49 protein-coding genes, 3 pseudogenes and 1 riboswitch (2 of these 53 only partly in view) are annotated in these 56658 nt (G+C 67.3%); of the genes and pseudogenes, 23 read left to right on the top strand and 29 right to left on the bottom strand.

Annotated features, from left to right (window positions below):
- Positions 1–20: the end of a hypothetical protein gene (locus LRS53_RS10325; protein WP_231355807.1), read on the top strand. 223 nt of this gene lie to the left of the window's left edge; the window shows 20 of its 243 coding nt (coding positions 224–243); its start codon lies beyond the left edge, outside the window; its stop codon occupies positions 18–20.
- Positions 21–33: 13 nt separating this feature from the next.
- Here the strand turns inward: LRS53_RS10325 and LRS53_RS10320 are convergent, their stop codons facing one another.
- The 3 genes from LRS53_RS10320 to LRS53_RS10310 form a co-directional block, all read right to left on the bottom strand.
- Entirely contained in the window at positions 34–468 is a 435-nt protein-coding gene (locus tag LRS53_RS10320; RefSeq protein ID WP_231355806.1) for an NUDIX hydrolase, read from the bottom strand.
- Positions 468–1478: an AI-2E family transporter gene (locus LRS53_RS10315; RefSeq protein WP_231355805.1), complete on the bottom strand. Its 1011-nt coding sequence runs from the start codon at positions 1476–1478 to the stop codon at positions 468–470. The genes LRS53_RS10320 and LRS53_RS10315 overlap by 1 nt, the downstream gene beginning before the upstream one ends.
- A gap of 131 nt (positions 1479–1609) precedes the next feature.
- The gene (locus tag LRS53_RS10310) at positions 1610–1819 is read right to left on the bottom strand and encodes a diguanylate cyclase domain-containing protein (RefSeq protein ID WP_231355804.1); all 210 of its coding nucleotides are present in this window, start codon (positions 1817–1819) and stop codon (positions 1610–1612) included.
- A gap of 232 nt (positions 1820–2051) precedes the next feature.
- Here LRS53_RS10310 and LRS53_RS10305 point away from each other — a divergent pair.
- The 3 genes and pseudogenes from LRS53_RS10305 (at position 2052) to LRS53_RS10295 (ending at position 5827) form a co-directional block, all read left to right on the top strand.
- A pseudogene (locus LRS53_RS10305) lies at positions 2052–3305 on the top strand (oligosaccharide MFS transporter).
- Positions 3306–3314: 9 nt separating this feature from the next.
- A complete protein-coding gene (locus tag LRS53_RS10300) occupies positions 3315–4790 on the top strand; it encodes a glycoside hydrolase family 32 protein (RefSeq protein WP_231355803.1) in 1476 nt (491 codons plus the stop codon).
- A 44-nt stretch (positions 4791–4834) separates the two neighbouring features.
- Complete coding sequence (locus LRS53_RS10295) at positions 4835–5827, top strand: LacI family DNA-binding transcriptional regulator (protein ID WP_231355802.1); 993 nt, start codon at positions 4835–4837, stop codon at positions 5825–5827.
- Here LRS53_RS10295 and LRS53_RS23875 read toward each other — a convergent pair whose 3' ends face one another.
- The 5 genes and pseudogenes from LRS53_RS23875 to LRS53_RS10280 form a co-directional block, all read right to left on the bottom strand.
- Positions 5828–6592, bottom strand: a complete 765-nt coding sequence (locus LRS53_RS23875) for a methyl-accepting chemotaxis protein (RefSeq protein WP_375379698.1) — start codon at positions 6590–6592, stop codon at positions 5828–5830. It abuts the gene before it with no gap.
- 93 nt (positions 6593–6685) lie between these two features.
- Positions 6686–7717 (bottom strand): annotated as a pseudogene (locus LRS53_RS23870) (HAMP domain-containing protein); the annotation flags it as partial.
- A 121-nt stretch (positions 7718–7838) separates the two neighbouring features.
- Positions 7839–8603: a methyl-accepting chemotaxis protein gene (locus LRS53_RS23865; RefSeq protein WP_371100587.1), complete on the bottom strand. Its 765-nt coding sequence runs from the start codon at positions 8601–8603 to the stop codon at positions 7839–7841.
- A gap of 93 nt (positions 8604–8696) precedes the next feature.
- Positions 8697–9731, bottom strand: a pseudogene (locus LRS53_RS23860) (HAMP domain-containing protein); the annotation flags it as partial.
- Between the two features lie 183 nt (positions 9732–9914).
- Entirely contained in the window at positions 9915–10856 is a 942-nt protein-coding gene (locus LRS53_RS10280; protein ID WP_064308433.1) for an AEC family transporter, read from the bottom strand.
- A 333-nt stretch (positions 10857–11189) separates the two neighbouring features.
- Between LRS53_RS10280 and LRS53_RS10275 the strand changes: the two genes are divergently transcribed.
- The 9 genes from LRS53_RS10275 to LRS53_RS10235 all read left to right on the top strand — a co-directional run bounded on the left by LRS53_RS10275 (position 11190) and on the right by LRS53_RS10235 (position 22022).
- Positions 11190–13622, top strand: a complete 2433-nt coding sequence (locus tag LRS53_RS10275; RefSeq protein WP_173147123.1) for a glucose/quinate/shikimate family membrane-bound PQQ-dependent dehydrogenase — start codon at positions 11190–11192, stop codon at positions 13620–13622.
- A gap of 371 nt (positions 13623–13993) precedes the next feature.
- On the top strand, positions 13994–16384 hold the full coding sequence (pqqF, locus tag LRS53_RS10270; protein WP_231355799.1) for a pyrroloquinoline quinone biosynthesis protein PqqF: 2391 nt from the start codon (positions 13994–13996) through the stop codon (positions 16382–16384).
- 183 nt (positions 16385–16567) lie between these two features.
- Positions 16568–16639, top strand: coding sequence for a pyrroloquinoline quinone precursor peptide PqqA (gene pqqA / locus LRS53_RS10265; RefSeq protein ID WP_003243383.1), 72 nt, complete (start codon positions 16568–16570; stop codon positions 16637–16639).
- 55 nt (positions 16640–16694) lie between these two features.
- A complete protein-coding gene (pqqB, locus tag LRS53_RS10260) occupies positions 16695–17606 on the top strand; it encodes a pyrroloquinoline quinone biosynthesis protein PqqB (RefSeq protein ID WP_231355798.1) in 912 nt (303 codons plus the stop codon).
- Between the two features lie 5 nt (positions 17607–17611).
- Positions 17612–18361, top strand: coding sequence for a pyrroloquinoline-quinone synthase PqqC (gene pqqC / locus LRS53_RS10255; RefSeq protein ID WP_231355797.1), 750 nt, complete (start codon positions 17612–17614; stop codon positions 18359–18361).
- The gene (gene pqqD / locus LRS53_RS10250; protein WP_133862265.1) at positions 18358–18633 is read left to right on the top strand and encodes a pyrroloquinoline quinone biosynthesis peptide chaperone PqqD; all 276 of its coding nucleotides are present in this window, start codon (positions 18358–18360) and stop codon (positions 18631–18633) included. The genes pqqC and pqqD overlap by 4 nt, the downstream gene beginning before the upstream one ends.
- A 22-nt stretch (positions 18634–18655) precedes the next feature.
- Entirely contained in the window at positions 18656–19807 is a 1152-nt protein-coding gene (pqqE, locus tag LRS53_RS10245; protein ID WP_231355796.1) for a pyrroloquinoline quinone biosynthesis protein PqqE, read from the top strand.
- A 164-nt stretch (positions 19808–19971) separates the two neighbouring features.
- Positions 19972–20496 (top strand): GNAT family N-acetyltransferase, encoded by a 525-nt coding sequence (locus LRS53_RS10240; RefSeq protein WP_231355795.1) that lies wholly within the window; start codon positions 19972–19974, stop codon positions 20494–20496.
- 119 nt (positions 20497–20615) lie between these two features.
- Positions 20616–22022: a YncE family protein gene (locus LRS53_RS10235; RefSeq protein ID WP_231355794.1), complete on the top strand. Its 1407-nt coding sequence runs from the start codon at positions 20616–20618 to the stop codon at positions 22020–22022.
- 869 nt (positions 22023–22891) lie between these two features.
- Here LRS53_RS10235 and pcaC read toward each other — a convergent pair.
- The 7 genes from pcaC to LRS53_RS10200 all read right to left on the bottom strand — a co-directional run bounded on the left by pcaC (position 22892) and on the right by LRS53_RS10200 (position 29857).
- Complete coding sequence (pcaC, locus tag LRS53_RS10230; RefSeq protein ID WP_017642968.1) at positions 22892–23287, bottom strand: 4-carboxymuconolactone decarboxylase; 396 nt, start codon at positions 23285–23287, stop codon at positions 22892–22894.
- 11 nt (positions 23288–23298) lie between these two features.
- Complete coding sequence (gene pcaD / locus LRS53_RS10225) at positions 23299–24087, bottom strand: 3-oxoadipate enol-lactonase (RefSeq protein WP_231355793.1); 789 nt, start codon at positions 24085–24087, stop codon at positions 23299–23301.
- Positions 24088–24103: 16 nt separating this feature from the next.
- Positions 24104–25462, bottom strand: coding sequence for a 3-carboxy-cis,cis-muconate cycloisomerase (locus LRS53_RS10220; RefSeq protein WP_231355792.1), 1359 nt, complete (start codon positions 25460–25462; stop codon positions 24104–24106).
- A 15-nt stretch (positions 25463–25477) separates the two neighbouring features.
- Positions 25478–26770 (bottom strand): MFS family transporter, encoded by a 1293-nt coding sequence (locus tag LRS53_RS10215; RefSeq protein WP_231355791.1) that lies wholly within the window; start codon positions 26768–26770, stop codon positions 25478–25480.
- Between the two features lie 238 nt (positions 26771–27008).
- The gene (gene pcaF, locus LRS53_RS10210) at positions 27009–28223 is read right to left on the bottom strand and encodes a 3-oxoadipyl-CoA thiolase (RefSeq protein WP_231355790.1); all 1215 of its coding nucleotides are present in this window, start codon (positions 28221–28223) and stop codon (positions 27009–27011) included.
- Complete coding sequence (locus LRS53_RS10205) at positions 28220–29005, bottom strand: CoA-transferase subunit beta (RefSeq protein WP_017642963.1); 786 nt, start codon at positions 29003–29005, stop codon at positions 28220–28222. Before LRS53_RS10205 ends, pcaF begins: the two co-directional genes overlap by 4 nt.
- Before the next feature lie 3 nt (positions 29006–29008).
- On the bottom strand, positions 29009–29857 hold the full coding sequence (locus LRS53_RS10200) for a CoA transferase subunit A (RefSeq protein ID WP_231355789.1): 849 nt from the start codon (positions 29855–29857) through the stop codon (positions 29009–29011).
- Between the two features lie 207 nt (positions 29858–30064).
- Between LRS53_RS10200 and LRS53_RS10195 the strand changes: the two genes are divergently transcribed.
- The 3 genes from LRS53_RS10195 to LRS53_RS10185 all read left to right on the top strand — a co-directional run bounded on the left by LRS53_RS10195 (position 30065) and on the right by LRS53_RS10185 (position 32728).
- Positions 30065–30283, top strand: coding sequence for a VF530 family DNA-binding protein (locus tag LRS53_RS10195; RefSeq protein WP_017642961.1), 219 nt, complete (start codon positions 30065–30067; stop codon positions 30281–30283).
- Between the two features lie 105 nt (positions 30284–30388).
- Complete coding sequence (locus LRS53_RS10190) at positions 30389–31399, top strand: AraC family transcriptional regulator (protein ID WP_231355788.1); 1011 nt, start codon at positions 30389–30391, stop codon at positions 31397–31399.
- 132 nt (positions 31400–31531) lie between these two features.
- Positions 31532–32728, top strand: coding sequence for a serine hydrolase domain-containing protein (locus LRS53_RS10185; RefSeq protein ID WP_231355787.1), 1197 nt, complete (start codon positions 31532–31534; stop codon positions 32726–32728).
- Positions 32729–32873: 145 nt separating this feature from the next.
- On the opposite strand, the gene LRS53_RS10180 is transcribed toward LRS53_RS10185, so the two are convergent.
- Positions 32874–33812 (bottom strand): class I SAM-dependent methyltransferase, encoded by a 939-nt coding sequence (locus LRS53_RS10180; RefSeq protein WP_231355786.1) that lies wholly within the window; start codon positions 33810–33812, stop codon positions 32874–32876.
- Between the two features lie 244 nt (positions 33813–34056).
- Here LRS53_RS10180 and LRS53_RS10175 point away from each other — a divergent pair, with 244 nt between their 5' ends.
- Entirely contained in the window at positions 34057–36183 is a 2127-nt protein-coding gene (locus LRS53_RS10175; protein ID WP_231355785.1) for a TonB-dependent siderophore receptor, read from the top strand.
- A gap of 25 nt (positions 36184–36208) precedes the next feature.
- Here LRS53_RS10175 and LRS53_RS10170 read toward each other — a convergent pair whose 3' ends face one another.
- From LRS53_RS10170 to LRS53_RS10150, 5 genes are all read right to left on the bottom strand, one after another.
- Positions 36209–37006, bottom strand: a complete 798-nt coding sequence (locus LRS53_RS10170) for an ABC transporter ATP-binding protein (protein WP_231355784.1) — start codon at positions 37004–37006, stop codon at positions 36209–36211.
- Positions 37003–38061 carry a FecCD family ABC transporter permease gene (locus tag LRS53_RS10165; RefSeq protein ID WP_017642955.1) on the bottom strand — a complete coding sequence of 353 codons (1059 nt, stop codon included), beginning with the start codon at positions 38059–38061 and terminating at the stop codon, positions 37003–37005. Before LRS53_RS10165 ends, LRS53_RS10170 begins: the two co-directional genes overlap by 4 nt.
- Positions 38058–39176 carry an ABC transporter substrate-binding protein gene (locus LRS53_RS10160; RefSeq protein WP_231355783.1) on the bottom strand — a complete coding sequence of 373 codons (1119 nt, stop codon included), beginning with the start codon at positions 39174–39176 and terminating at the stop codon, positions 38058–38060. The genes LRS53_RS10165 and LRS53_RS10160 overlap by 4 nt, the downstream gene beginning before the upstream one ends.
- 301 nt (positions 39177–39477) lie before the next feature.
- On the bottom strand, positions 39478–40854 hold the full coding sequence (locus tag LRS53_RS10155) for an MFS transporter (RefSeq protein WP_231355782.1): 1377 nt from the start codon (positions 40852–40854) through the stop codon (positions 39478–39480).
- Between the two features lie 118 nt (positions 40855–40972).
- Positions 40973–41827: an IclR family transcriptional regulator domain-containing protein gene (locus LRS53_RS10150; RefSeq protein ID WP_068383265.1), complete on the bottom strand. Its 855-nt coding sequence runs from the start codon at positions 41825–41827 to the stop codon at positions 40973–40975.
- Between the two features lie 142 nt (positions 41828–41969).
- Here LRS53_RS10150 and LRS53_RS10145 point away from each other — a divergent pair, with 142 nt between their 5' ends.
- Entirely contained in the window at positions 41970–42488 is a 519-nt protein-coding gene (locus LRS53_RS10145; protein WP_231355781.1) for an Mpo1 family 2-hydroxy fatty acid dioxygenase, read from the top strand.
- On the opposite strand, the gene LRS53_RS10140 is transcribed toward LRS53_RS10145, so the two are convergent.
- The 7 genes from LRS53_RS10140 to cobG form a co-directional block, all read right to left on the bottom strand.
- The gene (locus LRS53_RS10140; protein WP_231355780.1) at positions 42473–43237 is read right to left on the bottom strand and encodes an ABC transporter ATP-binding protein; all 765 of its coding nucleotides are present in this window, start codon (positions 43235–43237) and stop codon (positions 42473–42475) included. The genes LRS53_RS10145 and LRS53_RS10140 overlap by 16 nt on opposite strands.
- The gene (locus LRS53_RS10135) at positions 43234–44268 is read right to left on the bottom strand and encodes a FecCD family ABC transporter permease (RefSeq protein ID WP_017642949.1); all 1035 of its coding nucleotides are present in this window, start codon (positions 44266–44268) and stop codon (positions 43234–43236) included. Before LRS53_RS10135 ends, LRS53_RS10140 begins: the two co-directional genes overlap by 4 nt.
- Complete coding sequence (locus LRS53_RS10130; protein ID WP_231355779.1) at positions 44265–45281, bottom strand: ABC transporter substrate-binding protein; 1017 nt, start codon at positions 45279–45281, stop codon at positions 44265–44267. The genes LRS53_RS10135 and LRS53_RS10130 overlap by 4 nt, the downstream gene beginning before the upstream one ends.
- Before the next feature lie 31 nt (positions 45282–45312).
- A riboswitch (cobalamin riboswitch) is annotated at positions 45313–45459 on the bottom strand.
- Positions 45460–45465: 6 nt separating this feature from the next.
- Entirely contained in the window at positions 45466–47136 is a 1671-nt protein-coding gene (cobJ, locus tag LRS53_RS10125) for a precorrin-3B C(17)-methyltransferase (protein ID WP_231355778.1), read from the bottom strand.
- Positions 47124–47864, bottom strand: a complete 741-nt coding sequence (locus LRS53_RS10120) for a precorrin-2 C(20)-methyltransferase (protein ID WP_231355777.1) — start codon at positions 47862–47864, stop codon at positions 47124–47126. Before LRS53_RS10120 ends, cobJ begins: the two co-directional genes overlap by 13 nt.
- Complete coding sequence (locus LRS53_RS10115) at positions 47864–48490, bottom strand: precorrin-8X methylmutase (RefSeq protein WP_017642945.1); 627 nt, start codon at positions 48488–48490, stop codon at positions 47864–47866. The genes LRS53_RS10120 and LRS53_RS10115 overlap by 1 nt, the downstream gene beginning before the upstream one ends.
- Positions 48483–49769: a precorrin-3B synthase gene (cobG, locus tag LRS53_RS10110; protein ID WP_331275299.1), complete on the bottom strand. Its 1287-nt coding sequence runs from the start codon at positions 49767–49769 to the stop codon at positions 48483–48485. Before cobG ends, LRS53_RS10115 begins: the two co-directional genes overlap by 8 nt.
- 1112 nt (positions 49770–50881) lie before the next feature.
- Between cobG and ltrA the strand changes: the two genes are divergently transcribed.
- From ltrA to cobM, 4 genes are all read left to right on the top strand, one after another.
- The gene (gene ltrA, locus LRS53_RS10105) at positions 50882–52615 is read left to right on the top strand and encodes a group II intron reverse transcriptase/maturase (protein ID WP_169854463.1); all 1734 of its coding nucleotides are present in this window, start codon (positions 50882–50884) and stop codon (positions 52613–52615) included.
- 184 nt (positions 52616–52799) lie between these two features.
- A complete protein-coding gene (cbiE, locus tag LRS53_RS10100) occupies positions 52800–54002 on the top strand; it encodes a precorrin-6y C5,15-methyltransferase (decarboxylating) subunit CbiE (protein WP_231355776.1) in 1203 nt (400 codons plus the stop codon).
- Between the two features lie 311 nt (positions 54003–54313).
- Entirely contained in the window at positions 54314–55036 is a 723-nt protein-coding gene (locus LRS53_RS10095) for a cobalt-precorrin-6A reductase (protein ID WP_231355775.1), read from the top strand.
- Positions 55033–55764 carry a precorrin-4 C(11)-methyltransferase gene (gene cobM / locus LRS53_RS10090; RefSeq protein ID WP_231355774.1) on the top strand — a complete coding sequence of 244 codons (732 nt, stop codon included), beginning with the start codon at positions 55033–55035 and terminating at the stop codon, positions 55762–55764. The genes LRS53_RS10095 and cobM overlap by 4 nt, the downstream gene beginning before the upstream one ends.
- 100 nt (positions 55765–55864) lie before the next feature.
- Here cobM and deoC read toward each other — a convergent pair whose 3' ends face one another.
- Positions 55865–56542, bottom strand: coding sequence for a deoxyribose-phosphate aldolase (gene deoC / locus LRS53_RS10085; protein WP_231355773.1), 678 nt, complete (start codon positions 56540–56542; stop codon positions 55865–55867).
- Positions 56543–56636: 94 nt separating this feature from the next.
- Between deoC and deoR the strand changes: the two genes are divergently transcribed.
- Positions 56637–56658, top strand: partial view of a DNA-binding transcriptional repressor DeoR gene (gene deoR, locus LRS53_RS10080; RefSeq protein WP_017642939.1) — the 5' end (the start) only. Its footprint extends 743 nt past the window's final position; the window shows 22 of its 765 coding nt (coding positions 1–22); its start codon is at positions 56637–56639; its stop codon lies off the right edge, out of view.

The raw sequence follows: 56658 nt of genomic DNA, 5'->3' as shown, positions 1-56658 counted from the left end.
CGAATCTGGATCGTCAGTGATCGGGCAGAGGCCCTAGCTGGCGGTAGCGAGCAGCGCCTGCAGGCCTTCGGGTACCAGCCGACAGGTGTCGTCGAAGGCATCGAGCGAGCGCCAGGTAGCCATGAAGGCCTCACCATCGCTCTCTTGGCCGGGCAGCTCTGCCTGCGCATAAAGGTGCCGATCGGCAAATTCGGCGGCGTAGACCAGCACCACCTCATGGCCCGGCCGCCCCGCGTAGCTGAACAGCGATTCCAGGGTGCCCAGCAGCCTTACCTCGGCCAGCTCCACGCCCAGTTCTTCGCGGATCTCGCGCCGCACCGCCGCCTGGCTGGTTTCGCCGAACTCCACGCCACCGCCCAGGGGCCGACAGAAGCGCCGGCCATCGTGCGGGTCCTGCGTCTCACGCACCAGCATGCGCTTGCCCTGACGCAGCACGCAGAGCACCAGGACGCGGATCTGACCACTCATTACACCAGCCCTTCCGCCCTCAACTCGCTCTTAAGATAGGCGTAGTACACCGGCGCCGCCACCAGCCCCGGCAGGCCGAAGGCCGCCTCGAACACCAGCATGGCCACCAGCAACTCCCAGGAACGGGCGCTGATCTGGCCGCCGACGATGCGGGCGTTGAGGAAGTACTCCAGCTTGTGGATGGCGATCAGGTAGCCCAGCGCCGCCACCGCGACCCAGATCGACAGCGACAGACCGGCGATGAAGATCAGGGTGTTGGACATCAGATTGCCGATCACCGGCAGCAGGCCAAGGATGAAGGTGAGGATCACCAAGGTCTTGGCCAGCGGCAGATGGACATCGAACAGCGGCAACACGCCGAGCAGGAAGATGCCGGTCAGGGTGGTGTTGAGCAGCGAGATCTTGATCTGGGCGAAGACGATGTTGCGAAAGGCCTGGGCCACCAGGCCGAGACGCACCAGCAGCGCGCCGGACAGCGGGCGCAGGCGCTCGGGATCAGGCGTGGGCTGCAGGGCGACGATGGCGCCGAGGATCATGCCGATCAGCACAATGACAAAGGTCCGCGCCGCATCCCGACCGAACAGTTGCAGTTGCGCCACATGGGCGCGCACCCACTCCACCAGCTCCTGCTTCATGCTGTCGGCGTTGGCCGGCAGGTAGGCGTCCAGCGAGGGTGGCAACTGGGCGCGGGCACGCTCGGTGAGCACCATGAACTTGTCCAGCAGCCGTCCGGGGTTCTGCACCTCCTGGATGATGAAGCTGGTGAACCAGACGAAGAACAGCGTCAGCAGGCTCACCACCAGGGTGCCGAGCAGCGCCACGGCGAGCCAGCGCGCGCCGCCGCCGGGCAGATGGCGCTGCAGGCGCCCGGCCAGGGTGTTGACCAGTTCGTACACCAGCAGGCCGGCTAACAGGCTGGGCAAGAGCTTGAGCGGGAGAACCAGATAGAGCGCGGTGAAGACGATGATCCAGCTGGCCAAGATGGCCTGGCGTTGCGTGAAGGCGTACATAGATTACCGGCGGCAGAATCCCTGCCCGCAGTCTGACAGTCTGCCGCCTCGCCGCACAGCCTGGGCAGCGAAGAAAGCCCGAACCTCTGTTACCCGGCATTACCTGACCGGGCGCTGTTCAACCCACCGTCCTAGCCCGCCAATTCCGCGGCGCAGACCTGCGCGCGGCCCTGGTGCTTGGCCGCATAGAGCTGCGCATCGGCGGCGGTGATCAGAGCCGCCGGATCGACGGCGGTCGGCGATAGCGCGGTGGCCACGCCCAGACTCAAGGTGACGTAGCCGGTCACCGAGGAATAGCCGTGGGTCAGACGCTGGTCGCGGACCTGCTGCAGCAGCCGCATAGACGCGTAAAACCGCAAGCCAGAGCAAGTGCGTGCGCTACTGACTCCACGGTTTCTGACGAATGGTGATGGTGCCTATCTGGTTGATCGCCCCGTATATCGGAGGTTTCGGCGTTATCTCCCTATGCTGCCAATGGCTCTTGCAGCACCAAACCCTTGACTTTCGCGCCCGCAGCGACGTTTAGTAAACGTCAGTGTTAACGTTACCAAAACAACAACAAGAGGTGTTTCCATGGTTCGTTCGCATCGTCGCGCCTACTGGCTGGTCAGTGGCCTGCTGTTCGCCTTCTTTTTCGCCTGGTCGTCCAGCTACTCGCTGTTCTCGCTCTGGCTGCACCGAGAGGTCGGCTTGAATGGTACCGAGACCGGTTTCGTCTTTGCTGCCAATGCCGTGGCAGCCCTGCTTATCCAGCCTTGCTATGGGGCCCTGCAGGATCGACTGGGGCTGTCGCGCAAGATCCTGGTCTGGATCGGCGTGCTGCTGACCCTGGGCGTCCCCTTCTCCACTCACGTGTACGCCACCCTGCTGGCGAGTAATCTGGTGCTTGGCGCCCTGGTCGGCGCGCTGTTCCTCGGCTTCGCCATGCTCGCCGCCGTGGGTGTCATCGAGTCCTATACCGAGCGCCTGGCCCGCTGCGGTGGCTTCGAGTTCGGCCTGGCGCGCACCTGGGGCTCGCTGGGCTGGGCTGCGGCCACCGCGGTGGCGGGCATAGCCTTCAACATCGATCCGCAGATCACCTTCTACCTGAGCAGCGCCGCCGGCGCGGTCTTTCTGCTGCTGCTGAGCTAGCTGGCCCTGACCCTCTTCAACCAGGCCGACGCCCACGCCTATACCGCCGCCGCGCCGGTACGCGGTGCCGATCTCCTGGGCCTGCTGCGCTTGCGGCGGTTCTGGGCGCTGAGCCTGTACCTGACCGGTGTGGCCGGGGTCTACATGGTCTACGAACAGCAATTCCAGGTGTATTTCGCCAGTTTTTTCGCCACGCCGGCGGAGGGGATCCGCGCCTACGGCTATCTGAATTCCAGCCAGGTGCTGGTGGAGGCCGGCTGCATGCTGCTGGCCCCGTGGCTGGTGACGCGCCTGGGGGCCAAGCAGGGTCTGATCCTAGCCGGCACGGTGATGTTCGTGCGCATCCTCGGTTCGGGCCTGGTCGACACCGCCTGGGCCCTGGCCGCCTGCAAGATGCTGCATGCCCTGGAGGTGCCCATCCTGCTGGTAGCGGTCTTCAAATACATCAACCTGCATTTCGATCCGCGCCTGTCGGCCACCCTCTACATCGTCGGCTACCAATTCGCCCAGCAACTCACCGCCATGCTGCTCGCCCCCGTGGTCGGCTATGGCTACGACCGGTTGGGCTTCGCCCCGGTCTACCTGCTACTGGCCGCACTCGTGGGCGTCTGCCTGCTGCTGTCCTGGTCGCTGTTGCACGGCGATCCACGCACGCTTCGCCCTGCCCTTGCCGTCGAACACTCGACCCCTGCCTGAGAAAAGCCCATGTCCAGCTCCGCCCTGCGCGATGCGCAAGCCGCCCTCCAGCATCTTCTGCCGCAGCGCCAGGACGACTGGCGGCCGGCCTACCACCTGGCGCCGCCGGTGGGCTGGATGAATGCTCCCAACGGCCTGGTGTTCTTTCACGGCCATTACCACGTCTTCTATCAGCACCACCCCTATTCGACCCAGTGGGGCCCGATGCACTGGGGCCATGCGCGCAGTGCCGACCTGGTCCACTGGGAACACCTGCCGGTGGCCCTGGCGCCGGACAGCGAAGCCGACCGCGACGGCTGCTTTTCCGGTTCGGCGGTGGTCTGGGACGACACCCTCTACCTGATCTATACCGGCCACCGCTGGCTCGGCACACCAGGTCGCGACGGCGAGGGGCTGCACCAGGTGCAGTGCCTGGCCAGCAGTCGGGACGGCCTGACCTTTACCAAGCACGGGGTGATCATCGAGCCGCCGGATCCGGCCCTGCAGCACTTCCGCGATCCCAAGGTCTGGCGCGAGGGCGACGCCTGGTGGCTGGCCCTGGGCGCCCGAGAGGGGGACAACCCCCACCTGCTGCTCTATCGCTCCACGGATCTGCACCGCTGGGAAGCGCTGGGCAGTGCCCTGGCGGGAAGCCGCGTGACGGACGGCTACATGTGGGAGTGCCCCGACCTGTTCCGGCTCGGCGACACAGCGGTCTTCCTCTATTCGCCCCAGGGCCTGGCACCCAGCGGCTATGCGCGGCGCAATCTCTACCAGACCGGCTATCGGGTGGGGCGCCTGGACGCAACCGGCCGCTTCCGGCCGCACACCCCCTTCGTCGAACTGGACCTCGGGCACGATTTCTATGCGGCTCAGACCCTGGAGGCGCCCGACGGCCGCCGCCTGCTGTGGGCCTGGCTGGACATGTGGGAAAGCCCCATGCCCAGCCGGGCCCACGGCTGGTGCGGCATGCTCTCGCTACCCCGCGAACTCAGCCTGGAGGGCGAGCGTCTGCGCCAGCGACCGGCGCGGGAGCTGGTGGGTCTGCGCGGGGCCGCGCAGCAATACAGCATGACACGCTTGCGCAACGAGCGCCGCCTGCTGCCGCTCCGGGGCGACCGCCTGGAACTGCAGCTTGAGCTGGACCTGGCCGGCAGCGATGCCGAGCGCTTCGGCCTGGCGCTGCGCTGCGACGCCGCGAGTCAGGAGCAGACCCGACTTTATGTGGATGCCCAGGCCGGTCGCCTGGTGCTGGACCGGGAGCGGGCCGGATGTGGCGTCAGCGGGGTGCGCAGCATTCCCCTTGCAGCCGGGCAGGCCCGGTTGAAGCTGCGGCTGTTTCTCGATCGTTCGTCGCTGGAGGTGTTCGTCGACGACGGCGCCTGGGTCCTCAGCAGTCGCCTCTACCCCCAGCCGGACAGCCAGGGGCTGGCGCTGTTCGCCCATGACGGCCAGGCGGCGTTCGGCGAACTTCAGGCCTGGACACTGCGCGACCTGCAACTCTGAAGGCGGCATACTCCAGCCTTGGATAACAGGTGGTGGAGTAGTGGATGGCGTCGGTAAAGGATGTGGCCCGGTTGGCGGGGGTGTCGGCCATGACCGTGTCGCGCGCCCTGAACAGCCCAGACAAGCTCAGCGCCGAGACCCTAGCGCGCATCCAGACGGCGATCCAGACCCTGGGCTACGTACCCGACCTAGCCGCCCGGCGCACCCGCGGCGGGCACTCCAGTGGCAAGACCATCGGGGTCTTCGCCCTCGGCACCGCCACCACACCCTTCGCGGTGGATCTGCTGCTGGGCCTGGAGCGGACCGCCCGTGAGCACGACTGGAATCTGTTCATCGTCAACCTGCTGGACGAGGGACCGCGGCCACAGGATGTGGCCCTGATGCTGGCGCATCGTCCCGATGGCATTGTCTTCAGCTCCATGCACCTGTGCCAGGTGGAGATTCCCATCGGCCTGGGCGAACGCCCCCTGGTGCTGAGCAACTGCCATAACGCGACGGCCGACCTACCCTGCTATGTGCCCGACGACGGCGCCGGCCAGTACCTTGGCATGCGCGCGGCCCTGGCGCGCGGCCCACGACGGCCGCTGTGCCTCAACCTGCCGCGTCACAGCCTGGCCTGGCCCCTGCGCCAGGCCGGCCTGCTGCAGGCCTGCCGCGACGCGGGGCTGGCCACGGCGGAGCTCCGGCAGTACGACCTCAGCGGCGACGACGCCTATCAGGAAATCCCGGCCGAATTGGGGCGCCGCTTCGCCGGTGACGAGCCGCGCCCCGACCTGCTGGTGTGCGGCAATGACCGCATCGCCCTGGTGGCCTATCAATGGTTGCTGGCCCGCGGCCTGCGCATTCCGGCAGACGTGGCGGTGCTCGGCTACGACAACATGGTAGGGGTGGCCGAACTCTTCCACCCACCCCTCACCACGGTGCAGCTGCCGCACTTCGAACTGGGCCGCCAGGCCGCGCTGCATCTGATCGAGGCCCGCGCTGACCGCGGGCTGATCCGGCTGCCCTGTCCGCTGGTGGAGCGGGCGTCACTCTAGCTAGATCCGGAAACCACCCACCAGCCGTTGCAGGCGACCAGCCTCGGCTTCCAGCGCAGTGCAGGCCGTCAGGGTCGCCTGGAGGTTGTCCACGCCCTGCTGGTTCAGCAGGTTGATCTCGCTGATGTCCATGTTCAGGGTCTCCACCACCGAGGTCTGTTCCTCGGTCGCCGTTGCGACGGACTGATTCTGGCCGTCGATCTCGCCGATGCGCTCGGTCACGCTGCCCAGCCGCTCGCCGGCGCTCTTGGCGACCTGCATGCTGTGGGCGCTCTGCCGCTGGCTTTCCTGCATCAGGGCCACGGCGTCGCGCGAGCCGGTCTGCAGTTCCTCGATCATCTGCTGGATCTGCTGCGCCGAACTCTGGGTACGGCTGGCCAGGGAACGCACCTCGTCGGCCACCACGGCGAAGCCACGGCCGGCTTCACCAGCCCGCGCCGCCTCGATGGCGGCATTGAGCGCCAGCAGGTTGGTCTGCTCGGAGATGCCGCGGATGACTTCGAGGATCTGGCCGATGTTGGCGGTCTTGCCGTTGAGGGCTTCGATGTGTTCGCAACTGGTGCCGATCTTGCTCGACAGCGCCTGCATGGCGTGCAGGGCTTCGTCGAGCACCTCGCGCCCCTCCTCGCCCTGGGCGCGGGCCGTGCTGGCCTCGCCCGAGGCGTGGGCGGCGTTACGGGCGATCTCCTGGGCGGCGGCGCCCAGCTCGTTGATCGCCGCGGCCACGCTGGTGGTGCGCTGGGCCTGGATATCGGACTGTTGCATGGACGACTGCGAGGCCTCCAGCACCCGGCGGGTACTCTGATTCAGCTCGCCGGTGGTCTGGGCCACATCGCGGATCGAGGTATGGATCCGCGCCACGAACTTGTTGAAAGCCTCGGCCAGGGCGCCGAATTCGTCGCGAGCCTGTACTGGCAGGCGACGGGTCAGATCGCCCTCGCCTTCGGCGATGTCCGCCATGGCGCGAGTCAGGTCGTGCAGCGGGCGCAAGAGCACGCGAATCAGAAGGCCCAGCAGCAGGATGATAGCGACCACCGCCACCAGGGTGGCGACGATGGCCAGGTTGCGCGCCTGGGTCACCGGGGCATAGGCCTTGGCCTGGTCGATGGACAGACCCAGGTACCACTTGACCGAGGGCAGCCCATTGACCGGGGTGAAGCTCACCAGGCGGTCGCTGCCATTCTGGGTGACGGCGTGCAGACCAGGCTGCAGGGACGGAGTCTGCTGGGGGAAGACGTCCTTGAGGGTCTTGAGCACCTGCTCGGGATGGCTGCTGACCAGAATCTTGCCGTCACCGTCCACCAGGAAGGCTTCGCCGAGGCCGCCGACGTTGAGCGAGGTGATGATCTCCACCAGCGCCGAGAGGTTGAGGTCGCCGGCCACCACGCCGGCCAGCTGGCCGTCACGCTGCAGCGGGGTGGCGATGGTCACGCCCAGCTGTCCGGAGGAGGCGAAGATATAGGGCGGGGTCAGCACCGTGGTGCCGGCGGCGGTGGCGGCCGCGTACCAGGGCCGCTTGCGCGGATCGTAGCCGGCCGGCAGGTTGCGCAGCGGTCGGGTGGTGTAGGTGCCGTCGACTTCGCCCAGGTAGGTGGAGTCGAAGTTGCCGGTATAGATCTTCTGATCCAGCAGGCCCACCAGCCCCTCGGGCGAGCGATCCCGCGCCAGGGTCTGGGCTTCGCCTTCGATGAGCTTGACCCGGGCATCCAGCCAATAGGCGATGTTGCCGGCGGTGACCCGGCCGGTTTCCGCGAGGTTGGCACTCAGGCTCTGGTCGATGGCCTGGCGTTGCAGATAGGCATTGAAACCGGCGGAAGCGGCCAGCGCGGTGGTGATCACCAGCGCCGCGACCAACAGGATCTTGTGGCTGAATTTCAGGTGTCGCTTCATACAGGTCTGCATCCGTAGCGAGGGGGAGCCATGCCGTGTGCGAGGCATGGCCTATCGCCCTCGTTATCGGGTATCAATCAGACTACTTGAGCGTAGCGGCGATACCTTTTTACCTTCCGCTCTAGATCCGGAAGCCGCCCACCAGCCGCTGCAGGCGACCGGCCTCGGCTTCCAGGGCGGTGCAGGCCGCCAGAGTGGCCTGAAGGTTGTCGACGCCCTGCTGGTTCAGCAGGTTGATCTCGCTGATGTCCATGTTCAGGGTCTCCACCACCGAGGTCTGTTCCTCGGTCGCCGTTGCGACGGACTGATTCTGGCCGTCGATCTCGCCGATGCGCTCGGTCACGCTGCCCAGCCGCTCGCCGGCGCTCTTGGCGACCTGCATGCTGTGGGCGCTCTGCCGCTGGCTTTCCTGCATCAGGGCCACGGCGTCGCGCGAGCCGGTCTGCAGTTCCTCGATCATCTGCTGGATCTGCTGCGCCGAACTCTGGGTACGGCTGGCCAGGGAACGCACCTCGTCGGCCACCACGGCGAAGCCACGGCCGGCTTCACCAGCCCGCGCCGCCTCGATGGCGGCATTGAGCGCCAGCAGGTTGGTCTGCTCGGAGATGCCGCGGATGACTTCGAGGATCTGGCCGATGTTGGCGGTCTTGCCGTTGAGGGCTTCGATGTGTTCGCAACTGGTGCCGATCTTGCTCGACAGCGCCTGCATGGCGTGCAGGGCTTCGTCGAGCACCTCGCGCCCCTCCTCGCCCTGGGCGCGGGCCGTGCTGGCCTCGCCCGAGGCGTGGGCGGCGTTACGGGCGATCTCCTGGGCGGCGGCGCCCAGCTCGTTGATCGCCGCGGCCACGCTGGTGGTGCGCTGGGCCTGGATATCGGACTGTTGCATGGACGACTGCGAGGCCTCCAGCACCCGGCGGGTACTCTGATTCAGCTCGCCGGTGGTCTGGGCCACATCGCGGATCGAGGTATGGATCCGCGCCACGAACTTGTTGAAAGCCTCGGCCAGGGCGCCGAATTCGTCGCGAGCCTGTACTGGCAGGCGACGGGTCAGATCGCCCTCGCCTTCGGCGATGTCGTCCATGGCGCGGGTCAGGTCGTGCAACGGACGCAGCAGCACGCGGATCAGCAGGCCCAGCAGCAGGATGATGGCGATCACCGCCACCAGGGTGGCTCCAATGGCCAGGTTGCGCGCCTGGGTCACCGGGGCATAGGCCTTGGCCTGGTCGATGGACAGCGCCAGGTACCACTTGACCGAGGGCAGGCCCGCGACCGGGGTAAAGCTCACCAGCCGCTCGCTGCCGCCCTGCAGGACGTGGTGGAAGCCCGGGGCCAGGCTCGGGGTCTGCTCGGGGAAGACGTCCTTGAGGGATTTCAGCACCTGGTCGGCGTGGCTGCTGACCAGGATCTTGCCGTCGCCGTCCACCAAGAAGGCCTCGCCCAGGCCACCGGCGTCCAGCGAGGTGATCATCTTCATCAGGCTGTCCATCACCAGGTCACCGGCCACCACGCCGATCAGCTTGCCGTTCTGCAGGACCGGCGCCGCGATGGTGATGCACAGGAAGCTCTGCGGCGGTGCGGTGAGATAGGGCTCGGTGAGGATGGGTCGCCCAGCGCTGACCGCGGCCTTGTACCAGTCACGCTGGCGGGCGTCGTAACCGGCCTCCATGGGCGTGTGGGGGCGGTCGGTAAAGGTGCCGTCGACCTCACCCAGGTAGGTGGAATCGAAGTTGCTCCTGTAGAGCTTCTGTTCCAGCAGCCCCGCCACGTTGGCGGGGCTGCTATCACGGCTGAGCGCCTGGGCCTGGCTATCGATGAGCTTGACCCGCGCATCCAGCCAGTAGGCGATGTTGCCGGCGGTGATGCGGCCGATCTCGCCCAGCGAAGCCACCAGGCTCTGGGTGATGGCCTGGCGCTGCAGATAGGCGTTGAAACTGGCGAAGCCGGCCAGGGCGACGGTCACCACCAGGGCAGCCGCCAGCAGGATCTTGTGGCTGAATTGGAGCGAGCGTTTCATGGGTACCACGCGAAAGGCTTGGATAGTAGACGGCCCCTCCCCTCGCAAATACTAACTGCGATAACAATCGGAAAGGTAAGCGGACCTGGGACGGTCGATGCCGCACTATTACGCTTAATCTCACTTTTCGCTGCGGACAACCGATGGACGCTTTCACAACGCCGATGTCTGGTGGACGGCGCCCTATAGCAAGCTGAATCCTTTCAGTAGCAGCAGGCCCAGATTGGTGGTCAGCATCCCGCCCAGGGTACTGAGCACCACGATGGTGGCCGCCAGCTGGGCATTGCTGCCGGCGGCGCGGGCCATGACGAAACTCGAGGCGGCCGTCGGGCAGCCCAGGTAGAGGAAGAGGATGCCCAGCGCCGGCCCCTGGATGCCCAGCGCCAGGGCGCCCAGCACGCCCAGCAGCGGAATCCAGACGATCTTCCACAAGCTGGCACCCACCGCCAGGCCACTGCTTTCGCGCAGCGAGGCCAGCGACAGGGTGGCGCCGATGCACATCAGCGCCAGCGGCAGGGTGAGCCCGGCGAAATAGCGCGCCGAGGTGTCCAGCCAGCGTGGCAGCTGCCACTGGAAATAGGCGAAGGGAATCGCCACCAGGATGCCGATGATCAGCGGGTTGCCGAGGATGCTGCGCAGCAGGGTGCGCCAGTTGGCCTCCAGCTGCGGACTGTAGAGCGCCAGCACGATGGTCGAGAGCACGTTGTAGAAGAGGATGACCATGCCGGCCATGATCCCGCCCACCGACAGACCGTAGTCGCCGTACTGGGTGGCCGCGAGGGCCAGGCCGACGATGCCGCAGTTGCCGCGGAAGGCGCCTTGCACATAGACCCCGCGATCGGCATGAGGGCAGCGCCAGATCGCCCAGCCCCAGGCAGCGAGAAAGCTCACCACCGTGGCCAGGGCGAAGTAGCCCAGCAGCAGCGGTTGCAGGGCTTCGCCGAGGTCGGCCTTGAGGATGCCGAGAAACAGCAGGGTCGGCATGGTGGCGCGAAACACCAGGGCGGACGAGGTGTTGATGAAGGCGGTATCGATCCAGTTCAGCCGCTTGAGCACACAGCCGAGCAGCACCAGGGCGAAGACCGGGGCGGTGACGTCGAAGGTCGCCTGGACCAGGGCAAGCACGTCGGACATGGCAGAAGGCATCGCGGAAACGGCTCGCGATGGTAGCAGGCACGGCGCGCCACGGGTTCCTTCCTTCCGTCATCGCGAAGTGACATCAATCAATGCTTAGCTTACTATCTACCCGCCCGATTCAGACGACGCCCCCGATCCATCCCTCGCTTCGCCTCAGCGCGACCGCTCTAGCCTCCTGCCAAGGAAGCCGGCGAAGGGGTGGAACAATAAGACAGACAACAGGTTCAGACGTAGCAGACGACAGATCCGCATGCGGTTCCGATTTGCGATGTCGTCGATCGAGTCGAAGTCTCTTTTCACGATTGCATTGCGAGCGCTGCCATGACTGTCACTTCCAACGCGAGACCGGGAGGCCTGCCTGCCAGGTTACTCGGCATCCTGTTCATGCTCCTGGGCCTGGGCCTCTTGGGGCTGGGCATCAAACTGGCCACCCTCGGGGGCTCCCTGTATTACCTCGGCGGCGGCGTGCTGCTCGCCTTGAGCGGTTACCTGCTGTGCATCCGGCGGGCCAGCGGGGTCTGGGTCTATGCCTTCTTCCTGGTGGTCTCCACCGCCTGGGCTGTACTGGAAGTCCAGTTCGACTGGTGGCAACTGGTGCCGCGCCTGGCGCTCTGGTTCGTCCTTGGCCTGGTCCTGCTGATCCCGGTGTTCCGCCGTCCGCTGGACAGCCGTAGCGGCGGCCTGCCATTGGTCGGCTCGCTGGTGATCGCGGCGGTCGTCGCCCTGGTCGCCCAGTTCGTCAACTACAACCGTCTGGACGGTGACCTGGGCCGCGACACCGCCGGCACCGAAAGCGCCGCCCCGACCGCCGCCGATGGCGACTGGCCGTCCTATGGCCGCACCGCCTTCGGTGATCGCTACTCGCCGCTCAAGCAGATCGACGTCAACAACGTGAAGAATCTGGAGCCCGTCTGGACCTTCCGTACCGGCGACATCCCCGGCCCGAACGATCCCCAGGAGACCACCGCGGAAAACACCCCGCTCAAGGTCAACGGCATGCTCTATGTCTGCACGCCGCACAGCCAGGTGATCGCCGTGGATCCCGACAGTGGCAAGGAAATCTGGCGCTTCGATCCCAAGCTGAGCACCCAGCACGCCGACAGCTTCAAGGGCTGGGCGCACATGACCTGCCGCGGCGTGGCCTACCACGACGACGCCACCTACGCCGGCACCACCACCGCGGGCCAGAGCCCGGCCACCGGCAGTGCCGTCCCGGTCGATGAGCAGAGCACCCCGGCCGCCAGCAGTTGCCCGCGGCGCCTGTTCCTGCCCACCGCCGACACCCGCCTGATCGCCATCAACGCCGACACCGGCAAGGTGTGCAGCGACTTCGGCGACAACGGCCAGGTCGATCTGACCGCCAACATGGGCAGCTTCACGCCCGGCGGCTACTACTCCACCTCGCCGCCGGCGGTGACCCGCAACCTGGTGATCATCGGTGGCCACGTCACCGACAACGTCTCCACCGACGAGCCGTCCGGTGTGATCCGCGCCTACGACGTGCACACCGGCAAGCTGGTGTGGAACTGGGACAGCGGCAATCCGGACGCCACCGCGCCCATCGCCGCTGACGGCATCTATACCCGCAACTCGCCCAACATGTGGTCGATGATGGCGGTCGACGAGAAGGTCGGCATGGTCTATCTGCCCATGGGCAACCAGATGCCCGACCAGTGGGGCGGCAACCGTACCCCGGCGTCCGAGAAGTACAGCGCCGGCGTGGTCGCCCTCGACATCGCCACCGGCAAGGTGCGCTGGAACTACCAGTTCACCCACCATGACCTCTGGGACATGGACGTGGGCGGTCAGCCGACCCTGGTGGACATCAAGACCGCAGGCGGCGTGAAACCCGCACTGATGGCTTCGACCAAGCAGGGCAGCATCTATGTGCTGGACCGCACCAATGGTCAGCCCATCTACCCGATCACCGAAACCCCGGTGCCCCAGGGCGCGGTGGAAGGCGATCGCACCTCGCCGACCCAGCCGGTCTCCTCGATCAACCTGGCGGCGCCGACCCTCAAGGAAAGCGACATGTGGGGCGGTACGCCCTTCGACCAGGCGCTGTGCCGCATCGCCTTCCGCGAGCACCGCTACGAGGGCATCTACACCCCGCCGTCCACCCAAGGTTCGATCGTCTATCCGGGAAACTTCGGCGTGTTCGACTGGGGCGGTATCTCGGTCGATCCGGTGCGCCAGATCGCCTTCCTCAACCCCAGCTACATGGCCTTCACCTCCAAGCTGGTCCCCCGTGAAGAGATCGCCAACCAGCCGGCGCGCAAGAGCGAGACCGAGGGCATCCAGCCCAACAAGGGCGCGCCCTACGGCGTGATCCTGTCGGCCTTCCTGTCGCCCCTGGGCCTGCCCTGCCAGGCACCTGCCTGGGGCTATGTGGCTGGTCTCGACCTGACCACCGGCAAGCTGGTCTACAAGCACAAGAACGGCACCGTGCGCGACAACTCGCCGGTTCCGCTGCCCCTGCCCATGGGCGTGCCCAGCCTGGGCGGCACCGTCACCACCGCTGGTGGCGTGGCCTTCCTGAGCGGCACCCTGGACCAGTACCTGCGCGCCTATGACGTGAAGAACGGCAAGGAACTGTGGAAAGGCCGCTTGCCGGCCGGTGGCCAGACCACCCCCATGACCTACACCGGCAAGGACGGTCGCCAGTACGTGCTGGTCTACGCCGGCGGCCATGGCTCGCTGGGCACCAAGCAGGGTGACTACGTGATGGCCTTCGCCCTGCCCGAGAAGAAGTAAGGGCGCCCGCGCCCGAACTCCCCTCTCCTCCGGGAGAGGGTCTGGGGCGAAGATGCTTCAAGCACGTTGACATCCTGTTGGAACCCCCTCGCCCCACCCCGAAATCCCGGCCTGGCCGGGATTTTTTTCGCCTGGGTTTTCTCTCTATCGCAAGACCGGCCCGCCCTTCCCCCTCTCCCCCTGGGAGAGGGCTGGAGTGAGGGTGAACCCAGGCACCCCGCCCGCTCTTCCCCCTCTCCCTCAGGGAGAGGGCCGGGGTGAGGGCAAACCCAGACATCCCAACCGCTCTTCCCCCTCTCCCCCTGGGAGAGGGCTGGGGTGAGGGTAAACCCTGCTCCATCCCGTCAACCCGACTCGGTTAAGCTACCCCCATGCCCAGCTCCCCGCCCCACCACCGCCGCCTGCGCCTGGCCAACGGCCTGGCCGTCGCCCTGCTGCACGATCCCGAGCTGCCCCAGGCCGCCGCCCTGGTGCGCATCGGCGCCGGCAGTCACCAGGCACCGCGGGCCTATCCGGGGCTGGCGCACTTTCTCGAACACCTGTTCTTTCTCGGCAGCCGTCGCTATCCGGCGACGGACGGCTTGATGCCGCTGGTGCAGCGTCTGGGCGGCGAACTCAACGCCAGCACCCGCGAGACCACCACCGACTTCTTCTTCGCCCTGGCGCCAGAGCACTTGGCCGCCGGCCTCGCTCGCCTGCTGGACATGCTCGCCGCACCGTTGCTGGCAGCGGACGCCCAGCGCCGCGAGCGCGAGGTGTTGCACGCCGAATTCATCGCCTGGTCGCGCAGCGCCGATACCCGCCGCGATCTGGCCCTGGCGGCCGGATTGCCCGCGGACCATCCAGCCGCCGGCTTCCATGCCGGCAACCGATACAGCCTGCCGCTGCAAAGCCCTGCCTTCCAAAGGGCGCTGCGCGACTTCCAGCGCCAGCAGTACTGCGCGGAGAACGCCCTGCTGGTGCTGGCCGGGCCGCAATCGCTGGCCGAACTGGCAGAGCTGGCCCGCGAGCACGGTGCCCTGCTGCCCTCCGGCCCTGCACCCAGCAGCGCAATGCCTCGATCACTCCCGGCTACAGGCGAACACTGGCAGACCAGCAGCGCCTCGCCGCCAATGCTGGCCCTGCAATTCGCCCTCGACGATCTGCCCCCCGGCAGCTGGGAAGCGGCCGAGCTGCTGGAAGCCCTGCTGCTGGGCGACCAGCCCGGTGGTCTGCCCATGACCCTGCGCCAGGCGGGCCTGGCCGAACGCCTGAGCCTCGCCTGGCCCTATCGCCAGGCACGCCAGGGCCTGCTCCGGCTGGATCTCTCGCCCGGTCCCCAGGCCAGCCCCAACGACCTGACCCGCGCCCTGTTCGCCTGGCTGGCTGCCCTGCGCCAGACGCCCCTGGCTGCCTTGCAGCAGGGCCATGCCGAACGCGTCCAGCGCCAATGGGCCACCCTGCCCGCCCTGGCGCTGGTGCGGCGCCTGGGCGAACGCCTCTCGCTGGATCGGCAGGGAAACACCTGGCCACAACCGGTCCTCTCGGCTGCCGCCCAGGCCGCCTGGCCACGGCTACTCGCTCAGTTGCTGCCGGAACGGCTCAGCGGCTTCGCCGCCGGCCTGGCCGATCTACCGAGCGTTACGGCACCGGTCGCCGCCACCTTCGCCCTGCCACCGTCCAATCCTTTGCTCGCTGACACGGGCACTCCAGGTACCCCGGCTACGCAACCCTGGCCAATCAGCCTCGCCCTCGCGCCCCAGCAGCGCGAAGGCCTGCTGTTCCTGGGCTGGCGGTGGCCGGGGCCGGCACCGGTCGCGCCGGACGCCCAGGTGCTGGGCGCGTTACCGCGGCTGGCCGCCGAGGCGGGCGTGAGCCTACGTTGGAGTCCACCTGGGGCACCCTGGGAATTGCGGCTGCACGGCTGGGCCGCGGCGCTGACGGCGGTGCTGGAGCAGGCGCTCGACAGGCTGGTGGCAGAGCTGGATAACATCGGACCGGCATCGGTGGTACCACCCGAACCCATGCTGATCCGCCAGTTGCTCAAGGTCCTGCCCGAGCGACTGCCGAACGGCATGGCTTTAACCGTCAGTGAAGGCGGACCGCGCTGGCAAGCCCTGGCCTGCGGCCTGCCCAAGGCGACGCAGGCATCCCTGGCCGCCGTCACCCCGCCGCCTCGGCCCCAGGCAGGGCCGCTGGGCGAGTCGCACAGCTTCACCGGTCGCCACTGGCACCCCGAACCCAGCGCCGACGCCCAGCAAGCGTTGCTGCTGTTCTGTCCGCAACCCGATGCGCGCCCCACCACCGAAGCCGCCTGGCGGCTGCTGGCGGCGCGCCTGCAGGGACCGCTGTTCCAGCGCCTACGTAGCGAGCGGCAACTGGGCTATGCGGTGTTTTCCGCCTATCGCCAGCTGGGCGATCAGAGCGGCCTCTTGATCGGTGTCCAGTCGCCCCATGCGCGGGCGGCGGAGATCCTGGCGGAAATCGAGAGCGGTTTGGCTGACAGCCTGGCCGCCATACAGGCCGAGTCCGCGACGCTGGCGCAGGACATCCGCCAGCTGGTACGCGACTTCAGCCCCGCCACCACTCAACGCTCCGCTCTGGCCGAGCGCCTCTGGTGGGGCTTCCAGCGCAGCGGTGCGCTGGATCTCGCGCCCTTGCAAGCAGCCCTGGCCGCCCTGGACGACAGGGCCCTGCAGCAGGCCTGGCAGCAGCTCACCGCCGCCGAGGCGCCGCGCTTCGTCCTGGCCAATGCCGCCACGCCATCCGGCTGGATGTCATAGCTTTCAACACTTTCCCGGGAGCGTGGGCCGCTGCTGGCGGTCAATCTGTTGCAGGATCGGTAAGACAGTTATGTCCGCCGGACCGCCGGCGATTCGTCACGGCAAAAACCCTTAGCTAGGTAACATTTGTTAAACTCAGCGACCGGATCCATCCGGCTTTCGCAGTCAAAGAGGAGACCTCCCATGTGGACCAAGCCTGCCTACACTGACCTGCGCATCGGCTTCGAAGTCACCATGTACTTCGCCAACCGTTGATGCGCCCCACGCCCCGGTCCGCCGGGGCGTACTTTTTTCAGGTTCGACCTTTCCCATGCATATCCAGATTCTCGGCTCCGCCGCCGGCGGCGGCTTTCCCCAGTGGAACTGCAATTGCCCCAATTGCGACGGCTTCCGCAAGGGCACCCTCAGGGCCCAGGCCCGCACCCAGTCTTCCATCGCCCTGTCCGACGACGGGGTGAACTGGATCCTGTGCAACGCCTCGCCCGACATCCGCGCCCAGCTGGCCGGTTTCGCCCCGCTGCAACCGGCGCGGGCCCTGCGTGACACCGGCATCCGCGCCATCGTCCTGCTGGACAGCCAGATCGACCACACCACCGGCCTGCTCAGCCTGCGCGAAGGCTGCCCCCATGAGGTCTGGTGCACCGAGATGGTCCATCAGGACCTCACCACCGGCTTTCCGCTGTTCAACATGCTCGAACACTGGAATGGCGGGCTCAGCTGGCAGCCCATCGCCCTGAGCGGCAGCTTCACCATCCCGGCTTGCCCGAACCTTGAATTCACGCCCTTCCCGTTGCGCAGCGCCGCACCGCCCTATTCGCCCCATCGCCACGATCCGCACCCCGGCGACAACCTGGGCCTGCTGGTCCATGACAGACACACCGGCGGCAAGCTGTTCTATGCCCCGGGCCTCGGTCAGCCGGACGCCGCCCTGTTGGAGCTGATGGGCCAGGCCGATTGCCTGCTGGTGGACGGCACCCTCTGGACCGATGACGAGATGCAGCGTCGCGGCGTGGGCACCCGTACCGGCACCGAGATGGGCCACCTGCCGCAGAGCGGTCCTGGCGGCATGCTGGAGGTGCTGGCCGGCTTCGAGCGCCAGCGCAAGGTGCTGATCCACATCAACAACACCAATCCGATCCTGGACGAAGACTCCCCCGAGTGCGCCATCGTCGCGCGCCAGGGCGTGGAAGTCGCTTGGGACGGGATGTCCATCGAGTTGTGAACGCCATGCCCAACGCCCTCACGCCCGCCGAATTCGAAGCCGCCCTGCGCGCCAAGGGCGACCTCTACCACATCCACCACCCCTATCACGTGGCCATGTACCAGGGTCGCGCCAGTCGCGAGCAGATCCAGGGCTGGGTAGCCAATCGCTTCTACTACCAGGTCAACATCCCGCTCAAGGACGCCGCCATCCTGGCCAACTGCCCGGACCGCGAGATCCGCCGGGAGTGGGTGCAGCGCATCCTCGACCACGACGGCGAGCCCGGCAGCGAAGGCGGCATCGAGGCCTGGCTGCGCCTGGCCGAGGCCACCGGCCTGGATCGCGAGCAGGTGCTCTCCCAGGAACTGGTGCTGCCCGGGGTACGCTTCGCGGTGGACGCCTACGTCAACTTCGCCCGCCGCGCCTCCTGGCAGGAGGCCGCCAGCAGCTCCCTGACCGAGCTGTTCGCGCCGCAGATCCACCAGTCGCGGCTGGACGCCTGGCCACAGCACTACCCCTGGATCGATCCGGCCGGCTACGAATACTTCCGCACCCGCCTGGGCCAGGCGCGGCGCGACGTCGAGCACGGCCTGCAGATCACCCTGCAGCACTACACCACCTGGGAATCCCAGCAGCGCATGCTGGAGATCCTGCAGTTCAAGCTGGACATCCTCTGGAGCATGCTCGACGCCATGAGCATGGCCTATGAACTGCATCGCCCGCCCTACCACAGCATCACCAGCGAGCGCCGCTGGCATCGAGGAATCGACCTATGAGCTTCGACCGCACCCAGGTGCCGCGCTGGCGTCCCGGCTACCGCTTCCAGTTCGAGCCGGCGCAGGACGCCCATGTGCTGCTCTATCCCGAGGGCATGATCAAGCTCAACGACAGCGCCGCCGCCATCGGCGGGCTGATCGACGGCCAGCGTGACGTGGCCGCCATCATCGAAGCCCTCGACGAACGCTTCCCCGGCGTCCCCGAACTGGGCGCCGACGTCGAACAATTCATGGAGGTCGCTCGTGCAGAGCACTGGCTCCTGCTCGGCTGATACGTCGCTGCCTGGAGTGCCCATGCAACTCCCGCAGCCGCCGGTCATAGCCAAGCCGAATGTCGGCCTGCCGCTGTGGTTGCTGGCCGAGGTCACCTATCGCTGTCCGCTGCAGTGCCCCTATTGCTCCAATCCCCTGGACTTCGCCGCCCAGGGTCGCGAACTGACCACCGCGCAGTGGTTCAAGGTCATGGCCGAGGCACGGGAGATGGGCGCGGCCCAGATCGGCTTCTCCGGGGGCGAACCCCTGGTGCGCCAGGACCTCGCCGAGCTGATCCGCGAGGCGCGCCGGCTGGGCTACTACACCAACCTCATCACCTCCGGCATCGGCCTCACCGAGGCGCGCATCGCCGAATTCAAGGAGGCCGGCCTGGACCATATCCAGATCAGCTTCCAGGCGAGCGACGAACAGGTGAACAACCTGCTGGCCGGCTCGAAGAAGGCCTTCGCCCAGAAGCTGGCCATGGCCAAGGCCGTCAAGGCCCATGGCTACCCGATGGTGCTCAACTTCGTCACCCACAGGCACAACATCGATCGCATCGACCAGATCATCGACCTCTGCCTGGCGCTGGAAGCCGACTTCGTCGAGCTCGCCACCTGCCAGTTCTATGGCTGGGCCGAGCGCAATCGCGCCGGTCTCCTTCCGACCAGGGCCCAGCTGGAGCGCGCCGAACGCATAACCAACGAGTACCGCGCGCGCCTCAAGGCCGAGAATCATCCCTGCAAGCTGATCTTCGTTACCCCGGACTACTACGAAGAGCGCCCCAAGGCCTGCATGGATGGCTGGGCCAAGCTGTTCCTGACCATCACGCCGGACGGCACCGCCCTGCCCTGCCACGGCGCCCGGCAGATGCCCATCGCCTTCCCGAACGTGAAGGAGAATGACCTCAGGCATATCTGGTACGACTCCTTCGGCTTCAACGTCTACCGCGGCTACGACTGGATGCCCGAGCCCTGCCGCTCCTGCGACGAAAAGGAAAAGGACTACGGCGGCTGCCGCTGCCAGGCCTTCATGCTCACCGGCGATGCACGCAACGCTGATCCGGTCTGCGCCAAGTCACCGCACCACGACCTCATCCTCGCCGCCCGCCAGGAAGCCGAGACCGCGACCCAGCGGATCGAGGACCTGCAATTCCGCAACGAGCGTAATTCGCGACTGATCGCCAAGGCTTGAAGCCAGAGGCGGCGCCAGACATGCCAAGGTCGTCGGTGGAATCCAGTCCCCCACAGCCTGGGCGCAGGCTTGCCAAGGGGACTCACCACCCACGGCTCCGGGGCATTTGCCTCCCGGCCGGGCAGTGACCATACTGCCCGGCCGGACCTTTTCCCCTCATCGTCATGCCTTCGATACGCCCGCTGCGCCCTGCCGACATCCCGGCCGTTCTCGACATCCAGGCGGCCAACTACCCCGCCGACCTGCTCGAAGACCACGCCTTCTACGCCAATCGCCTGGAACTCGCCCCGGAACACTGCTGGGTGGCGACCGATGCCGAGGATCGCCTGCGTGGCTATCTGATCGCCTATCCCTGGGACGACGGCCTGCCGCCGGTACTGGGTGCTCCTCTCAAGCAATTGCCAGGCGCGGCCTCGACCTGGTTCCTGCACGACTGCGCCGTGCATCCCGAGGCCCAAGGTCAGGGCGTGGCGGGGCGTCTCTATCGTCACGCCAAGGGCCAGGCCCGACGCGCTCGCCTGCGCCAGGGGCGGCTGGTGTCGCTGTCCAACGCCATCGGCTACTGGCAACGCCACCACTATCAACCGGTCCCGGCCGACGCCGCGCTCAAGGCCAAGCTGGCCGGCTATGGCGCCGGCGCCTGCCTGATGCAGCGCCCGCTCGGTACCCCGGATGCCGAGCACGCGTAAAACCTGCAAATCTAAATGCAGGTATTTCGCTTTCGCCTTAACATGGTCTAGCCCAGGAGGGCCTCTGCCGCCCGGCGCTCTGGCGCGGGTATCTTGATCGCCGCTACAAGGAATCCCTGATGAACATCGCTCTAGCGTCTTCGGCCAAGGGCCGGCGCGTCTTTTCCGTCACCCTGCTGGCCGGTCTGCTGGCGCTGGGCGGCCAAACCGCCCAGGCGCGCTCCAGCTTCGAAGCCCCCGATCCGGACTACCATGGCGAGATCAAGGCCAGCCCTGTCACCGGCACCGCCATCCTGGCCGGCAGCGAGGTGGCGCTGGACGGTCGCGGCTTCACCCCCGGTCAGCAGATCGCCCTGTCCCGCGGCGGCGTGGCGCTCAACCCCGACGCCGCCTATGTGGCTGACGCCCAGGGCACCTTCAAGGCGACCTTGCGCATCCCCGAAGACGCCGCCCCCGGCCAGCACCCTATCGTCATCAGCACCGCCCAGCCTTCGGGTGCTGCGGTCTTCCCGCTCAAGGTCTCGCCGGTGGTGCCACTATCCGGCGCCGACGCCTATAGCCTCACCGCGGTCAAACTGGTCCCGGGCCTCTACCAGGTGGACATCAGCGCCAAGACCGGCGCCCTGTTCGTCACCTCGGCCGTGGGCCGCCCGCCGGTCAAGGTCTCGCAACTGCTCAAGCTCGATCCCAAGGACCTGTCCATCCAGCGCCAGATCACCCCGGCCGCCGCGCCGGGCAGCGATGCCGGTGTCTACGCCGTCTACGGCGTGGGCGTGGACGATCGCAATGGCAACGTCTGGACCACCAACACCCGGCAGAACACCGTGGCGGTCTATCGCCAGAGCGACCTGGGCCTGGTCAAGCAATTCGAATCCGGCCTCGTGCCCCATGCCCACACCGTGGTGGTCGACGAGAAGCTCGACCGCGCCTTCGCCTCAGCGGCCATGACCCCGGACATCGTCAGCTTCGACGCCAAGACCCCGGCCGTGCGCAAGCACATCACCATCGAATCGGGCGTGCGCGGCGAGCGGTTCGCCGTGATCGGCATGCACCTGGACCCGGCGGTGCACAAGCTCTACGCCGTCAGCCTGAAGACCAACGAAGCCGCGGTGATCGACGCCAAGACCGAGCAGGTCGAGAAGGTCTTCCCGCTCCAGGGCGCCAAGACCCCCATGGGCGTGGCCCACGATCCCCAGACCGATCGCCTGTTCATCACTGCCCAGGGCAGCGACAACCTGCTGATCGTCGACGCCAAGACCGGCAAGACCCTGCACAACGTCACCACCGGCGCCGGAGCGCTGAATGTGGCCTTCGACCCGGTCAAGCGCCTGGCCTACGTCACCAACCGCGGCGCCGGCACCCTGACCGTGGTCGACCCGGACGGCACCATCAAAGCCAATCTGGAGCTGGGCACCTATCCCAACCATGCGGTGGTGGACGCCAAGGGAGTGGTCTACGCGGTGAACAAGGCCAAGGGGCAGGATGATGCCGAGGGGGATCGGATCACGCGGGTAGTGGCCAAGTAACAAGCCTGCAGCCCCTGGCTTGGGCTGGGGGCTGCTTTCGTAGGTTGGGTTGAGCGTTAGCGAAGCCCAACGTTGCAGGGCCTCACACTTGTTTAGTAGGTGCCATGGCTACTTATTGAGCGCTTGGAGAGTTTTTGTTTCGCCCACCCGGGCGAGTTACTTTTTGCATGCGCCAAAAAAGTAACCAAAAACGCTTGCCCCACGTTTCGGCGCCGCTCCGGGGGCACGGCACGAAGGGGCCTCCTGCCCCTCGCGCCTTGCTCGGCGTCCTGCCTCGCATCCCCCTCCGCGACACCTGCACTCGGCCTCACTGACGGGGCGGGACGCCAGCCTGATACTTCGTATTTTTAGGGAGAACCCAGAGCGATTCGTAGCGTGGAAAACCGCGTAACGTTTTCCACTTACGGAGTAACGCTTAACACGTGGACAAGGCTTCGCCGTTGTCCACCCTACCGGTTTGCACCCAAAGCATCAGGCGCGTGAATCGCCCCGTTCAGCAGGGCGAACGCCAGCGTCGTGGAGTGGGTCGAGCCGCAGGGATGCGGCGAGAGGTCCAGTGGGCCAGGGACGGCCCATCTGGACCGACCCCGGAACGGCGCTGGCGTGAGCGGACCCGGAGCGCAGCGCAGGGCCGGATGGTCGGGGCAAGCGTTTTTGCTTACTTTTTTGGCGACTGCAAAAAGTGAGTCGCCCGGGTGGGCGAAACAAGAACCTTCAAAGCACTCGATAACCAGCCCTGGCACCCAATAGCACAGGCGTTAGGCTTCGCTTCGCTCAACCCAACCTACGTCCTACGCCCGCCCCACAAACAACGACGCCCACCGGATCACTCCAGCGGGCGCCATTCAAGGGGGCGACTGAGGGAAAACTCACCCCTCCAGCGACTCCACCCCCAACTCATCCCACACCGCCTCCGCCAGGTGGAAGGTGGCATTGGCCGCCGGGATGCCGCAGTAGATGGCGCTCTGCATGATCAGCTCCTTGATCTCCTCCCGCGTCACGCCGTTGCTGCGCGCGGCGCGCAGGTGCAGGCGCAGTTCGCCTTCGCGGTTCATGCCGATCAGCATGGCGATGGTGATCAGGCTGCGGGTGTGCCGCGGCAGGCCCGGGCGGGTCCAGATGTCGCCCCAGGCGTGGCGGGTGATCATCTCCTGGAATTCTTCGTTGAAGGGGGTCAGCTTTTCCAGGCTGCGATCGACATGGGCGTCGCCCAGCACGGCGCGGCGGACCTGCATGCCGGCTTCATAACGTTCTCTTTCGTCCAAGATCGACTCCTTCAGGCGCTCAGGAAGGCCAGCACGCGCTGGGTAAAGGCAGCGCCCATCTGCACGTTGGACAGGTGGGCGGCGGGAAACTCGACGTACTCGGCGCCGGGAATGCGCTCCTGCAGGAAGCGCCCGTCGGCCGGGGTGGTCACGGCGTCGTGGCTGCCGGCGACGATCAGCGTCGGCGCACGGATGGCATCCAGCACCTCGCGGAAGTCGGCATCGCGCACCGCCGCGCAGTTGGCCGCATAACCCTGGGGCGAGGTCCCGGCGAGCATGGCGACGATGCGGTCGACCCGTTCCGGCTCGACGCTGGCGAAGTCGGGGGTGAACCAGCGACCGATGGAGGCGTCGCGCAGGTCGCGCATGGCCTGCTCGCCACCGGCTTCCACGGTCTGGATGCGGGTGTTCCACACCTCGGGGGTGCCGATCTTGGCGGCGGTGTTGCACAGCACCAGGCGGGTGACCCGCTCCGGCGCGTTGATGCCCAGCCACTGGCCGATGGAGCCGCCCATGGACAGGCCGCAGAAGGCGAATTGGTCGATGCCCAGGGCGTCGGCCAGGGCCAGGACGTCGCGCCCGTTCTCGTCCATCCGATAGGGACCGGGCGTCACCAGGGAGGCGCCGTGGCCGCGGGTGTCGTAGCGCAGCAGGCGAAAACGCTCGCTGAAGGCCGCGGCCTGGTCATCCCACATGGCGAGGTGGGTGCCCAGGGAGTTGGACAGGATCAGCACGGGGGCGCCCTCGGGGCCCTCCAGCCGGTAGTTCAGGTCGCCATCGGCGAGACGTACGCTGGGCATCAGGCAGTCCTCTGGTCTAGGGATTGGAAAGCAGGGTGCGGTGTTCGGCCAGGGCGCGGGTCACCCAGGCGCGGGCCTGCCCTTGGTAATGGGCCGGGTCCAGCAGACGATCCAGTTCGGCGCTGGAGAGTTCGGCGGTCACTTCCGGCGTATCGCCGAGCACCTGGCGCAGGTGACGCCCCTCCTGGGCGGCGCGCTTGCAGCTCTGCTCCACCAGGTGATGGGCGGCCTCGCGACCCAGACGCCCAGCCAAGGCGATGCTGACCGCCTCGGCCAGCACCAGGCCGTGGGTCAGTTCCAGATTGGCCTGCATCCGCGCGGCATCGACCTCAAGGCCGGCGACGATGGCCTGGGCCTGGTGCAGGGCGCCGGAGACCAGGCAGAACAGCTCCGGCAGGGTCTCCCATTCGGCGTGCCAGAGCCCCAGGCTGCGCTCGTGCTCCTGAGGCATGGCGGAAAACAGGGTGCTGACCAGACCCGGCGCGCGGGTGGCGGCGGCGATCAGCACCGCCGCGCCCACCGGATTACGTTTGTGCGGCATGGTGGAAGAACCGCCCTTGCCCGGCGCCGAGGGTTCGAAGACCTCGGCAGCTTCGGTCTGCATCAGCAGCGACAGATCGCGGCCCAGCTTGCCCAGGCTGCCGGCCACCAGGCCGAGCCAGGCGCCGACCTCGACCAGGCGGTCGCGCTGGGTATGCCAGGGTTGCTCCGGCAGGTTCAGGCCCAGCTCGCGGGCCAGAGCCTCGGCCACCGGCAGGGCGTCATCGCCCAGGGCGGCCAGGCTGCCCGAGGCGCCGCCAAATTGCAGCACCAGCACCCGTGGTCGCAGTTCGGCCAGGCGCTGGCGGTGACGGGTGATGGCGCCCAGCACCCCGCCCAGCTTCATGCCCAGAGTCACGGGCGTCGCGTGCTGCAGCCAGGTCCGGCCGGCCAGCACGGTACCGGCATGGCGCTCGGCCTGGAGCGCCAGGGCCTCGGCCAGTTGCGCCAGGTCGGCGTCCAAGAGGTCCAGCGCCTGGCGGATCTGCACGACCAGGCCGCTGTCCATGGCGTCCTGGCTGGTAGCACCGCGGTGCAGATGGCGCTCGGCCTCGGGGTCCTGGGCGGCGATCTGCCGGCCCAGGGCCTTGACCAGGGGAATGGCCGAATTGCCGGCGCTGACCACCGCCCGGGCCAGTTCGGCGGCATCGTATAGCTCGGCACGGCAGGCGGCGGCGATGGGCGCCACCGCCGTTTGGGGGATCACCCCCACCGCCGCCTCGGCGCGCGCCAGGGCCGCCTCGAAGTCCAGCATGCCCTGTAGTCGGCCGTGGTCACAGAACACCGCGCGCATGGCGGCGCTGGTGAAGTAGGCGTCGAACAGCAGGTTGGACATGGGGATTCCTCGGACTCAGTGATCGTGATGCAGGTAGGTGGCTTGTCGCGGCAATCTCAGGCTGACCAGGAAGGCCACCGCCAGCATCACCGAGACATAGATGTAGAAGACTTCCTCGTGCCCCTGGGTCTTGAAGCTCAGGGCGACGAATTCCGCCGAGCCGCCAAAGATCGCATTGGCCACCGCATAGGACAGGCCCACGCCCAGGGCGCGCACCTGCGGCGGGAACATCTCCGCCTTCACCAGGCCGCTGATGGAGGTGTAGAGGCTGATGATGGCCATGGCCAGGCAGATCAGCAGAAAGGCCACGAAGGGACTCTGGACGCTGGCCAGGGCGGTGAGGATCGGCCAGGTGCAGACCGTGCCCAGGCCACCGAACAGCAGCATGGAGGCGCGCCGACCGATGCGGTCGGAGAGCATGCCGAACAGCGGTTGCATCAGCATGAACACCAGCAGGGCGCAGGTCATCACGGCGCTGGCGGTCTTGGCGTCCATGCCGCTGGTGTTGACCAGGTACTTCTGCATGTAGGTGGTGAAGGTATAGAAGATCAGCGAGCCGCCGGCGGTGTAGCCGAGCACGGTGAAGAAGGCCGCCTTGTGATGCTTGAACAGGCCGCTCAGGGTACCGGCCTCCTTGTTGGCGCGGGTCTCGGCGGTGGTGGTCTCTTCCAGCGAACGACGCAGGAACAGCGAGATCACCGCCGCGGCGGCACCGACCAGGAAGGGAATCCGCCAGCCCCAGGCGCGCAGATCGGCGTCGCTCAGGACCTGCTGCAGGATCACCACCACCAGCACGGCCAGGAGTTGGCCGCCGATCAGGGTGACGTACTGGAAGGAAGCGAAGAAACCGCGCTGGCCACGCAGCGCCACCTCGCTCATGTAGGTGGCGGTGGTGCCGTATTCACCGCCCACCGAGATGCCTTGCAACAGGCGCGCGAGCAGCAGCAGCGCCGGCGCCGCGACGCCGATGCTGGCATAGGTGGGCAGGCAGGCGATGGCCAGGGAGCCGGCGCCCATCATCAGGATGGAGATGACCATGGAGGTGCGCCGGCCATACTTGTCGGCGACGCGCCCGAAGATCCAGCCGCCCAGGGGCCGCATGAGGAAGCCCGCGGCGAACACCCCGGCGGTGCTGAGCAGCTGCACGGTGGGATCGCTCTTGGGGAAGAAGGCGGCGGCGAAATAGATGGAGCAGAAGGCGTAGACGTAGAAGTCGAACCATTCCACCAGGTTGCCGGACGAGGCGCCGACGATGGCGAAGATGCGCTTCTTGCGCTCCTCGAAGCTGTAATGCGGGTGAGTGCTCATGGAGATCCTTAATTATAGGTATGGACGGACGGGGGACAGCCTACCGCCATCGGACCAAGAGAGACACACGCGGTTACAGGTAGGTGTGGGCATGGGGTGGGTGCAGCTAGCACGATTTATGAGGCCAGAGGCCCTGCGATCACATTCAGCCTCAATCGCGGCCATGGGCGCTCCTACAGAGCGTGATGCCTTGTAGGAGCGGCCCATGGCCGCGATGGGCGTAGCCGAGGACGAAAGGTTAAATCCCGTCCACCCGCTCCACCGCCAGCGCCAGCCCCTGGCCGACGCCCACGCACATGGTGGCGAGACCCAGGCGGCCGCCGGTCTTCTCCAGTTGGTGCACCGCGGTGAGCACCAGGCGGTTGCCGCTCATGCCCAGGGGATGACCCAGGGCGATGGCGCCGCCATTGGGATTGACCTTGGGGCTGTCGTCGGCCACGCCCAGCTCGCGCAGGACGGCCAGGCCCTGGGCGGCGAAGGCTTCGTTGAGTTCGATGACGTCGAAGGCCTCGATGGACAGGTCCAATTGCTGCAGCAGCTTGCGCACCGCCGGGGTCGGACCGACGCCCATGATGCGCGGTGCCACCCCGCCGCTGGCCATGCCCAGTACCCGGGCGCGGGGCGTGAGGCCGTGCTTCTGCACGGCTTCCGCCGAGGCCAGGATGATCGCCGAGGCGCCGTCGTTGAGCCCGGAAGCGTTGCCCGCAGTCACGGTCCGGTCCGGGCCGTTGACCGGTTTGAGCTTGGCCAGGCCTTCGGCGGTGGTGTCCGGACGCGGATGCTCGTCGCGCTCCACCACCACGTCGCCCTTCTTGCCCTTGAGGGTCACCGGGACGATTTCCTCGGCGTAGTAGCCGGATTCCTGGGCCGCCGCGGCGCGCTGCTGGCTGCGCAGGCCGAAGGCGTCCTGGTCGGCGCGGCTGACGCCATAGTCGGCGGCGACGTTGTCACCGGTGACCGGCATGCTGTCCACGCCATAGGCCTCTTTCATCGCCGGATTGACGAAGCGCCAGCCCAGGGTGGTGTCTTCCAGCTTCTGGCCACGGCCGAAGGCGCTGTCGGCCTTGCCCATCACATAGGGCGCGCGGGTCATGGATTCCACCCCGGCGGCGATCACCAGCTCCATCTCGCCCAGAGCGATGGCGCGATAGGCCTGGCCCACCGCTTCCATGCCCGAGGCGCAGAGGCGATTGAGGGTCACGCCCGGCACCGTTTCCGGTAGTCCCGACAGCAAGACCGCCATGCGCGCCACGTTGCGGTTGTCTTCCCCGGCCTGGTTGGCACAGCCCATGAACACTTCGTCCACCGCCGTCCAGTCCACCTGGGGATTGCGCTCCTGCAGCGCCTTGAGCGGAATGGCCGCCAGGTCGTCGGCGCGTACCGCCGAGAGACCGCCGTTGAGCCGGCCGATGGGGGTCCGAATGGCGTCGCAGATATAGACGGGGCGACTCATTCCTCAGCTCCTTTCTGGCCGCCGTGGGCGGCATTGGTCCGGGCCTGCAGATCACGCAGGGCGTCGAGTTCGGTCGCCGTCGGCGCTGCGGTGGTGGCGACCTGGTCGGCGAAACGGATGGCCCAGCCGGTGGCGGCCACCACCTGTTCGCGGGTCACACCCGGATGCAGGGCGGTCACCACGAATTCGTGGGTGCCCGCTTCCGGCTCCATGATGCAGAGGTCGGTGATGATGGCGGTCGGACCCTTGCCCGGCAGGCCCAGCTGTTGGCGGTGATCGCCCCCCTCGCCGAAGCCCACCGAGGTGATGAAGGCCAGCTTGTCGACGAAGCTGCGGTGCGACTGCTTGAGGATGATCAGCACCTCCTTGGCCGAGCCGGCGATTTCCGGGGCCCCGCCGGCGCCGGGCAGACGCACCTTGGGCTGGTGGTAGTCGCCGATCACCGTGGTGTTGATGTTGCCGAAGCGGTCGACCTGGGCCGCACCGAGGAAGCCCACGTCGATGCGTCCGCCCTGCAGCCAGTAGCGGAAGATCTCGCCGGTGGGCACCACGGTGTCGGCGGTCTCGGCCAGCTCGCCGTCGCCGATGGACAGCGGCAGCACCGAGGGCTTGGCACCGATGGGGCCGGATTCGTAGATCAGCACCACGTCCGGCGCATGGGTCAGGCGTGCCAGATTCGCCGCGGTGGATGGCAGGCCGATGCCGACGAAGCAGACGCTGCCATTGCCAAGGCGACGTGCCGCAGCCACGGTCATCATTTCATTGGTGGTGAAGTCGCTCATGATTCAGGCCTCCGCAGCCAGCTTCGCCTGGAAGGCGGCGAAGTCCGCGGTACCGCGGATGTAGGTGTCGATCCACTGGGTAAAGGTGTCGCGGTCGCGAGCGATCGGGTCCCAGGCCTGGTAGAAACGGTTGTCCCGCTCGTAGTAGCCGTGGGCATAGGACGGATGCGCCCCGCCCGGGACCACACAGACGGCGCTGAGCGCCCAGGTCGGCAGCACGCAGGCGTTCATCGGCGCCTGCAGGTCGTCGACGATCTCCTCCACGGTGACGATGCAGCGCTGGGCGGCCAGGGCCGCTTCCTTCTGCACGCCGAGGATGCCCTGGATCAGCACGTTGCCCTGGCGGTCGGCCTTCTGCGCATGGATGACGGTGACGTCGGGGCGCACGCTGGGTACCGCGGCGAGCTGCTCGCCGGTGAAGGGGCAGGCGATGAACTTGATGTCCGGATTGACCTTGGCCAGGTCCGAGCCCTGGTAGCCGCGCAGGACGGCGAAGGGCAGGTTGGAGGCGCCGGCGACATAGGCGTTGGCCAGGGCCGCGTGGCTGTGCTCGGAAATCTCAAGCTGGTGCGGCCAGCCTTTTTCCACCGCATCGCGCAGCCGGTGCAGCGAGCCGACTCCGGGATTGCCGCCCCAGGAGAAGATCAGCCGCTTGGCACAGCCGGCACCGATCAGCAGGTCATAGACCAGGTCGGGGGTCATGCGCACCAGGGTCAGGTCGCGCCGGTTCTGGCGGATCAGCTCGTGGGCGGCGGCGGTCGGAATGAGATGGGTGAAGCCTTCGAGGGCGACGGTCTCGCCATCGTGGACGAAGCGCTGGATGGCTTCGCTCAGGGACAGGATCTGGGCCATGGATTGTCGACTCGCGTCTTTGTTGTCGGCGCCGCCCGGTGCGGCGGTCTGGAGTCAGACTACAAAGCCCCATCCGCGCAAACAATCCGATAATCGACTAAGGGTTCGATTATCGAACAGCATCGCTTTATGGGCTGTCGACCCCTTCGACGCGCAGCGCGCTGTTGCAGCGGCTACACTGCCCTCCCCTCATCCAGAGCCCAGCCGATGTCCGATAAGCCCCGCGCCTCCCTCGAAGGCATCACCCTCGAAGCCCTGCTCACCCGCCTGGTGGAGCATCACGGCTGGGAAGAACTCGGTCGGCGCATCCCGCTGCGCTGCTTCACCCATGAGCCCAGTATCAAATCCAGCCTGACCTTCCTGCGCCGCACGCCCTGGGCGCGGGAAAAGGTCGAGCAGCTTTACCGACGCTTGCCCCGGCGCTAATAGCCTGACTAGAGCCTTTCGTCCCTGTCGACACCGCAGCAACCCTGCCCTATAGTCGAACGAACCACTGCGCCGTAGGCGAATACGCCGGCAGGGAGACAGGACATGCTCGAGAAAGCACTGCTCGTCGATGCTCAAGGGCGGCCGATCGCCCAGCACCACAAGGTCTTCTCCAACGCCTGGGACGAGATCAAGGCCTGGTCGAGCGAGGTGTACATGCCCTACGACGTGGCGCCCATCGGTCGCCACATCGCCCCGGCCTCGACGATGCACTCGGCGAAGATCGGCGCCATCACCGCCACCCGCTTCGCCTATGGCATCCCGGTACACATCAAGGATTGGGACCAGGACGCCGGCAACGCCTTCGTCGCCACTACCATCGGCGGGACCGCGCGGCACTGGGTGGATCGCGAACAGGCGGTCGAAACCCCAGTGGGCAGCTCTTTCGTCGTCGACTGCAGTCGGACCGATTACTGGGTCGACTTCGATCCCGACCATCTGCAATTCAACCTGACCATTCCCCACGGATTACTGGAGCGGACCGCCCTCGACTGGTTCGGCTTCAATCCCGGCGATGCGCTCTGGCAGGCCAAGGTAGGTCTGGGCGGCGCGGAATCCAGCTGGCTGGGGCTGATGGATTACGTCGCCCGCTCCATCGCCGAGGCGCCGGAACGGCTCACCCAGGGGCCGCTCGCTCGACATCTGGAGCAGACCATCTGCGTCCGCCTGCTCAACGAGTGGGCCTTGCGCGCCGGCTTGGACCTGAACGATCCCTGCCACCGGCTGGCCCCGCGCACGGTCCGCGCCGCCGAGCAATTCATGATCGAGCATGCTGCCGAGTTGCCCACCATGGCCGATGTCGCCCGCGCCGTGGGCACCAGCGCCCGCACCCTGAGTGCCGCCTTCAAGAGCTTTCGCGGTTATCCACCCAGCGCCTTCCTGCGCGAGCAACGCCTACAAGGGGCGCGCCGAGTCTTGAGCGCCGCACCACCCGGTGCCAGCGTGTCCGCCATCGCCGCGGCCTGGGGCTATATCAACATGGGCGAGTTCGCCCGCAGCTATCGCCTGCGTTTCGGCGAGCGACCTTCAGACACCCTGCGCCGCGGCACCGCCTGACCGTCTCGGCTATCTGCCGATGGCAGACAGCGCCTGCCGAGGCCGGATATCACCCCGGACCCCGGTCATCGCAAGATCTCGCCACGCGCGCCCGACCGGGCGCGTAAACCAGCGCCAGAGCGAGATCAGACGATGGCAGACACTCTCAAAACGGCCGCGGACGCGATCCTGGCCAGGGCAGTCGAGAGCACCTCAGGCGTTCCCGGCGTTGCCGCCGTGGTAGCCAACCGGCACGGCAATCTCTATGTGGGCGCCGCCGGCAGGCGCACCCTAGGCAGTGCCGACCTCATGGCGCCCGACAGCCTGTGCGCGATTTTCTCCACTACCAAGGCGATTACCGGGACCGCGGTACTGCAACTGGTGGAGCAGGGCCTGCTCGACCTGGATGCGCCCGCCAGCACCTATGTGCCCGCCATCGGCAAGCTGCAGGTGCTCGAAGGCTTTGCCGACGATGGCCAACCGCGCCTGCGTGCGCCGCGGCGAGCCATCACCACCCGCATGCTGTTGCTGCACACGGCAGGCTTTGGCTACGACTTCTTCAATGCGCACTACCAGCGCCTCGCCACCGAGCACGGCCAACCCAGCGTCATCACCGCTACCCGCGCCGCCCTGGAAACGCCGCTGCTCTTCGATCCGGGCGAACGATGGGAATACGGCTCGAACATCGACTGGGCCGGTCTGGTCGTGGAAAGCATCACTGGCCGGCGCCTGGACGAAGTTTTCGCGGAGCGGATCTTCGCTCCCCTGAGGATGCATGATTCCGCCTTCGTGCTTACCGCCGACATGCGCGACAGGCTCGCCACCCTGCACCAGCGCGACGCCACCGGCCAACTCGCTCCCCTCGACGACTTCGTGCTACCGCAGGAGCCGGAGGTCTTCATGGGCGGGCACGGCCTCTACTCGACGGCCCTGGACTACGCCAAGTTCATCCGCCTGTGGCTCAAGGACGGCGACGGCCCCGACGGGCGGGTGCTCAGGCCGGAGACCGTGCGGATGGCCGCGGCGAACGGACTCGGCGCGCTGAAGATCAGGGGCCTGCCCGGTGTCATTCCCCACCTGTCCAACCCGGCCGAATTCTTTCCCGGCATGGCGAAGTCCTGGGGACTGACCTTCATGATCAACGACACCGATGCCCCGACCGGTCGCCCAGCCGGCTCCCTGGCCTGGGCCGGGCTGGCCAACCTCTACTACTGGATCGACCGGCAGAACGGCATCGGTGGCTTCTGGGCCACGCAGATCCTGCCCTTCGTCGATCCGCCTTCGGTCAAGGGTTACCTGGACTTCGAAACGGTCGTTTATAGGGCGCTCGCGGCTCACCGCAGAGCCTGAGAAGCGCGCCCTGGGCGGCTCCTCGGCGCGATGGGGCTCTGGCAGTGGAGAGCGGTCTGCGGAGGGATTGCCGTAACGATGTGTGCCTGCGGTACCTGTGCCAGTGCCTGCCTCATCGGCGCTGGGTATCACGGCAACGCCAGGCTCAGGACAGTCCGAAGACCAGTACCTTGAGGCCGCCCGCGGGGTCCTCGTCGGCGAATTCCGGTGGATTGGCCAGGCGCTCGACGAAGGCCAGCCCCGGTGCTTCCTGGGCCATGCCGGCGATGAGGAAGTCCGCCCCCACACCCGGATCGTTGACGCAGGCCAGCACCCGCCCGCCAGGAGTGAGCAGCTCCGGCAACCGGCGCAGGATGCGCGCATAGTCCTTGGTCAGGGCGAAGCTGCCCTGCTGGAAGCTGGGCGGATCGACGATCACCAGATCATAGGGCCCCAGCTTGCGCACCTTGCCCCAGGATTTGAACAGTTCGTGGCCGAGAAAGCTGACCTTGCCCAGGTCATGGCCATTGAGTCGGTGATTCTCGCGACCGCGGGTCAGGGGTCCGCGAGCCATGTCCAGGTTGACCACCTGGGCCGCCCCGCCGGCCAGGGCCGCCACCGAGAAGCCACAGGTATAGGCGAACAGATTGAGCACTCGCAGACCGGCGGCCTGCTCGCGCACCCAGCGGCGGCCCAGGCGCATGTCGAGGAACAGCCCCATGTTCTGGTGACGGGAGAGGTCCAGGCCGAACGTCAGGCCGTCTTCATGGATGACGTGCTCGCCCACCGGCGCGCCGATCAGCGCCTCGCTGGCGGCATCCAGGCGATAGCGATGCTGCAGCAGCAGACTACGGGCGCCGCTGGCGCGCCAGATCGGGGTCTCGCCCAGAGCCGTCAGGGTCGTGCGCAGGGCCTCCAGCTCGACCGCGGGCACTTCGCGGAACAGGCCCACCCGGACCACGCCTTCCAGCCAGTCGACGGTGAGCTGCTCCAGCCCCGGCAGCAACCGGCCACGGCCGTGCACCAGTCGGCGCGCCTCGGCAGGGGGCGGATCGAGGGCGACCAGGAGCAGGTCGGTAAGGCGGGCAAGGGTGGCGGTATTCATGGGCGATCACGACGGCAAAGGAGCGGCATGCTACGGCAAAAGCGCCGACGTTGCCTCCCGAGGCCCGCTGCGGCAAGCCCGGCAACCGTCCTCTGCAACTCACCCTTCGTGCCCTTCGGCAGACAAGTTCCCCCACGAACCGACCAGTCCGATGAAAATATGTCTCAGGCGGTAACGACTCGCAGTTGTATCCACTTTGTCAGGCGCTCTAGAATCCGCCTCCCCGAATCCCAGGACAACAACAATGCGCCGGCTGGCTCCTGCCTTCTATCTGCTGCCCCTCTGTGCCCTCCCCCTCACTGGTCATGCCCAAGAGCAGACGGAAGATTCGCCCCAAGCCCTTTCCGAGCTCACCATCGTCGGCGCGGCCGAATCGCCCACCGGGCCGGTGCAGGGCTACAAGGCGGAACGTTCCAGCAGTGCCACCCGCACCGACACCCCGTTGCACGAGACGCCCCAGTCGGTGAGCGTGGTCTCCCGCGAAGCCCTCGACGATCTTTCCGCCACCCGCCTGCAGCAGGCGCTGGACCAGGCCGGCGGCGTCGGCCGTGGCAACAACTTCGGCGGCCAGGGCCTGACCAGCTATACGGTGCGCGGCTTCACCAGCTCCGAGTATTTCCGCAACGGCTTTCCCATGAACCGCGGCTATCCCAGTGCGCCGGATGCCGCCACCCTGGAGCGAGTCGAGGTCCTGCGCGGCCCGGCGGCGACCCTCTATGGCCGTAGCGATCCAGGCGGCACCTTCAACGTGGTCACCAAGCAGCCCCTGGGCGAGCGCAAGACCACCCTCGGCAGCCAGTTCACCGACCAGGGGCTGCGTCGTGGCACCCTGGACACCACCGGCCCGGTGGATGAAGACGGTCGCCTGGCCTATCGCCTCAACCTGATCGCCGAAGGCGGCGACAGCTTCCGCGACGATGTCGAGCACGAACGCTACGAGGTCGCGCCGGTGCTGAGCTGGCAGGCCACCGACGCCACCCTCATCACCTTCGAAGCGGACATCATCCGCAGCAACGCCCCGCTGGATCGCGGTCGCACCAACTACCTGACCCAGCGCGCCGAGGCCAGTCGCTCCACCAATGCCTGGGAAAAGGGCACCACCAACCTGCTGCACAGCGACAGCGAGACCTATCAGCTGCGCTTCGAGCACCAGCTCAACGACGCCTGGACCCTGGCGGGTGGTTTCCAGTACCTGGACGGCAGCCTCAAGGGCAATGCCGTGGAAGCCAACGGCGTGCAAGCCGACGGCGTGACCCTGGGCCGCAACTTCAACTACCGCAAGCTGGAGTGGACTGATCGCGACCTGCAGCTGAACCTGACCGGTCGCTTCGACACCTTTGGCCTGGGTCACACCCTGATCACCGGGATCGAGGTGGAAGACTATGACTATCAGTCGATCATCCAGCGCTCGCCAGGCAGTGTCAGCGCCTATCCGGTCAACCTGGTCGATCCGGTCCTCGGCCAGCCGCGTCCGGCCTTGACCCGTACGCCGACCCATGACCACGAGACCCTCAAGACCTGGGCCGCCTTCGTGCAGGACCAGATCGCCCTCACCGAGCGCTTCAAGGTGCTGGGTGGCGTGCGCCTGGAGCGCTTCGAGCACGATTACGACAACTTCGTCGCCGGTGGTCAGAGCTGGTCCAACGCCGACAACGCCGTCACCCCGCGCCTGGGCGTCAGCTACGACCTCACCCCGGAACTGGCCCTGTACGCCAGCGTATCCAAGTCGTTCAAGCCCAACACCGGTGCAGCGTTCCAAGGCGGTGGTTTCGATCCCGAGGAAGGCAAGGCCTACGAAGTGGGCATGAAGTGGGCGGCACTGGACGGCCGCCTCAGCGTCGACACGGCGATCTTCCATACGGTCAAGGAAAACGTCCTGACCCCTGACCCGGCCAACACAAACTTCAACATCGCCGCCGGCGAGGTGCGCAGCCGTGGCTTCGAGGTCAACGTGACCGGCGACCTGACGCCCAACTGGCGCATCCTCGGCGGCTACGCCTTCACCGATGCCGAGGTCACCAAGGACAACACCCTGGCCCGCGGCACGCGCCTGACCAATATCCCGCGCAATGCCGTCAATCTGCTCAACGTCTACGAATTCCATGACGGCGTGCTGCGCGGCCTGGGACTGGGCGCCAACCTCAAGTACGTGGGTGAACGCGAAGGCCAGAAAACAATTGCCAGCGACTACACCATGGACAGCTACACGGTCACCGACCTGCTGAGCTTCTACAAGGTCGACGAGCACCTGCGGCTGAACCTGGACGTGCGCAACGTCTTCAACAAGGGCTACGACGAGAGTTCCTGGAACGCCTACAGCTATCCGGGCGAGCCGCGTACGGTGCAGGCCGGTTTCACCTACACCTTCTGACGCCCCACCCTCTGCAACCCTGCGGTCAGGCCTCGCTGAAGGCCTGGCCGGTCAGCGGCTGGACCACCGGACGGCCCTGGCGGTCCTGCAGGATGTCCACCGCCACGCCGTAGGTGGCCTCCAGCAGGTCGGCGGTGACGACGGCCGCGGGTCGCCCGGCGGCCAGTAGGCCACCGTTCACCAGCACCAGCAGCGAATCGGCGTACTGGCAGGCCAGGTTGAGGTCGTGCAGCACCACCACGGTCACCTGCTGGTGCAGCCGGGTCTCGTGGCGTACCCGATCGAGCAGGTTGATCTGGTGCCGCAGATCCAGCGCACTGACCGGTTCGTCCAGCAGCATCACCTCGGGTTCGCGCATCAGCACCTGGGCGAAGAACACCAGCTGCCGCTGACCGCCACTCAGGGCGCCCAGCTGGCGCGATGCCAGATGGCCGATCCCCACCTCGTCGAGCTTGCCCAGCGCCCGTTCCAGCAGCTCATCGTCCAGATGCAGGGTCAGTCGTTCCAGGCTGCCCATGGCCACCGTCTCCAGCACCGACAGCGCCGCCTCGGCCTGGGAATCCTGGGGCATGTAGGCCACGCCCTGGCGCCAGCCATCACGCTGGCCGCGCAACGAAGCACCCGCCACCAGCCGCCGCTCGCCGCGCTCGATATGACCCGCCGCCAGCGGCAGGTCCCCGGCCAGGGCGCGCAGCAGGGTGGTCTTGCCGGTGCCGTTGGGGCCGAGGATCACATGGACCTGGCCGGGATGCAGCTCGGTGCTCAAACCGGAGATCACGGTGCGGTCGCCGCGCTTCAGCGCGAGGTCATGGAGGCGGATCATAGGCTGGACCTGCGCGGGGCGAAGATGAGCCAGAGCAGGAAGGGCACCCCGACGATGGCGGTGACGATGCCCACCGGAAACAGCGCCCCGGGCAGGATGGACTTGGACAGCACCGAGGCGAAGGACAGCATCAGGGCGCCGCAGATGGCGGACAGTGGCAGCAGGAAGCGCTGATCCTCGCCCACCTGCCAGCGGGCGATATGGGGTGCGACCAGACCGACGAAGCCGATCACCCCGACGAAGCTGGTGGCCGTGGCGGTCATCACCGCCACCAGGATCAGCACCTTGAGGCGCAGGCGGCGGATGTCCACGCCCAGGCTCTCGGCACGCGCCTCGCCCAGGCGCAGGGCAGCCAGTTTCCAGGCATCGCGCAAGAGCAGAATGCAGCACAGCAGGGTCACCCCGGCAACGATGGCCAGGGTGGTCCAGGTGGCGCGACCGAGGCTGCCGAACAGCCAGAAGAGGATCTGCTGGGAAAGCTCCGGCGAGGACAGGAACTGCACCAGCGACAGCAATGACTGGAAGAGGAACAGCAGGGCGATGCCACCGAGAATGATGGTGTCGCTGCCGGTGCGCTTGAGCGAAGCCAGGGCGAAAAGGAACAGTGCCGCCAGCATGGCGAAGACGAAGGCGCCCAGCGGCACCCCGATCAGCGCGCCCAGGCCGAAGCTGCCCAGGGCCAGGCTGAGGGCCGCGCCACAGCCGGCGGCAGCCGCCATGCCCAGGGTGTAGGGACTGGCCATGGGATTGTTGAGCAGCGTCTGCATCTGCGCTCCGCCCGCGCCGAGAGCGGCGCCTACCGCCAGGGCCATCAGCGCCACCGGCAGGCGCAGGTCGCGAACGATGGCGTCGGTCATCGGCTGCCGCTCGCCGAGGCCGGTCAGGGACTTGAGCACCTCCAGGGGCGAGAGCAGCGAGGGCCCGGTGGCGATGTCCAGCACCAGACCCGCCAGGGTCAGCAGCAGAAACACCCCGCAGGCCCGCCAGCGCCGCCGCTCGCGGGCGCGCTGGTCGGCGATGGCGTCCGCGTGGCTGGAGGGTGAGGATGCGCTCATGGGTTCAGGCCTATGGCGAAGGTGCCCTGGGGCTGGATCGGCATGTAGCGGCGGTAGAACTCACGGTAGTTGGCCATGGGATCCATGTCCTGGAACAGATCCGGATAGAGCTGCTTGGCGATGAACTGCAGCATGGCGAAGTCTTCCAGGCTGCGCGAGGCACCCTGGTAGACGCCATAGAGACGCCCGTCGCGGATCGCCGGCAGATTGCTCCAGCCCGGTCGCTGCATGAAGGCGCGCAGATGGCTGCGGGCGTCATCGGCGGTCACGCCGGGGCCCATGGGCAAGGCGGTGGGATTGCTGTTGTCTTCGCGCCCGGAGATGAAGATGACCTCCGGCTGGGCCATGAGCACCTGCTCCGGATTCATCACCCCCCACCATTGGATGAAGGGCGCGGCGATGTTGTCGCCGCCGGCCAGGGTGACCATGGCGCCCCACATGTTGCGGCCATAGGTGAAGGAGTACTCGGCCGGGCCCTTGTTGCCGAATTCGGCGTAGACCCGCGGTTTCGGCCGATGGGCCGCGGCGATGCGGGTCTGGATGTCCTGCACCACCTTGGCATAGAAGTCGGCCAGCTCGTTAGCCCGTGCCTCCTGGCCGGTGATGACGCCGAGCAAGCGGGTGGAGGCCAGGTGGCGCTCCAGGGTCTGGGCGTTGTAATCGATCGCCACCACCGGGATGCCGAGCTGTTCGAGGCGCTTGACCTCGCTGTCCAGCGCCTGGAATTGCCAGGCGGCCAGTACCACCAGGTCCGGCTTGAGGGCGAGCACCTTCTCCACGGAAAAACTATTGTTTTCCGTTTCCCCCACATCGGGAAGGGTGGCCAGGGAGGGCCGGTGGGCGACGTTGAGCGCCCAGTTGGCCGGCACCTTGCGCTCCCAGGCGCCGCGGGAAACACCGACCACGGCGTCGAAGGCATGCTCGCCCCCCACCGCCAGGTAGTCGCCATAGTGGAAGCCCAGCACTACGCGCTTGGCCGGCGCGTCGATGGTCACCGTGCGCCCGAGGACGTCAGTGACCTGGCGCGTCTCGGCGAAGGCCGGAGCAATCAGAAAGCAAGCGATAAGCGTTACCAGCCGGACAGCCCACTGCCCGCGGCGAGCGAAACCTTTCATGGAACCCCTTGGACGTCTGCACCCGCTCCAGGAGCCTGTTCATAATCTCGCGAGCTAGAGCCAAACAAGGCGAAAAGGCCTGAGGAAGCGGATCGGACTCGCGCTCGAGTTTACGCAAAGTAAATGAGCATTCCGACCGGGCTGGCGACCCAGGGGATTTTCAACGCTGTTTGGCCGACGCGTAGCAGATTATGGACAGGCTCTAGGGCGGGTGACTGCGAAGCTAGCAAAGGGTGCAACTTTACGCGGTGGCAGCGCCTGCGCCTAGCGCCCGCCACCGGCAAAGGGGAAGCCGTCGACGCTAGGTCGCGTCGGCGTGGCTGACCACGCCCTTGATCAGCACGGCCAGGGCCGCGAGACCCGCGGGCAGAAGCAGTGCGGTGAGCACCTGGGTGAAGGTCCAGCCCAGACCCAGCAGGGTCGCGCCCATCCAGGCGCCGGTGATGGCGCCGAAGCGGCCGATGCCGAGCATCCAGGACACCCCAGTGGCGCGGCCATGGGTCGGGTAGTAGCGCGCCGCCAGCGAGGGCATGGCCGACTGGGCGCCGTTGATGCACATGCCGGCCACCAGCACCAGGGTGGCCACCAGGGCGACCTGGCCCAGGCTCTGGCCGACGCAATAGGCGAAGACGCCCGCCAGGACATAGAACAGGCCGATCACCTTGTGCGGATTGAATCTGTCCATGGCCCAGCCGACGAAGACCGCGCTGAGCACCCCGCCGAACTGGAACAGCGCGCCGATCAGCGCGGCCTGCTCCAGGCTGGCGCCGGCGTCGCGCATCAGCGTCGGCAGCCAGCTGGTGAGCAGATAGACGATCACCAGGCCCATGAAATAGGTCAGCCACAGCAGCAGGGTGCCGGCGCTGTAGCTGCGGCTGAAGATCACCGCGAAGACGTTGCCGGTCTTGACCGACTTTTGCTCGGGCACCACGAAGTGCCGCGCCTCGGCGGCCTCGCGACCGATGGGCGCCAATACCCGGCGGATGCGCTCGGCGCCCTTGCCGTGCACCACCAGATAGCGCGCCGATTCCGGCAGCCAGAGCAGCAGCACCACGGCCAGCGCCAGGGGCAGCACACCGCCCAGCACCAGCAGGCTGTGCCAGCCGTAGGCCGGGATCATCCAGGCCGAGACGAAGCCGCCGCCGGCCATGCCCAGGTTGAAGCCGCAGAACATGCTGGTCACCAGCAGCGACTTGAGGCGCTCGGGGGTGTATTCCGAGAGCAGCGTGGTGGCGTTGGGCATGGCCGCGCCCAGGCCCAGGCCGGTGAGAAATCTCAGGATCACCAGCTGTTCGAGGTTGGCGCTGAAGGCCGACAGCAGGCTGAAGCCGCCGAAGATGAAGGTGGCGACCACCAGCACGCCCTTGCGGCCGAAGCGATCGGCCAGCGGGCCGGAACCCAGGGCGCCAAAGACCATGCCGCCCAAGGCCGCGCTCATCACCGGCCCCAGGCTGGCGCGTGGGATGCCCCACTCCACCGACAGCGCCGGGGCGATGAAGCCCATGGCCGCGGTGTCGAGGCCGTCGAGAAAGACGATGAGAAAGCACAGGGCGACGATGCGCCACTGGTAGGCGGACAGTGCCTGGCGATTGATGAACTGCTGGACGTCCAGGGTGCCGACTGTCGCCGTGGCCGGATGATCGGCCAGGGGCACGGCGCCCGCGAGGGTTTGCGTCATGGTGGTCTGCTCGTGTTGTTGTTATCGGCGTAGTGCGCCACTGCGCCGACGTTAAGCCCAACTCCGAACAGCTGACAATTCGATTATCGGCGATATGGCCGATAATCGACCAGATTCGCTAGTGAAACAGCCGGGTGCTCAATTCCTGGCTGGCCGCCAGCAGCACCGGCAGGAAGCGCGTCTCCAGCTCCTGGCGACTGACCCGACTGGCATGGGTGCCGACGTTGAGTGCCGCCAGCACCTGGCCGGCGGCGTCGCGCAAGGGCACCGCCAGGGATCTCAGGCCCACCTCCAGTTCCTGGTCGACGATCACGTACCCCTGCTGGCGCACCTGGCCCAGGCACTCGATGAGCGCTGGCGGCTGATAGAGGGTGCGGCTGGTCTTGGCCTGGAGGTCGGCGTGTTCCAGGTAGTCGTGCAGGGCGGCATCGTCCAGGGCGGCGAGCAGGATGCGGCCCATCGAGGTGCAATAGGCCGGCAGCCGGCTGCCGACGCTGAGGTCCACCGAAATCAGCCGCTGCGGCGTGGCCGAGCGGGCGATGTAGAGGATCTCGTCGCCTTCCAGGGTGGCCATGGAGCAGGCTTCGTGCAGTTGCTCGCTCAAGCGATCGAGCACCGGCTGGGCGGTGACCGCCAGCGGCGTCGACGACAGATAGGCGTGCCCCAGGGTCAGCACCTTGGGCAGCAGCGAGTAGGTGCGGCCGTCGGTGGTGACGTAGCCCAGCTTCATCAGGGTATGCAGGCAGCGGCGCACGGCGGCGCGAGGGATTTCGGTGCGATGGCTGATCTGGGCGATGGTCAGCTGGCGCTTGCGCTCCTGGAAGGCATGGATGACCGCCAGGCCGCGGGCCAGGGAGGTCATGAAGTTGGGGTCGCCGGTGAAGGCTTCGATGCGCTTGGCCGGCGAGGCGATGATGGGCGGCGCGGCCAGCGGCGGCAGGCCCGTGGCGTGAGCGGTGCGGTTATCGTCCATCGGACCGGTCCTCGGCAGGCTTTTGATCGATTATCGAGCGAGGGGGCGATTATCGCAATCGCATTTCTTCCAGTGCTCGCAGACGCGCAGGGGCTTCCGGTGCATGCTGAGGCTTCCCGCCCAGCCGCCCGGATGCCAGCCGATGAAGACCCTGGAAGATCATCTCAGCCAATACGCGAGCTACCACCGCGATCCGCGCAACATCGCCAGCCACTTTCCCGGCATCCTGCTGATCGTGCTGGCAGTGGCCATCCTGCTGTCACGACCGGTTTTCATCCTCGCAGGCTGGTCGTGGTCGCCCGCGCTGCTGGTCGGCGCCGCAGTGGCCATCTTCTATCTGCGCCTGGATCGGCCCCTGGGCCTGCTGATGACCGCCTTGCTGGCCCTGGCGCTCTGGCTGGGCGCCGCGCTGGCAGCCCGGACCACAGGCATCTGGCTAGCCTGGGGCCTGGGCCTGTTCCTGGTCGGCTGGGCCATCCAGTTCGTGGGCCATCACTACGAGGGACGCAAGCCGGCCTTTCTCGACGACCTGGCCGGTCTGGCCATCGGTCCGCTGTTCATCGCCACCGAAGCGGTCTTCTGGCTGGGTGGTCGCCCGCAGCTCAGGCAGGCGATTGAAGAACGGGCCGGCCCGGTGCGGCGTCGTCAGCCCAGCCGATAGCGGATCGTCGGCCGACCGTCGGGGCCGTCCAGCGTCACCTGCGCCTTCACGCCCCAGACCTGTTGGATCAGCTCGGCCGTCAGCACCGCGGCCGGGGCGCCTTCGGCGACCAGGCGACCGTCGCGCAGCACCGCCAGGCGGTCGCAGAACAGCGCGGCCAGGTTGAGATCATGGATGGCCAGCACGCAGGTGGCCGGCAGGCGACGGACCAGGTCGAGGATCTCCAGCTGGTGCTGGATATCGAGGTGATTGGTGGGTTCGTCCAGCAGGAGTTCGCTGGGCTCCTGGGCCAGGGCGCGGGCGATCTGGGCGCGCTGGCGTTCGCCACCCGAGAGGCTGTGCCAACGGCGGGCGGCCTTGTCGACCAGTCCCACCTGAGCCAGGGCGCGCTGGCAGACTTCGGCATCGCGCGCGCTCCAGGCGTCGAGCAGGCCCCGATGGGGTGTGCGGCCCAGGCGCACCACCTCGGCCACCGACAGATCGGCCTCGGTACCGGCCTGCTGCTCCACCAGGGCCACCCGGCGCGCCAGGTCGCGACGACGCAGGTCCTGCAGGGGCGTCTCGTCGAGGCTGACCCGGCCCTCCTCTGGCCGCCGCAGCCCGGCCAGCAGGCGCAGCAGGCTGGACTTGCCCGAACCATTGGGGCCGAGCAGTCCGAGCACCCCGCCGCGCGGCACCGCGAGGGTCACCCCGGCGAGGATCGGCTGGCCGCCGGCGCTCCAGGCCACGTCGCGCGCGGCGAGGCTCATCGGACCTCCCGTGCGCGATAGAGGATGAAGGCGAAGGCCGGCGCACCGACCAAGGCGGTGACCACGCCGATGGGCAGCGTCTGCTTGGCCACCAGGGTGCGGGCGACGATGTCGGCCAGCACCATGAACAGGGCGCCGATCAGGGCGCAGGTGGGCAGCAGTCGGCCATGCCCCGGACCGACCAGGAAGCGCGCCACATGGGGGATCACCAGGCCGACGAAGCCCACCGCGCCCACCAGGCTGACCAGGCAGGCGGTGATCAGGCCGGTGACGGCCAGCAGCAGCAGGCGCAGCGGCCCCACCGCCACCCCGAGACTGGCGGCGGCGTCTTCGCCAAAGGCGAAGGCATCCAGCGCCCGGGCGCAGGCCAGGCACACCAGCAGCCCGGCGAGCACCACCCCGGCGGCCAGCCAGACATCCGGCCAGCGCACCCCGGCCAGGCTGCCGAGCAGCCAGAACATCACGCTGCGCGCCTGCTCGGCGTTGGCCGCGGTGGCGACGATATAGGCGGTCAGGGCGTTGAACAGCTGGGAGGCGGCCACCCCGGCGAGAATGATGCGGGTGCTGCCGCCGCTGCCGAGAAAGGGCAGCACCACGGCGAAGGCCAGCACCGCGCCGAGAAAGGCGCCCAGGGACACGCCGAGCACCCCGCCGCCGACGCCCAGCAGCATCACCAGCACCGCGCCGGTGGAGGCGCCGGCCGACAGCCCCAGCACATAGGGTTCGGCCAGGGCGTTGCGCAGCAGCGCCTGGAGAATGGCCCCGGAGACCGCCAGGCCGGCGCCGCAGCAGGCGGCCACCAGGGCGCGACTGAGGCGGTATTCCCAGACGATGCCCTGGACGATGCGCTCCACCGGATAGGGCCCCAGGCCGAGGCCGTTGGCGATGGCCTGCAGACTGGTCAGGGGCGCGATGGGCATCTCGCCGAAGGACGCCGCCAGCACCACGCTCGCCGCCAGCGCCAGCACCGCGGCCAGGCCCAGCAGCCAGCGCCAGGGCCGGGCGCCTTCGGCCGCCAGGGGCAGACTCATGGTTGCGTCTTGGCCAGGTCGGCGGCCAGGGCCTCGACGCTGTCCACCACCCGCAGCGAGGGATTGAGGGTCGGGGCGTCCACCACCAGCAGGTGGTTCTCGCGCACCGCGCGCAATTCGCGGGTCAGGGGATCGCTGCGCAGGAAGGCCAGCTTCTTGTCGACGTCATCGGCGGGATAGAGACGACGGTCCATGCGCGCCACCACGATATAGTCAGGGTCCAGACTGGCGATGCGTTCCCAGCTCACCGCCGGCCACTCCTCGGCGCTGTCGACCACGTTGCGCAGGCCCAGGGCGCGAGCGATCCAGGCCGGCGCGCCCAGGTTGCCGGCCACCCAGGGATCGCCTTCCAAGCGCGGGCTGGAGAACCAGAACAGCACCGAACGCCCCTGGACCCCGGCAGCCTTGGCCTGCTCCCCGGCGGCGGCGATGCGGCGGTCCAGCTCGGCGACCAACTGCTTGCCGGCCGGCTGCACATCGAGAATGGCCGCCAGCTCCTGGGCCTCGCGGGTCACCAGCTGCATGTCGAAGGGCGCACTGCGGCTGCCGTCGCTGTTGGAATCGGCGGTCACCGCCTTGCCCTCGCAATCGCTGGGCGCCACATAGGCGGCGATGCCCAGCTTGGCGAAGCGCGGGAAGTCCGCCACCTCGCCGCCCGGGCCGACGTGATAGGTGTACTGGGCCGCCACCAGGTCCGGCCGGGTCCCGACCACGGCTTCGAAGCTGGGCGCGTTGTCGGCCAGCCGCGGGATGCCCTTGCCCTCGTCCTGCAGATCCGCGGGCAAGCCGCCGAACCAGACGCCGGTGCCCACCAGCCGCGCGCCCACGCCCAGGCGCAAGAGCAACTCGGTGCTGGCCTGGCCAAGGCTGACCAGCCGCTGGGGCGCGCGCTCGAAGACCAGCTCACGACCGCAGTTGTGGATGGTCAGTGGATAGGTCGTGGCGGCCTGGGCGCTAAGGGCGGAAACAGATAGCAGGCCGGCGGCGAGCAGCGGTGAAAGACGGCGAAGCATGGACTCTCCTTGGGATGACGCGTCCCTTGTGGATGATGGGTGTCCCCTGGCGAGGTCTGGCTCGCTTCTTACGAAGCTCACAGTGGCGCGACCGCGCCGGACTCTCACCGGCTTCCCGCCAGGGAACAGGAAGGTCGCCGAGGGTGGGCCAGCGGCGACCAGGATTCAAGCATTAAATGTTACTTTATAACAATTCCGGATCATACCAGCGCGGCGTATAGACCCATTCGCCGCCGTCGGCCCGCGGAAAGCGCCGGGTATGGCTGGAGCCGAGGATCACCAGGGTGCGCGAATCCACCATGTCGCTGCGCAGGGCGCCGAGGCTGGTGTATTCGAGACCGCCACCCGGACGGCCGACGTCGCGACCAAGGATCACCGGGGTGTTCGCCGGACGGCAGCTGCGCAAGACGTCCAGCGCCCGCTCCAACTGGTGCGGGCGGGCCTTGGAGATGGGGTTGTAGAAGGCCATGGCCAGGTCCGCTGCTGCGGCCTGGCGCAGGCGCTGCTCGATCACCGTCCAGGGCTTGAGGTTGTCGGACAGGGAGATCAGGCAGAAGTCGTGGCCCAGCGGCGCCCCGGCCAGAGCGGCGCTGGCCATGGCCGCGGTGATGCCCGGCAGGATCTCCAGCTCCACCGCCGCCCAGCGCGGGTCAGCGGCGCCCTCCAGCACCTCCAGCACCGCGGCGGCCATGGCGAAGACGCCCGGATCGCCGGACGACACCATCACCACCTGGCGCCCGCTGGCGGCCAGTTCGAAGGCATGGCGGGCGCGCTGCAGTTCTTCGCGATTGTCGCTGGCATGGGCCAGCTGGTCCGGACGCAGGGGGCCGGCCATCTGCACGTAGGTCGCGTAGCCGAGGACGTCCTCGGCCTGGTCCAGGGCGCGGCGTACCACCGGTGCCATGAGTTCGGCCGCACCGGGGCCGAGACCCACCACGCTGAGGCGTCCGCGGCGCTGGCCGAGGTCCTCGGCGTCCAGGGGCCGGTCATGCAGGTGCAGGGCGATGCCCCGCTCCTGGGCCCGTTCCACCGTCGTCAGGGCGAAGTCCGGCGTGTTCGCGTCGACGAATCTCAACGGCACGGTCAGCGCCTGGCTCAGCTCGGCCAGGCCGGGCGCGGCCATGTCTTCCGCCCGCGCCAGCAACACCGCCACGGCACCTGGCGCATAGCCGGTGCTGGCAAGCAGTTCGGTGACGGCGGCAGCGGTGGCATCGGCGCGTACCGCCACCAGCACGGCGCGGGGATGGATGAGCAGGGTGTGGTCGTCGGCACTGGCCAGCGGCGAGACCAGGATGCGCTGGTGCGCAGCAGGGTCACGGGCCAGGGGCACCTCATCCAGCCAGGGCGCCTCGCCCTCGATGCGTACCGGAGCGCCGGCCAGCAGATCGGCCACCCGGTGCTTGGCCACGTCGACGTCGGCCAGGGCATAGCCGGCCGGTGGATCGAGCAGGCAGGTGCCGAATCTCAGTTCGCCACTGGTGGTGATGGCCGGGGCCACCGCCAGCAACGTGCCCAGCTGACGGGCCAGGCGATTGGCACCGGCCAGGCCGCCCAGCAGCGGCACCACGGCGCTGCCGTCTTCGGCCACCGCCAGGACCGGCGGCTCGGCGGTCTTGTCATCCAGCAAGGACGCCAGGCTACGGATGACGATGCCGGCGGCGCAGAGCACCACCAAGGGCCGCTGCTGGCGATAGAGGTCACGCAGGTGGTCGCCGAAGGCGTTGTAGCTGACATCGCCCTCGACCCGCCCGGCCAGGCCATGCACCAGGCTGCCCGGCAGGCCGTCCTGCAGGCGGAGGGCGGTGGCCAGGGCGCCGGGGCCGAGGATGACGATGGCCGGGCTCAACCCTTCCATTTCACCCCCGGTACCACCACCAGCGAGAAATACGGCGAGGCCATGGGATCGACCTCGTCCAGCGCGACGATGCGCTGGTTGTCCATGGTGGCGCGCTCGATGTAGCGGGCACGCTCGTCCAGGCCGAGCTCGCGCAAGACCTGGCGCACCTTCTCGAAATTGCGCCCGAGCTTCATCACCACGGCGGCGTCGGCGCTGGCGAGGCGCGCCTTGAGTTCCTCGGCGGAGAGCACCCCGGAGAGCACAGTGAGGGTCTGGTTGCGATAGACCAGCGGCAGACCGAGCATGGCGACACCGCCGAGCATGGAGCAGACCCCCGGCACCACCTGGGCTTCGTAGCGCTCGGCCAAGCGGTCGTGCAGGTACATGTAGGAGCCGTAGAAGAAGGGATCGCCCTCGCAGATCACCGCCACGTCGCGGCCGGCGTCCAGATGGTCAGCCACCTGGGCGGCGGCGGTGTCGTAGAAGTCGGCGATCACCGTCTCGTAGGACAGCGGCGGCGCCAGCTTCTCGGTGGTCACCGGATAGACCAGCGGCAGGCGCTGCTGGCCGTCCAGCAGATAGCCCTCGATCACGCCATAGGCATTGCCGCCCTGGCCCGCGTTGGCCTTGGCCTTGGCGACGAAATAGGCCACTACCGGCGCGCCCTGCAGGAGGCGCAGGGCCTTCAGGGTGATGAGTTCCGGATCGCCGGGGCCGACGCCCAGGCCGAGCAGGCGGCCGGCCATCACTCCACCTCCGTGGCCAGGGCGTTGACCGCCGCGGCGGCCATGGCACTGCCGCCCCGCCGGCCGCGGACGATGACGTAGGGCACGCCGCGACTGTCGGCGGCCAGGGCGTCCTTGGACTCCATGGCGCCGACAAAGCCCACCGGCATGCCGAGGATCAGCGCCGGCCTGGGCGCCCCGGCGTCGAGCATCTCCAGCAGATAGAACAGCGCCGTGGGGGCGTTGCCGATCACCACCACGCTGCCGGCCAGGTGCGGCCGCCAGCGCTCCAGGGCCACCGCGGAGCGGGTGTTGCCCTGGGCCACGGCCAGCTCGCGGATACCCTCGTCGTGCAGGGTGCAGATCACCTGATTGTTGGCCGGCAAGCGAGTGCGGGTAACGCCCTCGGCGACCATGCGCGCATCGCAGAGGATGGGCGCGCCGGCCGCCAGGGCCGCGCGACCGGCCGCGCCGGCACCCGGGGAAAAGGCCAGGTCCTGGACCACGTCGACCATGCCGCAGGCGTGTATCACCCGCACGGCGAGCTTTTCCAGGTCGGCGGGGATGGCCGAGAGATCGGCTTCGGCGCGGATGGTGGCGAAGGATTGGCGATAGATCGCCTGGCCGTCGCGTTCGTATTCAAGCATCACTAGGACTCCGGGCCAGCCAGGCGGCGGCCTCGTCGAGAGAAAGGTGGGTGGCGCGCCGCCGGCCCGGACCGGGCTGGGTGGCGTCGCGCACGAAGAGGTCATAGCTACCGGGGGCCACCGCCAAGAGGGTATGGGGCGCCTGACCGGCCAGGGCGCAACTGCGCGGGCAGCCGGAGAGGTGTACCTCCACGCCTGCCGGCAGCCGCTCGGCCAGGCGCAGGGCATCGCCCTTGGTGTCGGCTTGGCCCTTGGCGCAGCCCTGGCTGCCGGTACAGGCGATCAGCCGGGCCAGGGGTGCGGCAGGGTCGGTGGTCAGGTCCAGGGTGGTCAAGGCCGTGAGCAGCGCCTGGGCCTGGTCGACCGGCACATCGGGCAGCAGCAGGCCCTGCCAGGGGGTCAGGTGCAGGTCGCCGTTGCCGAGGTGCTCGGCCAGGTCGGCGACGGCGGCCAGGCTCGTTGCCGGCAGGCGGCCCAGGGCGGGCTGGGCGCCGATCCAGCAGTGACCCGGCTGAAGCTGGGGATGGCTGCCCAGGCGCAGCGCGGTTGCGGCCGCCGCGCGTGGGCTGCGCGGAACCGGCAGCAGATCCAACCCCGCCAGCAGTTCGGCGACCGGACGCTGCGCCAGCAGCTGGCGCAGGCGGCCCTGCTCAGGACCGGCCAGGTCGAGAAAGCGATGCAGCAACCGTGCGACGGTCGCCACCTCCTGGCCCGGGGCGATCAGCCCAACCGGCCTGTCCAGCGGGGTACCGGTAAGGCCAAGGACATAGCCCTCGGCGCGAGCCGACAGCCAGACATCGTGGGGATGATCGAGCCGAGCCAGGGCTTCGCCGCCGTCCAGTTGCAGGGCGAACTTGGGCGACAGGCCATGCAGCCGGCGGTCGCCCTCCAGCAGGGCGAGCAACTCGGCGGCCAGGGGACGAACATCCTGCAACTGCTGCGGGTCACGCCCCGCCGCCGGGCTGAGCAGCAGATTGCGCACGTCGTCGGCGGCCGGATCGGCCGGACCCAGACCGACGGCCTGCAGCGCGGCCACCAGGGCGTCGGCGCCATCCGGGCGCACGCCACGCAGTTGCAGGTTGGCTCTGTTGGTCAGCTCCAGTACCCCGTTCGCCCAGCGCTGGCTGGCGGCGGCGATGGCCCGCGCCTGGCCTGCCGTGAGTCGCCCGCCCGGCAACTTCACCCGGCACAGGCCACCATCGCGCGCGGGCACGATGCGCAGCAGGCCCGGACAGGCCGAAGGCCGCGGGACGAGGGCGGAAGGAGACGGAGGATTCACGGCGGAAGGTCGGGCTGAACGGGGAAAGACGTTATTATGCCCGCTTTGGTGCGACACGTATGCTCGTGTTGTGCTTGGTCGACCAGCTTAGTCTTGGCGCCGAAACCCTTGTTCTACAGGGGTTTGAAGCCTAAATAAAGCACGAGAGCCGGCTCTGCCGCGCCTGATTCGACCCACTTGTGGGGACAATGCGATCCCTGCTTGCCAGGGTAAGTACGTCTCAATTTGGCCATTTTTGGCTATAAATTGATCAATCAGACGTAACAGAGAGCAGTTTCCGCCAAGGAAATTGTATCTAAATGTAACAAGACTCCCTGCGGGTGATTTGACCCCGCAAGGGGTCAATCCATCTCTGGGATGCCTTGGTCTCATTTGGCCCATGCCAACGTCGTGAGACGCTAGGGTATCTCGTCCAAGCACGGAGCAACCGCTCCGCTGTGCATTGCTCAACTTCGCTTACATAGGAAGCACCGAGCCTGGCATGTACCTGCCAGTTCACTACATCGGCATGCGTCGGGGGCCAACCCTGAGGTGTGAAGCCCGGTGGACAATGTCCTATCCCGCAAGGGACACGCCTGACTGGCAACAGCTTCGTGAAGCTTCCGAACTGCACGGAAGCTTAGGGCTAGTGACCCAACCCGTATGGTTAACGCATGTGAACCGTTGTTAGACCCCTCGTAAGCATAACTGGGCCTACGGCAGTTAATAGGCCCTGGCCAAAATCGGCAAAGCAGTCTGGCGCTCGTTGTCAAAGCTAACGACGCGGTACCACTACGACTGTCGGGGGAGAGACGGAACCTAACCGGGGAATCGATGCACATCGGGGAACGTGGCAATCCCGACCACCCGCCTAACCAGCAACATCGGAAGGCAGGCAATCCGCAAGGAAAGCTGTTGGGTGTGGGGAATGGGAGGGTGCAAAAAGCGAATGGCTGTCTGTAATGGGCGGCATATCGATTGAAACATCATCGACAGGGGCAACCCTGGCTGACGTGCACCTGGTTTACGGGCGCATGATCTAGTGCTGATTTCCAGCGAAACGACCCTAGGGGTGACTTCAACCCCTAGGGGGAGAAGTCCGTCCCGAAGGTTACTGACCTGAGGAGGACTGTATGAATACGCAACCAGCAACATCGGTTTCGTCTGCGTCTCCTGACGGTGTGAAGGGCTGGCACGATCTCGATTGGGCCAAGATCCAGATCTCCGTTCGGAAAACGCAGTTGAAGATTGCGCAGGCAACAATGGCCGGTGACTGGCGTAGGGTTAAACGCCTGCAACGGTTACTGACCCATTCGTTTTATGGCCGCTGTCTGGCTGTAAGACGGGTGACTGAAAACCGGGGTCGCAAGACTCCGGGCGTTGATGGAGAAACCTGGGGGACGCCTCCAGCCAAGCTCCGCGCCGCGAAGCGTCTATCGGAGATACGAGGCTATCGACCCAAACCGCTAAAGAGGGTTTGGATACCGAAGCCAGGGAAGAAGGAAAAGCGCCCGCTAGGCATACCGACGATGTTTGATCGGGCCATGCAAGCGCTCTACCTGTCCGCCCTGGAACCCGTCATCGAAAGCACCAGCGACCCGAAAAGTTTCGGCTTCCGGCCGGATCGCTCGACCGCTGATGCGATGGTTGAAATCTTTCAGTTAATGTCGAGAGACGACTCACCTGTGTGGGTTCTGGAAGGTGACATCAAGGGGTTCTTCGACAACATCAATCACGAGTGGCTGTGCCAGAACGTCCCTATGGACAAAAAGGTACTGCGGCTGTGGTTGAAGGCCGGGGTAATTGACCGGCGACACTTCATGGCTACGGAGGCCGGGACGCCACAAGGCGGGATTATTTCGCCGTGTTTGGCCAACGCCACCCTTAACGGCTTGGAGATGCAGCTCAAAGGCCATCTGGCCAGAAAGCTAGCGGGTACCGACGCCGATACGCCCAGAGTGCATGTGGTGCGATACGCGGACGACTTCATCATCACAGCGGCTACCAAAGAGCTGTTGACTGACGAGGTCATACCTTGGGTCGAGCAATTCCTGTCAGTACGAGGGGTGAGCTTGTCCGAAGAGAAAACGCAGATAACCCACATCCTTCAGGGCTTCGATTTCCTAGGGTGGAATTTCAGGAAGTACGTCCCGAAGTCGCCTTACCGCCGGACCAAGCTATTCATCAAGCCTTCGAAAAAGAACATCTCAACGTTCTATCGCAAGGTTAGAGAAATAGTAAAAACCAGCGGGGCATTGACTCAGGAAGAGCTAATCGGACGCCTGAATCCGGTGCTGAAAGGGTGGGCTCAATACCACTCTCCAGCCGTGGCAAAGAAAGCCTTCAGCCGGTTAGACAGCTTGATCGTCTGGCTGCTGCGAAGGTGGGCAAAGCGCCGCCATCCGAAGAAGCAAGCTAATTGGTGTCGGAATAGATACTTCCACTCCATAGGCAAGCGAAATTGGGTTTTTGCGCATCCCTACAGAGGTAAGAAGGGTGAACGCAAGTTCTGCCAGCTATACCAGCTAGCGGACACTGAGATAAGGCGACAACCGCGGCTATCGGGTGGGTACCATCCATACGATGCGAAACACGAGGAGAAATGGGAAAAACTAAGAGTTCGACGAATGCAGCACAAACTGCATTTCAGAAAACAAATCCTGTATCTCTTCCAGCGGCAGAAAGGACTCTGCGCCTTATGTGGTCACGCGGTAAATAAGGAAACTGGCTGGGACGACCATCACGTCATTCGACGGGTGGACGGCGGCAAGGACACCCTGAAAAATCGCGTGCTCATACACCCCAACTGCCACTCGCTGGTGCATAGCCAGCGGCAACAGGTAACCCTGAGATATAGCGGTCTATGATGTTAGGATCGCACGTCACAGTTGCCGGCCAGCCTATGGCTGGTTTTTCGTAAGCTTGAGCCGTGTGCTGCGAAAGTCGCAAGCACGGTTCTTAGGGGGCCCCGGGTCAGATAATGACTCCGGGGCCACCCGACCCCGACCCCTTGAAAACGCCCGGTCGGCTGACGTTCGATGAGGTGTGTTCATGATCCCCTGGCTGACCGTGGTGGGTATCGGCGAAGACGGCTACCCCGGCCTCGGCAAGCAGGCCCGCCGCGCCCTGCTGGAAGCGCAGGTCGTCATCGGCGGTCCGCGCCAGCTGGCGCTGCTGCCACCCTGCATCCGCGCCGTCCGCGAGCCCTGGCCACAGCCCTTCGCCCTGGCCCCGGCGCTGGACCGCCGCGGCACCCCGGTCTGCGTGCTGGCCAGTGGCGATCCCATGCTGTTCGGCGTCGGCGCGAGCCTGGCACGCCAGCTGTCGGCCGACGAACTGCAGGTGCTGCCGGCGCCCTCTTCCTACTCCCTGGCCGCTGCGCGCCTGGGCTGGCCCCTGCAGGAGGTCGCGTTGCTATCGGTGGTGGCCCGGCCCCTGGCCGGGGTGGTGCGCCACCTGCATCCGGGCGCACGCCTGCTGGTACTGAGCAATGACGGCCACAGTCCCGCCGCCCTGGCCGCCCTGCTGGTGGACCAGGGCTTTGGCGCCAGCCAGCTGCAGGTGCTGGAGCATCTGGGCGGTCCGCTGGAGCGACGCATCGCCGGCCGCGCCGAGGCCTGGTCGCTGGCAGAGGCGGCGGCGCTCAATCTGGTCGCCATCGAGGTCCTGAGCGAGACCGGTGAAGCGGGACTGCCGCTCACCCCCGGTCTGCCGGACAGCGCCTATCGCCACGACGGCCAGTTGACCAAGCGCGACGTGCGCGCCGTGACCCTGGCGCGTCTGGCGCCGCGTCCCGGCGAACTGCTGTGGGATGTGGGCGCCGGCTGCGGCTCCATCGGCATCGAATGGGCGCGCAGCCATCCCCGCTGCCGGGTGCTGGCCATCGAGGTCGACGCCGGTCGCCAGGCCCATATCCTCCACAACCGTGACCAGCTCGGCGCCCCGGCCCTGCAACTGGTCGCCGGCCAGGCCCCGGAGGCCCTGGCCGGCCTGGCGACCCCAGACGCCATCTTCATCGGCGGTGGGCTTACCGCGCCGGGCGTGCTGGACAGCTGCTGGGCCGCCTTGAAACCCGGCGGTCGCCTGGTCGCCAATGCCGTGACCCTGCAGACCGAAGCCGCCCTGGTGGCCTTTCGCGAACGCCACGGTGGTGACCTGACCCGCCTGCAGGTGGCCCAGGCCCAGCCGCTGGGCGCCTTCGACACCTGGCGTGCGGCGCTGCCTATTACCTTGCTGGAAGTGGTGAAGTCGTGAGTGGCCGTCGCTCGTCAAAAGTAGAGCGGGTGGTTGGATGTGCCTCCTTCATCCTCGAAGACTGTGAGCGGCGCCTTGCCCCCTCACCCCAGCCCTCTCCCCATGGGGGAGAGGGGGTGGTTGGGTGGTGGCTTGGAAGTCTGGCGTCCGGGCTGCCGCCCGCTGCTCTGCTCAACAGAGAGACTAGCCGCCCTGCTCCCCGACTCGACGCCAAGCACCGCTCTCCCTCCCCTCTCCCTCGGGGAGAGGGGCCAGGGGTAAGGGCGCGCCATGCCTGACGAAGCCTCCGCCGCTCTTACGGAAAACCGCCCATGAAGATCATCCTGCTCGGCGGTACCACCGAAGCCCTGGCCATCGCCCGCACACTGCCGGCGGAGGCCATCTACAGCCTCGCCGGTCTCGGCCGGGTGCCTCGGGACCTGCCCTGCCAGGTGCGGGTCGGCGGCTACGGCGGCGCCACGGGACTGGCCGCCTTTCTCCACAGTGAAGGCATCGAGCTGCTGCTGGACGCCACCCACCCCTACGCCGCACAGATCAGCCACAACGCCGCCCAGGCCGCAGCCCGGACGGGTGTCCCCTGCTGGGCCCTGCGGCGCCCCGGATGGCAGGCCGGTCCGCAGGATGACTGGCGCGAAGTATCCGACTGGGCTGAGTTGCAAAACGCCCTGGCACCCTTCGCCCGCCCCTTCTTCACCCTGGGTCGCGAGCCGCTGGAGCATCTCCAGGAGATTCCCGGCGGGCAGTTCTGGACCCTGCGCCTGCTCGACGCCCACCCCGGCCACGCCAGGGCGCGGATCATCGCCGACCGTGGCCCCTTCGCCCTGGAGGCCGAGCGCGCGCTGTTCGCCCAGGGCGACTTCGATGTGCTGATCAGCAAGAACAGTGGCAGCGCCGCCACCCAGCCCAAGCTGCAGGTCGCCCGCGAGCGGGGCCTGCCGGTACTGATCCTGCGTCGCCCAGCCCTGCCTAGCGTCGATCGCGAATTCGCCAGTGTCACCGAGCTGCTCACGGCCCTGGCCAAGGAAATTCCATGACCGTTCATTTCATCGGCGCCGGCCCCGGCGATCCCGACCTCATCACCGTCAAGGGTCAGCGGCTGATCCGCCAGTGCCCGGTGATCCTCTATGCCGGCTCCCTGGTGCCGCCCGCGGTGCTGGAAGGCCACCAGGCCGAGACGGTGATCGACACCGCCCACCTAGACCTGGAGGCCATCGTCGGCCACCTGGCCGCCGCCCATGCCCGCGGCCAGGACGTGGCCCGGGTGCATTCCGGCGATCCCTCGCTGTACGGCGCCATCGGCGAGCAGATCCGCCGTCTGCAGGCGCTGGGCATTCCATACAAGATCGTTCCCGGCGTGACCGCCACCGCCGCCTGCGCCGCCCTGCTGGGCTGCGAACTGACCCTGCCCGGCGTCAGCCAGACGGTGATCCTCACCCGCTACGCCAGCCGCACGGCCATGCCCGAGGGCGAGGCGCTGGCCGATCTCGCCCGCCACCGGGCGACCCTGGCCATTCACCTGGGCGTGGGCCAGCTGGAACGCATCGTCGCCGACCTCCTGCCGCACTACGGTCCCGGCTGCCCGGTGGCCATCGTCCACCGCGCCAGCTGGCCGGACCAGGACAGCGTCCAGGGCACCCTGGCCGACATCGTCGAACGGACGCGAGACAAGGATTTCCGTCGCACGGCGCTGATCCTGGTCGGCGAGGTGCTGGCACCGGGGGATTTCCAGGATTCCAAGCTGTATCGGCAAGGACCGGGGTAGCACCCGTAGGTTGGGCTGAGGCGGCTCCTCCGCCGAAGCCCAACACAAGGCGGCACTGTTGGGCTTCGCTGCGCTCAACCCAACCTACGTCGTACCTGCCTCAATACCCCGCGCCACCCTCGCCGCCGCTGACGATGGCCACGCCCGAACTGGTCCCCAGGCGGGTCGCGCCGGCGCCCAGCATGGCCTGGGCGGTGGCCCGGTCGCGGACGCCGCCGGAGGCCTTCACGCCCATGTCCGGGCCCACCTCCTGGCGCATCAGGCGGATATCCTCCAGGGTCGCGCCGCCGTGGCCGAAGCCGGTCGAGGTCTTGACGAAGGCGACCCCGAGGTCGCGACAGATGCGGCAGGCCTGGCGCTTCTGAGTTTCGTCGAGCAGACCGGTCTCCAGGATCACCTTGAGCGGTACCGCACCGCAGGCGGCCTGGACCGCGGCGATGTCGGCGGAGACCTCGTCCAGCAGGCCATCCTTGAGCCAGCCGATGTTGAGCACCATGTCGATCTCCCCCGCCCCGGCGGCGATGGCCTGCTCGGCTTCGAAGGCCTTGGCCGCGCTCAGCCCGGCGCCGAGCGGAAAGCCCACCACCGCGCAGACCTTGACCGCGCTGCCGGCCAGTTGCGCCGCGGCGTGGGGGACCTGGGCGGAATTCACGCACACCGAGTAGAAGCCATGGGTACGCGCCTCCTGGCACAGGCGCTCGATCTGGGCGCGGCGGGCATCGGCGGCGAGCAGGGTGTGGTCGATGGTCTTGGCGAGTTCGCCGGGTTCAAGCTGCATGGGGCCTCCTCAGGCACGGGTAGCGTATGATCGGATCAGAATTCTTGGTTGGTGCGGCCTGCACCTCTAGTCGGACTCCCGTAGCGCACCCCTCATGGATAGCAAGAAAGCCGCTC

It is taken from the genome of Pseudomonas sp. PLB05 (assembly GCF_021106615.1).
Classification (GTDB): Bacteria; Pseudomonadota; Gammaproteobacteria; order Pseudomonadales; family Pseudomonadaceae; genus Chryseomonas; species Chryseomonas benzopyrenica.
The sequence above is the reverse complement of the archived record's forward strand: the minus strand, read 5'-3'. Positions and strand labels throughout refer to the sequence as shown.

Coding starts and splice junctions, on each gene's coding strand:
- LRS53_RS10150 (WP_068383265.1), bottom strand. CDS start 41,827: ATGGACGATAACCGCACCGCTCACGCCACGGGCCTGCCGCCGCTGGCC.
- cobM (WP_231355774.1), top strand. CDS start 55,033: ATGACCGTTCATTTCATCGGCGCCGGCCCCGGCGATCCCGACCTCATC.
- LRS53_RS10180 (WP_231355786.1), bottom strand. CDS start 33,812: ATGAATACCGCCACCCTTGCCCGCCTTACCGACCTGCTCCTGGTCGCC.
- LRS53_RS10160 (WP_231355783.1), bottom strand. CDS start 39,176: ATGAAAGGTTTCGCTCGCCGCGGGCAGTGGGCTGTCCGGCTGGTAACG.
- LRS53_RS10235 (WP_231355794.1), top strand. CDS start 20,616: ATGAACATCGCTCTAGCGTCTTCGGCCAAGGGCCGGCGCGTCTTTTCC.
- pqqD (WP_133862265.1), top strand. CDS start 18,358: ATGAGCTTCGACCGCACCCAGGTGCCGCGCTGGCGTCCCGGCTACCGC.
- LRS53_RS10205 (WP_017642963.1), bottom strand. CDS start 29,005: ATGAGCGACTTCACCACCAATGAAATGATGACCGTGGCTGCGGCACGT.
- LRS53_RS10115 (WP_017642945.1), bottom strand. CDS start 48,490: ATGCTTGAATACGAACGCGACGGCCAGGCGATCTATCGCCAATCCTTC.
- LRS53_RS10120 (WP_231355777.1), bottom strand. CDS start 47,864: ATGGCCGGCCGCCTGCTCGGCCTGGGCGTCGGCCCCGGCGATCCGGAA.
- LRS53_RS10275 (WP_173147123.1), top strand. CDS start 11,190: ATGACTGTCACTTCCAACGCGAGACCGGGAGGCCTGCCTGCCAGGTTA.
- LRS53_RS10190 (WP_231355788.1), top strand. CDS start 30,389: ATGCTCGAGAAAGCACTGCTCGTCGATGCTCAAGGGCGGCCGATCGCC.
- ltrA (WP_169854463.1), top strand. CDS start 50,882: ATGAATACGCAACCAGCAACATCGGTTTCGTCTGCGTCTCCTGACGGT.
- LRS53_RS10175 (WP_231355785.1), top strand. CDS start 34,057: ATGCGCCGGCTGGCTCCTGCCTTCTATCTGCTGCCCCTCTGTGCCCTC.
- pqqF (WP_231355799.1), top strand. CDS start 13,994: ATGCCCAGCTCCCCGCCCCACCACCGCCGCCTGCGCCTGGCCAACGGC.
- cbiE (WP_231355776.1), top strand. CDS start 52,800: ATGATCCCCTGGCTGACCGTGGTGGGTATCGGCGAAGACGGCTACCCC.
- LRS53_RS10145 (WP_231355781.1), top strand. CDS start 41,970: ATGAAGACCCTGGAAGATCATCTCAGCCAATACGCGAGCTACCACCGC.
- LRS53_RS10185 (WP_231355787.1), top strand. CDS start 31,532: ATGGCAGACACTCTCAAAACGGCCGCGGACGCGATCCTGGCCAGGGCA.
- pqqC (WP_231355797.1), top strand. CDS start 17,612: ATGCCCAACGCCCTCACGCCCGCCGAATTCGAAGCCGCCCTGCGCGCC.
- LRS53_RS10200 (WP_231355789.1), bottom strand. CDS start 29,857: ATGGCCCAGATCCTGTCCCTGAGCGAAGCCATCCAGCGCTTCGTCCAC.
- LRS53_RS23865 (WP_371100587.1), bottom strand. CDS start 8,603: ATGCAACAGTCCGATATCCAGGCCCAGCGCACCACCAGCGTGGCCGCG.
- LRS53_RS10215 (WP_231355791.1), bottom strand. CDS start 26,770: ATGAGCACTCACCCGCATTACAGCTTCGAGGAGCGCAAGAAGCGCATC.
- pcaF (WP_231355790.1), bottom strand. CDS start 28,223: ATGAGTCGCCCCGTCTATATCTGCGACGCCATTCGGACCCCCATCGGC.
- LRS53_RS10155 (WP_231355782.1), bottom strand. CDS start 40,854: ATGACGCAAACCCTCGCGGGCGCCGTGCCCCTGGCCGATCATCCGGCC.
- LRS53_RS10220 (WP_231355792.1), bottom strand. CDS start 25,462: ATGTCCAACCTGCTGTTCGACGCCTACTTCACCAGCGCCGCCATGCGC.
- LRS53_RS10295 (WP_231355802.1), top strand. CDS start 4,835: ATGGCGTCGGTAAAGGATGTGGCCCGGTTGGCGGGGGTGTCGGCCATG.
- LRS53_RS10095 (WP_231355775.1), top strand. CDS start 54,314: ATGAAGATCATCCTGCTCGGCGGTACCACCGAAGCCCTGGCCATCGCC.
- LRS53_RS10170 (WP_231355784.1), bottom strand. CDS start 37,006: ATGATCCGCCTCCATGACCTCGCGCTGAAGCGCGGCGACCGCACCGTG.
- LRS53_RS10195 (WP_017642961.1), top strand. CDS start 30,065: ATGTCCGATAAGCCCCGCGCCTCCCTCGAAGGCATCACCCTCGAAGCC.
- pcaD (WP_231355793.1), bottom strand. CDS start 24,087: ATGCCCAGCGTACGTCTCGCCGATGGCGACCTGAACTACCGGCTGGAG.
- LRS53_RS10165 (WP_017642955.1), bottom strand. CDS start 38,061: ATGAGCGCATCCTCACCCTCCAGCCACGCGGACGCCATCGCCGACCAG.
- LRS53_RS10310 (WP_231355804.1), bottom strand. CDS start 1,819: ATGCGGCTGCTGCAGCAGGTCCGCGACCAGCGTCTGACCCACGGCTAT.
- pqqE (WP_231355796.1), top strand. CDS start 18,656: ATGCAACTCCCGCAGCCGCCGGTCATAGCCAAGCCGAATGTCGGCCTG.
- deoC (WP_231355773.1), bottom strand. CDS start 56,542: ATGCAGCTTGAACCCGGCGAACTCGCCAAGACCATCGACCACACCCTG.
- LRS53_RS10140 (WP_231355780.1), bottom strand. CDS start 43,237: ATGAGCCTCGCCGCGCGCGACGTGGCCTGGAGCGCCGGCGGCCAGCCG.
- LRS53_RS23875 (WP_375379698.1), bottom strand. CDS start 6,592: ATGCAACAGTCCGATATCCAGGCCCAGCGCACCACCAGCGTGGCCGCG.
- pqqB (WP_231355798.1), top strand. CDS start 16,695: ATGCATATCCAGATTCTCGGCTCCGCCGCCGGCGGCGGCTTTCCCCAG.
- LRS53_RS10320 (WP_231355806.1), bottom strand. CDS start 468: ATGAGTGGTCAGATCCGCGTCCTGGTGCTCTGCGTGCTGCGTCAGGGC.
- cobJ (WP_231355778.1), bottom strand. CDS start 47,136: ATGGAAGGGTTGAGCCCGGCCATCGTCATCCTCGGCCCCGGCGCCCTG.
- LRS53_RS10130 (WP_231355779.1), bottom strand. CDS start 45,281: ATGCTTCGCCGTCTTTCACCGCTGCTCGCCGCCGGCCTGCTATCTGTT.
- LRS53_RS10300 (WP_231355803.1), top strand. CDS start 3,315: ATGTCCAGCTCCGCCCTGCGCGATGCGCAAGCCGCCCTCCAGCATCTT.
- LRS53_RS10135 (WP_017642949.1), bottom strand. CDS start 44,268: ATGAGTCTGCCCCTGGCGGCCGAAGGCGCCCGGCCCTGGCGCTGGCTG.
- LRS53_RS10240 (WP_231355795.1), top strand. CDS start 19,972: ATGCCTTCGATACGCCCGCTGCGCCCTGCCGACATCCCGGCCGTTCTC.
- LRS53_RS10315 (WP_231355805.1), bottom strand. CDS start 1,478: ATGTACGCCTTCACGCAACGCCAGGCCATCTTGGCCAGCTGGATCATC.